This window comes from Pseudomonas palmensis (assembly GCF_017848315.1).
Classification (GTDB): Bacteria; Pseudomonadota; Gammaproteobacteria; order Pseudomonadales; family Pseudomonadaceae; genus Aquipseudomonas; species Aquipseudomonas palmensis.
The window spans coordinates 1-57671 of the sequence record NZ_JAFKEC010000008.1 but is presented as its reverse complement, the minus strand read 5'-3'; the positions used below and the strand labels follow the sequence as shown (position 1 = coordinate 57671).

The following is a 57671-nucleotide window of genomic DNA, read 5'->3' as shown; positions in this document are numbered from 1 at the left end:
TCGTCGATGGCCACGCGCAGCGGCCGGCCCTGCTCGCGCAAGCTGCGGATGAAGGCGATCATCACCAGCCCGTTGAGCACCGCCACCCCCGACAGGGCGATGAAGCCCACCCCCGCCGAAATCGACAATGGAATGTCGCGCAGCCACAGCGCCACCACCCCGCCGGTCAGCGCGAACGGGATGCCGGTGAACACCAGCAGGCCGTCCCTGACGCTGTTGAACATCATGAACAGCAGCCCGAACACCAGCAGCAATGCCACCGGCACCACCACCTGCAGGCGCTTGGCCGCCGATTGCAGCTGCTCGAACTGACCGCCCCAACGCGTCCAGTAGCCAGGCGGCACTTCCACCTGCGTATCGATGCGCTCGCCGGCCTCGGCCACGAACGAACCGATGTCGCGGCCACGCACGTTGGCGCTGACCACCACCAGGCGCTTGCCGTCTTCGCGGCTCACCTGGTTGGGCCCCTGCACCAGCGCCAGGCTGGCCACCTCGGCCAGGCTGATGAAGCCGATACCGCCGTCGCTGCCCGCACTGGCCGGTACCGGAATCAGCAGCTGCGACAAGCCTTCGATGTCGGTACGCACGTCGTCCGAGAGGCGCACCACCATGTCGAAACGCCGGTCGCCCTCGTACAGCGTGCCGGCCTGGCGGCCGCCCACGGCCACGGCGATGGTGTCCTGCACATCGCCGACGTTGAGCCCGTAGCGTGCAGCCTTGTCGCGGTCGACCTCGATGGTCAGCACCGGCAGGCCCGAGGTCTGCTCGACCTTGACCTCCGATGCCCCCGGCACCGCCTGCAAGGTTGCGGCAATCTGTGCTGCCGTGCGGTTGAGCACCGTCATGTCGTCGCCGAAGACCTTGACCGCCACATCGCTGCGTACCCCGGAAATCAGCTCGTTGAAGCGCAGTTGAATCGGCTGCGACAGCTCGTAGTTGCTACCCGGCACCCGCGCCGCCGCGCGCTGGATATCGGCGATCAGTTGCTCGCGCGACTTGCCGGGGTCGGGCCACTGCGCCTGCGGTTTGAGCATCACGTAACTGTCGGAGATGTTCGGCGGCATCGGGTCGGCGGCGATCTCGGCGGTGCCGGTGCGCGCAAATACGCGCTGCACCTCCGGCACCTGGCTGACCACACTCTCCTCCAGGCGCTGCTGCAATTGCACCGACTGGCTCAGGCTGGTGCCCGGCACCCGCAGCGCCTGCAGGGCGAAATCGCCTTCGCTGAGGCTGGGCACGAACTCGCTGCCCATGCGCCCGGCCAGCACCGCGCACAGCAGCACCGACGCCCCGGCCAGGGAAAACGCCAGCCCACGGTGCCCCATCACCCAGCGCAATAGCGGCGCATAGCCGGCCTTGGCGCTGCGCATCAGCAGGTTGTCCTCTTCCTTGACCTTGCCGGTGACGAACAGCGCGATGGCCGCCGGCACGAAGGTCACCGAGAGCAGCATCGCTCCCAGCAGGGCAATCACCACGGTGAAGGCCATGGGGTGGAACATCTTGCCCTCCACCCCGCTCAGGGCAAAGATCGGCAGGTACACCACCATGATGATCAACTGGCCGAAGATCAGCGGGCGGCGCGCCTCGCGGGCGGCATTGAACACTTCGTGCAGGCGCTCGGAGCGGGTCAGCAGGCGGCCATGGTGCTGCTGGGCGTGGGCCAGGCGGCGGATCGCGTTCTCCACGATCACCACCGCGCCATCGACGATGATGCCGAAGTCCAGCGCACCCAGGCTCATCAGGTTGGCACTGACCTTGTTGCCGAACATGCCGGTGAAGGTGAACAGCATCGACAGCGGAATCACCATGGCGGTGATCAGCGCGGCGCGGATGTTGCCGAGAAACAGGAACAGCACCGCGATCACCAGGATCGCACCTTCCACCAGGTTCTTCTTCACCGTGGCGATGGCCTTGTCGACCAGGTCGGTGCGGTCGTACACCGTGACCGCGCTGACACCTGCCGGCAGCGTGCGGTTGATCTGCGCCAGCTTGTCGGCCACTGCCCGCGACACGGTGCGGCTGTTCTCGCCGACCAGCATGAACACGGTGCCCAGCACCACCTCACGGCCATTTTCGGTAGCCGCGCCGCTGCGCAGTTCGCGGCCGATGCCCACCTGGGCGACATCGCGTACGCGAATCGAGGTGCCGTCGACAGTGGCCAGCACGATGTTGGCAATGTCGTCGATGCCTGCCAGTTGCCCCGGCGCACGAATCAGCAGTTGCTCGCCACGGCGCTCGATGTAGCCGGCACCGACGTTGGCGTTGTTGCGCTCCAGGGCCGTCAGCAGGTCGCCCAGGGTCAGCTTGTAGGCGGCCAGGCGCCTGAGGTCGGGGGCAATCTGGTACTCCTTGGCGTAGCCGCCGATGCTGTTGATCTCGGCCACGCCGCGCACGTTGCGCAACTGCGGCTTGATGATCCAGTCCTGGATCTCGCGCAGGTCGGTGGGCGTGTACTCGCTGCCGTCGGCCTTGCGCGCATCCGGCGCGGCTTCCACGGTCCACAGGAAGATCTCGCCCAGGCCGGTGGAGATCGGCCCCATGGCCGCCTCGACGCCGTCGGGCAACTGCCCGCGCGCCTGTTGCAGGCGCTCGTTGACCAGTTGCCGGGCGAAGAACAGGTCGGTGCCCTCGTCGAAGATCACCGTCACCTGCGACAGCCCCGAGCGCGACAGCGAACGGGTCTGCTCCAGGCCCGGCAGGCCGGCCATGGCAGTCTCGATGGCGAAAGTGATGCGCTGCTCGGTTTCCAGCGGTGAAAAGCCCGCCGCCGAGGTGTTGATCTGCACCTGCACGTTGGTGATGTCGGGCACCGCATCGATCGGCAGCTTCTGGTAGCTGGCCAGCCCCAGCCCGGCCATCAGCAGCACCGCGAGCATCACGATCAGGCGCTGCTCGATGGCAAATTGAATGATCCGTTCGAACATGAGGAGTACTCGTGGGGGCTCAGTGGGAATGCTCGGCGCTGGCTTTGCCCAGCTCCGACTTGAGGATGAAGCTGCCCTGTGCCGCCACCTGCTGGCCGGCCTGCAGGCCCGCCTTGATCTGCACGAAGCCGTCGGCCACCACACCCGGGGTCACCGCCTGGGCGGTGAAGCCCTCTGCACTGCGCACGAACACGGTGGGCTGCTCTTCGAGGGTCTGCAGCGCGGCCTCCGGTACCGCCAGCGCCTCGTCCAGGCGTTCGGTAGGCACCCGCACCGCCACGAACAGGCCGGGGCGCCAGGCGCCGCGAGGGTTGTCCAGGGTGACCCGCACGGTGGCGGTGCGGGTCTGCTCGCCGAGCAGGCTGCCCACATGGCTGACCGTGCCGCTGGCCTGCTCGCCCAGTTCACTGGCCAGCACCGTCACCGGCATGCCGACGCGCAGCCTGGCCAGGTCACGCGGGGCCACGCCAAAGGTTGCCCATACCCGCGACAGGTCGGACAAGGTGAAGGCCGCACTGCTCTCGCTGACCACTTCGCCCGGCACCAGGTGCTTTTCCACCACCTGCCCGTCAAACGGTGCACGCAGTTCATAGCGGTTGCCGCCGGCCAGCACCACGCTGCCACTCAGTGCGCTGATCTTCTGCCGGGCATTGGTGGCGGCGATCTCGGCTTCCTGCAGGGCCTGGCGCGCCTGCAGGTAGTCCTGTTCGGCAGAGATGCCCTCCTGCCACAGGTCTTTCTCGCGGGCGAAGGTGCCGCGCGCCAGTTCCAGTCGCCGCTGGCTGGCCGCCAGCTCGCTGCGCTGCTCGGAGATCTGCGGGCTGGCGATCACCGCCAGCAGTTGCCCGGCCTTGACCTGCTGGCCGAGCACCACGGCCACCGATTCCACCACCCCGGCCGCACGCGGCACCAGGTGCGCGGTACGGTCCTCGTCGAAGCGGATCTCGCCCGGCAGGCCGAGGCTGCGGCTCAAGGTGCGCGGGGCCACGGTGGCCAGCTCGATACCGGCCACCTGGATCTGCTCGTCGCTCAGGGTCAGGTGGCCCTCCTGCTGTTCTTCGCCATGGCCTTCCTCGCCATGGGCGTCGTCGCCATGGCCCTTTTCCTCATCGCCATGGCCCGCCTCGGCATGCGCCGCGTGGGAGGCCTGCGGCGCATTCATCTGGTGACCCAGCACAACCCCCAGGCCAACGCCCAGGGTCAGGGTGACGGCCACCAGCGTGATGGTTTTGCTGTTCATGCACATTCCTCGGCAAATCGTCGGGGGTCAGCGGCTGGCGGTGGCCAGGTCGCCGAAAAGTCGTTCCAGGCGGACTCGCGCATCGCTGCCCTGGGCCTGCGCCGCCAGGTATTGGGTGCGCGCCGCCACCAGCGTGCGCTGGGCGTCGAGCACCTCGAGAAAGCTGAACTTGCCGCGCTCGAAACCCCGCGTGGCGGCGTCCACCGCCTGCTGCGCCGCCGGCAGTATCGAGCGGTCGAAGGCCTGTACCTCGCCCGCAGCCACCTGCCACTGCACCAGCGCCTGCACCACTTCGCTGCGCACCCGCAGTTCGGCGCCGTTGCGCAGGTCGCGGGCCTGATCGGCACGCCGCGCCGCCGCCAGCACATTGCCCTGGTTGCGATCGAACAAGGGCAGCGGTATCGACACCCCGACCACATTGATGCGCTCGCGGTCGGCCTCGCTGTACTGGCTACCCAGGCTGACGGTGAGGTCGGGGATGCGCTGGCTGCGAGCCAGCCCCAGGTCAGCCTCGCGCTGCTCGATCTGCAGGCGGGCCAGGCGCAGCTCGGCCGTGCGCTCGAGGCGGGCAAGCAGCGTGTCGCCCTCGGCTGGGGTCAGGGCGTCGGACGGCATGCCTGCCACCCGCTCGAACCCCGCCTGCGGCGCCCCCGTCACGCTGGCCAGTTGCTGATAGGCCACGGCCACGGCCTGCTGGGCACGGCCTCGTTCCAGGCGCATCTCGGACACCTGCACCTGCGCGCGGGTGGTTTCGATGGGGGAAGCGCTGCCGGCCCGCACCCGCCCCTGCACCACCTGCAGGCCACGCTCGGTCAGGCGCAGCGACTGCTCGGCCAGTTGCAGCCGTTCCTGGGCCTGCACGGCGGCATGAAACGCAGCCAGCACCTCGGCGCGCAAGGCATTGCCCTGGCGTTCCAGTTCCAGCGCCGCCAGGGCCTGCTCCCGCTGGGCCACCTCCACCCGCGCACCGCGCTTGCCGCCCAGTTCCAGGCGCTGGCTGAGGCTGACGGTGGTGGTCTGCGAGCCGCGGCGGGTATCTTCCTGCTCCCAGCTCAACTCCGGGTTGGGCAGCAGGCCGGCCTGGTTGCGTTCGCCCAGGGCGATCTCGGTGCCCCAGCGCGCCGCGGCAAGCTCGGGGTTGTTGTCCTGCGCGGTGCGCAAGGCGGCATCAAGCGTCAGCACGCTCGCCTGCAGCGCTGTCGAAAGCCCCAGCAGCACCCCGGCCAGCGCCGCCAGCCGCGCCACGCGCTGTGGATGAAGCCTGTGCCTGCACGTCATGCGTGAATCCCCCGCGCCCATTTCGAAGCGGGCACTTTAGGGAGCGGGCTTTATCGTCAACATGACCCCAGGATTACAAATCTGTTATCCAGCGCCGCTCAGGACCGGCTTGGCTTACCATGCGCGACACGCCTTGACCCTGAAGTGACTCAAGGGTTGAGAATTGCCGTTTTGCACGCCGCGAGTACCCCATGCGCCTATTGATCATCGAAGACGAAGTCCGTACCGCCGAGTACCTGCAGCAGGGCCTGAGCGAGAACGGCTACATCGTCGACTGCGCCGCCACCGGCATTGACGGCCTGCACCTGGCCCGCCAGCACGCCTACGACCTGGTCATCCTCGACGTCAACCTGCCGCAGCTCGACGGCTGGAGCGTGCTGCAACGCCTGCGGGCGGAGTCCTCGACCCGTATCATGATGCTGACCGCCCACGGCCGGCTCTCGGATCGGGTCAAGGGCCTGGACCTGGGCGCCGACGATTACCTGCTCAAGCCGTTCGAGTTTCCCGAACTGCTGGCACGCATTCGCAGCCTGTTGCGGCGCAGCGAGCAGAACCTGGCGCCGGCCACGCTCAGGGTCGCCGACCTTGAGCTGGACCCCAGCCGCCACCGCGCCTACCGGCGCAACCAGCGTATCGACCTGACGGCCAAGGAGTTCGCCCTGCTGCACCTGCTGATGCGCCAGAGCGGCGAGGTGCTATCGCGCACGCAGATCATCTCGCTGGTGTGGGACATGAACTTCGATTGCGACACCAACGTGGTGGAGGTGTCGATCCGGCGCCTGCGGGCCAAGATCGACGACCCCTTCGAGGACAAGCTGATCCACACCCTGCGCGGCGTGGGCTATGTGCTGGAAGCGCGCGAATGAAACCGGCACGACTGTCGTTGCGCCTGGGCCTGAGCGTCAGCCTGATGGGCGCGGCGCTGGTGCTGCTGCTGGCGAGCCTGGCGGTACTGGCGCTGGACCACGAACTGGACAACCGCGCCCGCAAGGTGCTGGCACGCAAGATGGAGCAGATCGAGCACAGCCTGGGGGTGGACCTGAAGGCCAGCGACCTGGGCTCGCGCGCCCACCCCCTGCTCGACCTGGTGATGGGCCACGACGATCTGAGCCTGAACATCATCGCCCAGACCGGACGCCACCCGGCCCTGTTGAGCCTGGGGCCTGCAGTGGAGGCCGAGCCGCTGCGGCGTATCGCGGCCGGGACAGCGCTGGGCTACAGCGAATGGCAGGACAGCGCCGAGGCCCGCCTGATGACCGCCGCGCGCCTGATGACCCTGCGTGACGGCACCCCGGTGCGGGTACTGCTGACGCTCAACCGGGCCGACGACCTCGGCCTGCTGCAGGCCTACCTGCGTTCGACGTTGCTGGCGTTGCCACTGCTGTTGCTGCTGATCGGCATTGCCGCCTGGAAGCTGGTGCAGCGTGGTCTGCTGCCGCTGCGCAGGTTTCGGCGGATTGCCGCCCAGGTGTCGGCGCAGGAGCTGAGCCACCGCCTGCCCGAGGACAAGCTGCCCCAGGAACTGAGTGCCCTGGCGCGCGGCATCAACGTGATGCTCGACCGGCTGGATGGCGGCGTGCAGCGTCTGTCGCAGTTTTCCGATGACCTGGCGCACGAACTGCGCACGCCGATCAGCAACCTGATGGGCAGGGCCCAGGTGACCTTGTCACGGGTGCGCTCGGCGCAGGATTACCGGGTGGCGCTGGAGGACAGCATCGAGGAGCTGACGCGCCTGAACCGGATCATCACCGACATGCTGTTCCTGGCCCAGGTGGACGCGCCGCGTCAGCAACTGGCGTTGAAGCCGGTGGCGCTGGCCGACGAGGCGCAACGGGTGGTGGAGCTGTTCGCGCTGAGCGCCGAATGCAAGGCGATCACCCTGAAAGTCAGCGGCTGGGGCACGGTGCAGGGCGACCGGCTGATGCTGCAGCGGGCGCTGTCGAACCTGTTGAGCAATGCAATTCGCCACAGCCCCGAGGGCCGCCTGGTGGAAATCGGCATCGAGCAGAGCGCACGGGGCGTGCAATGCTGGGTGCGCAACGAGGGGCCGGGGATCGAGGCGGTGCACTGGCCGCACCTGTTCGAGCGGTTCTACCGGGTGGGCTGCGGGCGCTCGCGGGTGGAGGGCGGCACGGGGCTGGGGCTGGCCATCGTGCAGTCGATCATGCAGGTGCATGGTGGGCAGGTGGAGGTGACCAGCGCGGCGCAGGGGCCTACGCGGTTCAGTCTGATATTTGGCTAGGCGGCTTCGCCGGCGAGGCCGGCTCCTACAGGAATCGCAGCGCCTGTAGGAGCCGGCCTTGCCGGCGAAGGTCACGACGCATTCAGCGGTTGCTGGCTGCCAGAATCAGCTGTTTCATCTCGCTGACCGCACCCTTGAAGCCCACGAACAACGCATGGGCCACCAGTGCATGGCCGATGTTCAGTTCGTTGATGCCCTTGATCGCCGCCACCGGCTCGACGTTGTGGTAGTGCAGGCCATGCCCGGCATTCACGATCAGCCCCTGAGCCAGGCCGAAGGCCACGCCATCGGCCACGCGCTGGAGTTCTTCGGCCACATCGGCGGGGGTCTGCGCATCGGCGTAACGCCCGGTGTGCAGTTCGATCGCCGGCGCGCCAACACGGCGCGAGGCCTCGATCTGGCGCTCGTCGGCATCGATGAACAACGACACCTCCGACCCCAGGCGCGACAGGCGCTCCACCGCCGCCTTGATCCGCGCCTCCTGTCCCGCCACGTCCAGGCCACCTTCGGTGGTCAGTTCCTGGCGTGTCTCGGGCACCAGGCAGATGTGCGCCGGGCGAATGCGCTCGGCAAACTGCATCATCTCTTCGGTGACGCCCATCTCGAAGTTCATGCGCGTCTGCAGCACCTCGCTCAGTACCAGCACGTCACGGTCCTGGATATGCCGACGGTCTTCGCGCAAATGCACGGTGATGCCGTCGGCACCCGCCTCTTCGGCGTCCAGCGCGGCCTTGACCGGGTCCGGATATCGCGTGCCACGGGCCTGGCGCAGGGTCGCCACGTGGTCGATGTTCACGCCAAGGAGGATGCGGTTGCTGGTGGTCACGAAGAGACTCTCCTGAAAATTGAGCCTCACAGCATACGTCGTGATCAAGGCTTGCGAAACAGTTCCCGGCTGACCAGCGGACGCCCGCCCAGGTGCACCGCCAGCGCCTGGCGCATCAGGCGCTTGGCCGCGCCCAGCGCGCCCGGCATCGACCACTCGGCCTCGGCCATGGCCAGCAGGTGCGCGCCACTGAACAAGCCTGGCTGCACCAGGTACACCCGCTCCAGGCCCGCGTCCACCTGCAGGCGGTACAGGCCATCGGCCACCAGCGGATCGCCATTGATGTCGTGCTCAAGCGCAAAGCCATACCCCAGCTCGTCCAGCAGGCGCCATTCGAAGGCACGCAGCAACGGCTCCAGCGGGCGCCCCGCGCCCAGTGCCTGCAAGGTGGCAGCGTACTGCTCGAACATCACCGGGTGCGGGTCTTCGGCCTGAAGCAGGCGAATCAGCAGCTCATTGAGGTACAGCCCGCTGAACAGCGCGTCGCCGTTGAGCCAGACCGCAACGCCTGCGCTGTCCATGCGACCGACATTCTTGAGCTCGCCGCGCCCATGGAACTGCACCTCCAGCGGCACGAACGGACGCGCCAGGCTGCCGGCCTTGCCGCGTGCACGACGCAGCACGGCGCGCAGGCGCCCCTGGGGGGTAAGGAAGTCGACCAGCGCACTGGTTTCACGGTACGCCCGGCTGTGCAGCACGAAGGCCGGTTGGCCGTCTGGCATGTCCATGATTCAGCGCTTCACGAAGAGGTGGGCCCGACACCGGCCGGTGTCGGGCCAGGGCATTCAGAGGTCGCCGTAGCCCAGCGAACGCAGGGCGCGCTCGTCGTCGGACCAGCCACCCTTGACCTTGACCCACAGGTTCAGCATGACCTTGGCGTCGAACAGCAGCTCCATGTCCTTGCGCGCCTCGGTGCCGATGCGCTTGATGCGCTCGCCCTTGTCGCCAATGATGATCTTCTTCTGGCCGTCACGCTCGACCAGGATCAGTGCATGGATATGCAGCACGTTGCCCTGCTGCTTGAATTCCTCGATCTCGACGGTGATCTGGTACGGCAGCTCGGCGCCGAGCTGGCGCATGATCTTCTCGCGTACCAGTTCGGCAGCCAGGAAGCGGCTGCTGCGGTCGGTGATCTGGTCTTCGGGGAAGAAGTGCTCGTTTTCCGGCAGGTGCTTGGCAATCAGTGCTTCGAGGGCATCGAGGTTGTGCCCGTGCTGCGCCGAGACCGGCACGATCTCGGCGTTGGGCAGTTGCTCCTGCAGCCATTGCAGGTGCGGCATCAGCTCGGCCTTGTCCTCGATGCGGTCGGTCTTGTTGATGGCCAGGATCACCGGGCCCTGCACGTACTGCACGCGCTCGAGCACCAGTTGGTCCTCGTCGGTCCACTTGGTGCGATCGACCACGAAGATCACCACGTCGACGTCTTTCAACGCCGCCGAGGCGGTACGGTTCATGTAGCGGTTGAGCGCCTTCTCGTTGCCCTTGTGCATGCCGGGGGTATCGACGTACACCGCCTGCACATCACCTTCGGTCTTGATACCGAGCATGTTGTGGCGGGTGGTCTGCGGCTTGCGCGAGGTGATCGCGAGCTTCTGCCCGAGGATGTGGTTGAGCAGCGTCGACTTGCCCACGTTGGGGCGGCCGACGATGGCGACGTAGCCGCAACGGGTAGTGTTCTGTTCAGTCATTGCCATTCTCCACGCCCAGGGCGATCAGTGCTGCGGCGGCCGCGACCTGCTCGGCGATACGCCGGCTCACGCCCTGCCCTCGGCTTTTTTCAGTCAACAGGGTCACTTCGCATTCGACGAAAAACGTCCGGCAATGGGGTTCACCCTGGATATCCACCACTTCGTAGCGGGGCAGTTCGCAGGCCCGCGACTGCAGAAACTCCTGCAGGCGGGTTTTCGGGTCCTTGTTGGTGTCGACCAGGGTCAGGCTCTCGAACTCACCGGCCAGCCATGCCAGCACGCGATCGCGAGCGGTGTGCATGTCCGAGTCCAGGTAGATCGCACCGATCAGCGCCTCGAGGGCATCGGCCAGGATCGACTCGCGCCGGAACCCGCCGCTTTTCAGCTCGCCCGAGCCCAGGCGCAGGTACTCGCCCAGGTCGAAACCGCGGGCCAGCACGGCCAGGGTTTCACCCTTGACCAGCCGGGCGCGCAGGCGCGACAGCTGGCCTTCGCGGGCCTGGGGGAAGCGCTCGAACAGGGCCTCGCCGGCGACGAAGTTGAGGATCGCATCACCAAGGAACTCCAGCCGTTCGTTGTTGCGGCCGGCAAAGCTGCGATGCGTGAGGGCCAGCAGCATCAGCTCCTGGTTCTTGAAGGTGTAGCCGAGCTGGCGCTCGAGGCGGCTCAAGGAAACGCTCACAGTGTACCCACGCGCTGTTCGTGGTCGATTTTCAGCAGCGGCGCCAGGGCGCCGGGCTCACACAGTTCTGTCCGGCTCGAAGCCGACGGGGTTAACGCGTTGTTCAAATGCAAATCCTGAAAGACGGTTTTGTTCATGCCTGACGTCCGGCCGGGGCGCGTCTTGTGGACGCCCTTGTACAGCCTATGCCAGAAAAGCATTCGGCGCTGTCGAAGGACAGCGCCGTTAGGGTGTTACTTGATCAGGCCAACCCGCGAAAGGCTCGGGAAGTGGCTGAGCTTGGGCTCTGGCCAGCTCATCCAGATGGCGAAGGCCTTGCCGACGATGTTCTTGTCGGGAACCATGCCCAGCAGCTCCTTGGGAATGTTGGGGTCATCCCAGTAGCGACTGTCGTTGGAGTTGTCGCGGTTGTCGCCCATCATGAAATAGTGCCCGGCAGGCACCACCCACTGCTGGTCCGGCGGCATGCGATAGCGGCTCATCTCCTTGCGGATCAGGTGCTCGGCCTCGCCCAGCTTCTCCTTGTACAGTTCGGCGCTGCCCAGGGTGCCCGGCTCGCTGCCGACCAGTTGCTCGGCAATCGGCTGGCCGTTGACGAACAGACGCTTGTCGCTGGTGTAGCGCACCTGGTCGCCCGGCAGGCCGACCACACGCTTGATGTAGTTGACGTTCGGGTCGCTCGGGTAGCGGAACACCATCACATCGCCACGCTGCGGGTCACCGACCTCGATGACCTTCTTGTCGATCACCGGCAGGCGGATGCCGTAGGAGAACTTGTTCACCAGGATGAAGTCGCCCACTTCCAGGGTCGGCTTCATCGACCCCGAAGGGATCTGGAACGGCTCGACCAGAAACGAGCGCAGCACCAGCACGATGAACAGCACCGGGAAGAACGATTTGCCGTACTCGACCAGCAACGGCTCCTTGTTCAACTGCTCGACCACCGCCATCTCGGGCTGGCTGACGCTGCCCTGATAGGTGTTGATCGCCGTGCGCCGGCGCGGGGCCAGGAACAGCAGATCGATCAGGGCCAGCAGTCCACACACGGCAACGGCGATGACTAGCAACAGCGGGAAATTTAGTGACATAGGACCTAGCTATCCAACCTGAGCACGGCGAGGAAGGCTTCCTGTGGAATTTCCACGTTGCCCACCTGTTTCATGCGTTTCTTACCGGCTTTCTGCTTTTCCAACAGCTTGCGCTTACGGCTAACGTCGCCACCGTAGCATTTGGCCAGTACGTTCTTTCTGAGCGCCTTGACAGTGGTACGCGCCACAATCTGCCCGCCAATGGCGGCCTGGATTGCCACATCGAACATCTGCCGCGGGATCAGTTCCTTCATCTTCTCGGTCAACGCGCGGCCTTTGTAGTGCGCATTGTCACGGTGCACGATCAATGCCAAGGCATCGACCTTGTCGCCGTTGATCAGTACATCGAGCTTGACCAGGTTGGCCGACTGATACCGGTCGAAATGGTAGTCCAGCGAAGCATAGCCGCGGCTGGTGGATTTGAGGCGGTCGAAGAAGTCCAGTACCACTTCGTTCATCGGCAGGTCGTAGCGCACCTGCACCTGGGAACCGAGGAACTGCATGTCGCGCTGTACGCCACGCTTCTCGATGCACAGGGTGATGACGTTGCCCAGGTGCTCCTGCGGCACGAGGATGGTGGCGGCCACGATCGGCTCGCGGAAGTCTTCCACCGACGACACGTCTGGCAGCTTGGACGGGTTGTCGACGTAGATGGTTTCACCGGTCTTGAGCTTGACCTCGAAGATCACGCTCGGCGCGGTGGTGATCAGGTCCAGGTCGTACTCGCGCTCCAGGCGCTCCTGGATGATCTCCATGTGCAGCATGCCGAGGAAGCCGCAACGGAAGCCGAAGCCCAGTGCGTCGGAGCTCTCAGGCAGGTACTGCAGCGACGAGTCGTTCAGGGTCAGCTTTTGCAGCGCGTCACGAAAATCTTCGAAATCTTCGGAACTGACCGGGAACAGGCCGGCATATACCTGGGGCTGGATACGTTTGAAGCCTGGCAGCACTTCCACGTCGGGCGTGGAGCTGAGGGTCAGGGTGTCACCGACCGGTGCACCGTGAATGTCCTTGATGCTGGCGATGATGAAGCCCACTTCGCCGGCCTTGAGGTCGGCGGTGGCGGTGTGCTTGGGGTTGAACACGCCCACGCTGTCGACCAGGTGCACCTTGCCGGTGGACTTGACCAGAATCTTGTCGCCCTTCTTGACTCGGCCATGGCGCACGCGCACCAGGGACACGACGCCCAGGTAGTTGTCGAACCAGGAGTCGATGATCAGCGCCTGCAGCGGTGCATCGATGTCGCCGGTAGGGGCCGGAATGGTCTGCACCAGGCGCTCGAGCACCTCGTCCACGCCCATGCCGCTCTTGGCACTGCAGGCCACGGCGTCGGTGGCGTCGATGCCGATGATCTTCTCGATCTCGTCCTTGACGCGGTCCGGATCGGCCTGGGGCAGGTCCATCTTGTTCAGTACCGGCATGACCTCCAGGCCCTGCTCGATGGCGGTGTAGCAGTTGGCGACCGACTGGGCCTCCACGCCCTGGCCGGCATCGACCACCAGCAGCGCGCCTTCGCAGGCGGCCAGCGAACGGCTGACTTCATAGGTGAAGTCGACGTGGCCGGGGGTGTCGATGAAGTTCAGCTGGTAGGTGATGCCGTCGTTCGCCTTGTAATACAGGGTAACGCTATGGGCTTTGATGGTGATCCCGCGCTCGCGCTCGAGGTCCATGGAGTCAAGTACCTGCGCTTCCATCTCGCGCGCGGTGAGGCCACCGCACATCTGGATGAAACGGTCGGCCAGGGTCGACTTGCCATGGTCAATGTGGGCGATGATGGAGAAATTGCGGATATGACTCAAATCACTCACGGGTCAACACTCAAAAAGGCTGCGGGGCGAACGCCCGCCGAAAAATAGCCGGGAATTGTACCTTATGAAGGGGCCAGCCGCCACGCCCGCCCCTCCAGTTTCATGGTGCCTGATATTTCTGTCAGTAGATGGCCGCTCGCGCAGACCCGAATATAGGGCACCAGACGGAGAAATGGCCATGGCACATGTTCAACCAGCAGTCCCCGGAAGCCCCGATACGAGCTTTGGTGACAACGGCGAGCGCTCCCTACCGCAAATTGCGGACACCGATCGGTTCATCACTGATGTGGCAATACACGATGACACAATCACCGTGTGTGGCCTGACCGGGGACCACGAGCAGTCCCGCTATACCTTGCTTCGCTTCGATGATAAAGGTGATCCGGACCCGACGTTCGGCAACAAAGGGATAGTGTTCGGAACATTCGACCCGGTGGCCGAATCGGGCGCGGAAGCCATCGTCGTCGATGCCAGCGCGAAGATATGGATGCTGGGATGGATGAACAGCGCCGGCAAGCCCTACAGGCTGGTGGTGGCACGTTTCGACGCGCGGGGCGCGTTGGACACCAGCTATGCCTCCCCCCACGGTTACCTTGCCCTGGATCAGGACAGCAGCCTTCACCTGAAGCTGCATTCCACCTCACTCCAGCTGCAGGCCGGACACCTGCTCGCCAGTGTTACGCTGGAGTCGGACTGGCTGGCTACCCATGCTTGCGTCTATCGACTGGATCTTGCCGGCAATGCCGGTTTCCCGAGCGGTCAGCTCATCGAGATCACGCACCCCTACGGGACGGTGCAGATCGCCAATGTCATTGCGCAGGAAAGTACATTTCTCGTTGCCGGGACCTTGCGCAACAGGCCTGAGACCCGAGGCTTCATCGCACGCTTCAGAAACGACGGCACACCCGACCCGTCCTTTGGCGACCGATACGGTTTCAAGCTGTATGAATCCCCGCTGTCACGCTGGCTGCACTGGTTGCCGCGCTGGCTCCGCTGGCTTGCTCCGCGTCGAAACGCCAACATCCGCTTCAACACGCTGATTCAACGCCCCGATGGCCACCTGATCGTCGCGGGGAACCTGCCCGGCGAGCGCCCCGAAGACACCAACGCCATGACTTGGCAATTCGATGCCGAAGGTGTGAGGGACGCGACCTATAACCACGGCAACCCGACGGTGCTGACCTTCAACACGCACACCGAAGACGAATGGGAAGCCGCAGCGCTGCACCAGGACGGCAAGCTGGTGGTGTTTGGCCTGGGCGGTCAGCGCATCTACCGTGCCCGCTATACAGTCCATGGCCGACTGGATACTGCCTTTGGCAACCAAGGTATCGCCTTCCAGGACTACCCCAAGGACAGAAAGATGATCGCCGTCGCAATGACGCCCGCCGCCACACTGATTGGCTTGAACAGCCAGCACGCATGGGGTTTCTCCGGTCTTCTGGCACGCTTTCGCAATTGACTGCGCGCCCATGAAAAAGCCCGACGCATCGGCGTCGGGCTTTTTCTTACCGCGACCTTCTCGGTCAGGCCTTACTCGGCCAGCTTGAAGGTGATGAAACTGGCACGGCCCTGACGCAGCACGCGCATCGACACCGAACGGTTCTTCGGCAGTTCCTTGGCGATTTCGGTGAAGTTCTTCGCCGAAAGGATGGCCTGGTTGTTCAAGTGGCTGATGACGTCACCGGGACGCAGGCCGATCATCGCGGCCGGACCATCCTGCACTTCCTTGATGACCACGCCGCCCTTGAGCTCCAGAGTCTTTTTCTGCTCTGCGGTCAGGTCGGCTACCGATACGCCCAGGCGGTTGCTGCTGCGCTCGACGCCGCCATTGGCACCGGTGGTCACGTCCTGATCTTCATCGGGCAGTGCACCGATGGTCACGTCCAGGTTCTGGCGCTTGCCGTTGCGGATGATTTCCAGCTTGGCCTTGGCGCCATCTTTCAGGCCACCGACCAGGTGCGGCAGGTCAGCCGACATGACGATCGGCTGACCGTTCATGCTCAGGATCACGTCGCCCACCTGCAGGCCGCCCTTGGCTGCCGGACCATCTTCCAGCACCTGGGCCACCAGCGCGCCGGCCGGTTTGTCCAGGCCGAAGGATTCGGCCAGGTCCTTGTTGACCTCCTGGATCACCACGCCCAGCCAGCCACGGCTGACCTTGCCGTCCTTTTTCAGCTGGTTGGAAACATCCAGTGCAACATCGATCGGGATAGCGAACGACAGGCCCATGAAGCCGCCCGAGCGGGTGAAGATCTGCGAGTTGATGCCGACCACTTCGCCATTCATGTTGAACAGCGGGCCACCGGAGTTACCCGGGTTGATCGCAACGTCGGTCTGGATGAACGGCACGTAGGTGTCGTTGGGCAGGGTGCGGCCCTTGGCGCTGACGATACCCTTGGTCACCGAGTGATCGAAGCCGAACGGCGAACCGATGGCCAATACCCACTCGCCCACCTTGAGTTTCTCGGAGTCGCCCAGCTTGACCGTGGGCAGGTTCTTGCCATCGACCTTCAGCAATGCCACGTCGGTACGCGGGTCGGTGCCGACCAGCTTGGCCTGCAGTTCACTGCGGTCGGACAGGCGCACGATGATTTCATCGGCATCGGCCACCACGTGGTTGTTGGTGAGGATGTAGCCGTCGGCTGAAATGATGAAGCCCGAACCCAGCGACTGGGCCTCGCGCTGACGATCGCCACGGGGTGAGCGCGGGGCTTGTGGCATGTTGCGCTCGAAGAACTCTCGGAACATCGGCGGCAGGCCTTCGAGGTCAGGCATCTGACCCGCGGCATACTTGCGATCAGGCAGCTTCTGCTTGGTACTGATGTTGACCACCGCCGGCGAGGCCTGCTCGACCAGGGTGGTGAAATCAGGCAGGGCTTCGGCCTGGGCGTTGAGCACCTGCCCGAGCATGAGCACGGCGGCGAACAGCGACAGATAGGATTTCAAGCGAGGTATTGACATACGGCTCCCGTCACAACGAGCGTGGTTAAGCAGTAGGGACCAGCCAACGCACAAAGCCCGGCAACATCCTCGAAAGGCTGCGACCAGGCTCGGTGGATCGGCATTGTTGATGCTGCAACAGCAGTAAAGGCCAGCCCCCGAAAGAACTGACCTATAGATAAATCTGGAGAATTTTGCAAATTCGAAGGCTTACGAATCATGTCAACGCCTTGGCGGCCCATCGATCATCAACGCATTACCTGTGGCTCGTCATTGGCTGGCGTGGGCGTCTTGGGCACGCATCGACAAAGCGACCCGCTCGGCCGTACCGATGGGGATCTCCCCTACCACGGTGACCACCACATCCCCCTTGGGCGTGGTCAGCCGGCGCGAAACCGCGACCGTCGGGCCAAGCTGGGTACGGGCGTCGATGCCCGAATTGCCTGCAACCGGCTCCAGGAACACCGAGAAGCGTGCCAGGCCATCATCGTACATCAGGCTGCTGACGGTGCTCTTGTGCTCCGGATCCTTGCGTACCGCGCTGTTGACCAGCTCGAAGCCGGGTGGCAACCAGTCGGAACGCCATCCCGATGCGGCCTCGGCAACCTGCTGAGTGGCCTGGGCCACCGCCTTGCAGTTGCTGCTGGGCTGCAGTTGGGCATCGTCCGGCGCCTTGTCGGTCTCCAACCGGGTGAACTGGAAGCGCTCCAGCAGTTGCTCCTTGTCGTTGAGCAGCAACGACTTGAGGGGCAAACCCGACTGTCGATCCAGGTGCAGCTCGAAGGCATAACGATGCTGATCGCGCGGCCTGAGGGTGATGATCTCGACATCGCGACCGGCCACCCGGGAGCGCCCTGCCACACTCAGGTCGTACCAGTTCATCAGCTTCAAGGGGTCCAGTACACGGGGCGAAGACTGCGCCGCATTGCCCACTCCGCGGGCCAGGGCGCCGCTCACGCACTGGGTACGTCCATCTACCCGCACAACCTCAAGGGCTGGGCCATCGAGTTGCAACAAGCGTTCACGAACCTTGCCCTCCTGCACCCGATGCCAGATGTCATGGGTGGAAAAGCTGCCGTTACGCTCGTAGACGAAAGTACCCTGATAACTCTGCTGCTGCTCGGCCTTGGCCAGACGGTTGAGCCAGTCTGCGGCATCAGTGGAGGAGTTGGCGGCCAGGGCCGGCACCGACAGACATCCTCCGAGCAAGAGCGGTAGTAGAGTTGGCGCGCGCATGATCCTCCTTACTCAGCGATTTTCCAGGCTGGCCGCACGGGCATAAGGCAGAGCACTTTCAGTCCCTTCCACGGCGGCTTCCTGAGCATGCTGGCGCAGGTAGCCCGGCAGACGTTCGTCCTGCCAGCCGCTTTGACCTTGCAGCACGCCATTTGCCATTGGGCCGGTCGGCTGTTCGGCACTCTCGGTGTAGCCTGCCAGTACTGCCGGGCCTTGCACCTGAGGTACAGTCACGCCTTGCTGCACAGGCTGCTGGGCAGCCAGTTGGGCACCGCTGATGTCGTCCTGGTTGTACAGGCGCACACCTGCCAGTACTGCAACGGTCACCGAAGCTGCAACAGCCAGACGACCCAGGCTGCGCCATGGACCACGGGCAACCTTGACCGGCGTGGCTTCGTCAGCCAGTGCGGCACTGACCGCGGCGGCGATATCCAGTTTTGGCAGCAGCAGTTCCTTGTGCATCGCTGCTCGGGCAACCTGGTAACGCGACCAGGTGGCACGGGTTTCATTGTCGTCGACGGCATTCAATACCCGACGCAACTCCAGTTCGTCCGCTTCGTTATCCATCACCGCGGACAGCGATTCCTGCAAAGCTTCACGACTCATGGCGGTTCCTCTCTTGGCTGTCGCCGCTGTCTCAGGTTTCCTGCAACAACGGCTGCAGGGCTTTATCTATGGCCTCCCGAGCGCGGAAAATTCGAGAGCGCACGGTACCCACCGGACACTGCATGACGCTCGCAATGTCCTCGTAACTCAGACCATCGAATTCACGTAAAGTTAACGCCGTACGCAAATCTTCTGGCAGCTGCTGGATGGTTCGGTGGACGGTGCCCTCGATTTCATCTCGTAACAGCGCGCGCTCTGGTGACTCGAGATCCTTGAGGCCATGATCGCCATCGTAAAATTCCGCATCCTCGGAACTGACATCACTGTCTGGCGGCCGTCGACCGCGGGATACCAGATAGTTTTTCGCCGTGTTGATCGCAATGCGGTACAGCCAGGTATAAAACGCACTGTCGCCACGGAAATTGCCAAGCGCACGGTAAGCCTTGATGAACGCTTCCTGTGCCACATCCTGGGCTTCATGGGTGTCGTGCACAAAACGCACGATCAACCCGAGAATCTTGTGCTGATACTTCAGCACCAACAGATCAAACGCTCGCCTGTCGCCACGCTGCACGCGCTCGACAAGCTGCTGATCCTCTTCCTGGGTTAGCATGAACACTCCTCGGTGGACCTGGAGGAGTGCTGCAGCGGCCATCGTTCAGGCTTGCAACCATAGACTCGGGCTTTTCGCAAAAGTTCTCCCCTCCAAGCAAGTTTCCTGCGGCCCTTGAACGGCTCGCACGAAAAACGCAGCACGGTCACGGCCGGCTGCGTCAATATTCTGGTCTCGTGTACGCAGGCAGAGCCGATATCAGCCCCAGGCCTCCCGTCGCCGCCGCGTCCTGGCATGCAGGCAACCTTCTATGGATAGGCAGGGTTCCAGGAAAGTTCCCACATGCAAGCATCAGGTCGCACCGCACGTCATGGAAATCAGGCCCTCGAGGCTGTTATAAAGGCAACCCAGCCCGTTTCACGATAGTTTCACAATGCCATAAACACCTGACTATTGTGCCGATACCCCCGTCCTTATACTAGTGGTCGCCTCGCTCGGATATCCCTGACATGAGCCAACAATTCCAACATGACGTTCTGGTGATCGGCAGCGGTGCCGCCGGCCTGAGCCTGGCCCTGAACCTGCCGGCGCACCTGCGCATCGCCGTACTGAGCAAAGGCGAGCTGGCCAACGGCTCGACCTTCTGGGCACAGGGCGGTGTTGCCGCCGTGCTCGACGACACCGACACGGTACAGTCCCACGTGGAGGATACGCTCAATGCCGGCGGCGGGCTGTGTCATGAAGACGCGGTGCGCTATACGGTCGAGCACAGTCGCGAGGCGATCCAGTGGCTGATCGACCAGGGCGTGCCGTTTACCCGTGACGAACAGGCCGGCGTCGATGAACGCGGCTTCGAGTTCCACCTGACCCGCGAGGGCGGCCACAGCCACCGGCGCATCATCCACGCGGCCGACGCCACTGGCGCGGCGATTTTCACCACGTTGCTGGAGCAGGCCCGCCAGCGCCCGAACATCGAGCTTCTGGAACAGCGCGTGGCGGTCGACCTGATCACCGAACGGCGCCTGGGCCAGGCCGGCGAGCGCTGCCTGGGGGCCTATGTGCTCAACCGTGCCAGCGGCGAGGTCGACACCTTTGGCGCCCGCTTCACCGCGCTGGCCACCGGCGGGGCGGCCAAGGTCTACCTCTATACCAGCAACCCGGACGGCGCCTGCGGCGACGGGATCGCCATGGCCTGGCGCGCCGGCTGCCGGGTGGCGAACCTGGAGTTCAACCAGTTCCACCCCACCTGCCTGTACCACCCGCAGGCCAAGAGCTTCCTGATCACAGAAGCACTGCGCGGCGAAGGCGCCCTGCTCAAGCTGCCCAACGGCGAGCGCTTCATGCCGCGCTTCGACCCGCGCGCCGAACTCGCCCCGCGCGACATCGTGGCCCGCGCCATCGACCATGAGATGAAGCGCCTGGGCGTCGACTGCGTGTACCTGGACATCAGCCACAAGCCTGCGGAGTTCGTCAAAAGCCACTTCCCGACCGTGTACGAACGCTGCCTCACCTTCGGTATCGACATCACCACCCAGCCGATCCCGGTGGTACCGGCGGCGCACTACACCTGTGGCGGCGTGATGGTCGACGACCACGGCCAGACCGACGTACCGGGGCTCTATGCCATTGGCGAAACCAGCTTCACCGGCCTGCACGGCGCCAATCGCATGGCCAGCAACTCGCTGCTCGAATGTTTCGTCTACGGCCGCTCGGCGGCAGCCGACATCCTCGCCAGGCTCGACAGCGTGGCCATGCCCCAGGCCCTGCCCTGCTGGGATGCCAGCCAGGTCACCGATTCGGACGAAGATGTGATCATTGCGCACAACTGGGACGAGCTGCGCCGGTTCATGTGGGACTACGTCGGCATCGTGCGCACCAGCAAGCGCCTGCAGCGCGCCCAGCACCGGGTACGTCTGCTGCTGGACGAAATCGACGAGTTCTACAGCAACTACAAGGTCAGCCGCGACCTGATCGAGCTGAGGAACCTTGCCCAGGTAGCGGAGCTGATGATCCGCTCGGCCATGCAGCGCAAGGAAAGCCGGGGCCTGCACTACACCCTGGACTACCCGGACATGCTGCCCGAAGCGCTGGACACTATTCTACGGCCGCCCACCTACGCCGACTGAACTTCAACCGCAAGCGCAGGCGCCGGTGCAGCACCGGTTCCAGCGCATCGGGGGCGATGCACTGGCTCTGGCTGAACAGCCGCCCCGGCCGGCGATAACGCAGCACTACCAGGGCGGGCAAGGCGAGGCTGTCGCGGCGCAGTTGCACCTGCTGCCAGCCCGTGGCCGCGCTGAACAGGTGCCAGCCAGAAGGATCACGGCGCAGGCCGGTGACGGCACGCGGGTGGGTAAGCAGGATATGCCGGGGCACGACCCAGGCTGCGTGTGCCAGGCAAAGCGCCAGGCCAAGCAGGGTCATGTATAGCGAAATGGCCAGCAGGCACAGCGCGATCAGCGCCAGCAACTGGCATGCGAGGTAGGCCGCCAGCAGGACCCGCGAGCCCTGCCAGCGACACTCGAAGCGGTCACTTGGGCTGGACACGGTCCAGGATCATGCGCACCATGCGCTGCAGCTCAGGGTCGTCGGACTCGCTGCGTTCCATGAACCAGCCGAACATGTCCTGGTCTTCACAGGTCAGCAGCCGGACATAGAGCGCGCGGTCGACGTCGTTCAAGGTGCTGTACACCTCTTGGGTAAACGGCACCAGCAGCACGTCCAGCTCCAGCATGCCGCGGCGGCTATGCCAGAAGAGCCGGTTGAGTTCAGATTGTTCGACGACCATGGAGCCCTCCTCAAATTGGCCGCCAGTATACAGGCCGAGCCTGTGAACGGCACAAGGCGTTGGTCTAGGTCGGCTACCTATTTTGCCGACAGCACTCTATGATGACCCCCAGTCCTGATTACCTGCGAAGACCCATGGCCGACTCCGCTTTTTTCTGCCCCCTGTCCCACGAGGGCGTCCTCGCCGTCCGCGGCTCTGACGCCGGCAAGTTTCTGCAAGGTCAACTGACCTGCAACATCAATTACCTCGACGAGCACACCTCCAGCCTCGGCGCGCGCTGCATGGTCAAAGGGCGCATGCAGTCGAGCTTTCGCATCGTGCCCCACGCCGACGGCTTCGTGCTGGCAATGACCCACGAACTGCTCGAGCCGCAACTGGCCGACCTGAAGAAGTACGCCGTGTTCTCCAAGGCCAAGCTCACCGACGAGAGCAGTGCCTGGGCGCGCTTCGGCCTGCAGCATGGCGACAAGGCGTTGCTGGCGCTGGGCATCGAGCCGCCGACGCAAGATGGCGCCATCAGCCGGCACGACCCCCTGTTCGCGATTGCCGCATCGCCGGGCCGCACCGAACTGTGGGTACCGGCCGAACAGGCCGCAGCCGTACGCGAGCAACTGGCCGAGCACCTCGACGAAGGCCCGCTGGACGCCTGGCTGCTGGGGCAGATCCGCGCCGGTATCGGCCAGGTGATGGCCCAGACTCGCGAGCTGTTCATCCCGCAGATGATCAACCTGCAGGCCGTGGGTGGCGTCAGCTTCAAGAAGGGTTGCTATACCGGGCAGGAAATCGTCGCGCGCATGCAGTACCTGGGCAAGCTCAAGCGTCGCCTGTATCGCCTGGCCCTGGCCGAGGGTACTGCTCCGCCCCCTGGCACCGAGGTGTTCTCCCCTACCCATGCCTCCTCGGTGGGTGAGGTGGTGCTGGCCGCCACGAGCGCGCAGGGCAGCGAGCTGCTGGCGGTGCTGACTGCCGATGCGGTAGCAGACGACAACCTGCACCTGGGCAGCCCCGAGGGCCCGCGCCTGGAACTGCTGAGCCTGCCTTACGAACTGGACCGCGATCGCGAAATCCAGCGCTGAGCCCACCTGCCCCGCCGCGTGTGGCGGTGGGGCCCCTGAATGCGCTAGAGAATCCACGATGAACACGCTGGCCCAGATCGTTGAAGCACAATTGCTCAGCGCCATCGACAACGATGACCTGGTGCTGCCGACCTTGCCGGAAGTGGCCCTGAGCATCCGCGAAGCGGCTGAAGACAGCGAGATCAGCGTCAGCACCCTGAGCAAGGTGATCGGCCGCGACGCCGCGTTGTCGGCACGCCTGATCAAGGTGGTCAACAGCCCCTTGCTGCGTGCGGCCACCGAAGTCACCGACCTGCAGACCGCCATCACCCGCATGGGTATCAACTACAGCTGCAACCTGGCCATCGGCCTGGTGATCGAGCAGATCTTCCATGCGCGCTCACCGGTGGTCGAACAGAAAATGCGTGAAATATGGGCCAAGAGCCTGGAAGTGGCCGGCATCAGCTATGAGCTGTGCCTGCGCTTCACCCAGCTCAAGCCCGACCAGGGCGCCCTCGCCGGGCTGGTCCACCAGATCGGCGCATTGCCGATCCTGACCTATGCCGAAGAACACAACGAACTGCTCTCCGACCCGGTCTGCCTGAACCATGTGATCGACCTGATCCACCCGGTACTGGGCGACAAGATCCTCAGCGTGTGGGAATTTCCCGAGCAACTGGCCGGGCTGCCGAGCCTGTCGCAGAACCTGGAGCGCAGCACCGACAAGCTCGACTATGTCGACATCGTGCAGATCGCGCGCACCCTCAGCGATGGCAACGAACATGCCCTGGCGCGCCTGCCGGCGATGCGTCACCTGAAGCTGCCACCCAACAGCCACCTGCAGGTCAGCGAGCTGATCGGCGCCAAGCACATGTTTCGCGCCTGATCAGTCGCCCGGGTTGAAGCTGACCCGAACCTTGAGCCCGCCGCGCTCGCCATCGTGCAGGCTGATCTGCGCCAGGTGTGCGCGGCAGATCTCACCGACGATGGCCAGCCCCAGGCCGGTGCCCTGCGCACTACGCCGATAGAAGCGTTCGAACACCCGCTCGCGCTCCTGCGGGGGAATCCCCGGCCCGTCGTCCTCCACCTCCAGCACCGCCGGGGCCGTCACCCGCAGAATCACGTTGCCATTGGCCGGGGTGTGCGCCAGGGCGTTGTCCACCAGGTTGCTCAGCAATTCGTTGAGCAGCGTCGGCTCGCCGCGTATCCACACCGGCGCCTGGGCCTCCAGTGCCAATGCCACACCCCGTGCATGCGCCAGCGGCGCCATGGCCATGCCCAGCTCGCGGGCCAGCTGGCTGAGGTCGAGCAACTGTGCACCGCCCTCGGCAATGGCGCGCGCACCGTTCTCCACCCGTGCCAGCGACAGCAGCTGGTTGGCCAGGTGGGTCAGCTTGTCGGTGCCCTGGGCCGCCAGTTCGAGCGTGGTGCGCCACTCCTGCGGGTCCTTGGCGCGCAGGCCCAGTTCCACCCGCGCCTTGAGCGCCGCCAGGGGGGTGCGCAACTCGTGCGCGGCGTCGGCGATGAACTGCGCCTGGCGCTCGAACTGGCCCCGCAGGCGCTCGGTGAAGTGATTCAGTGCACGCACCAGCGGCCCCAGTTCGCGCTGAACCTGAACCACCGGCAGGGCGCGCAGGTCGTCGGGCTGGCGTTCTTCCACGGCGCTGCGCAGGCGCTCCAGCGGGCGCAATGCGGCGCTGACCGCAAACCACACCAGCAGCAACGCCCCCATCGCCAGCATGCCCAGGCGCAGCAGGGTATCGGCCATCAGGCTGCGGGCCATGCTCACGCGCGCCTCTTCGGTTTCGGCCACGCGGATCTCCGCCATGCCGTTCATGTTCGGCTCGCTCACCGCCTTGAGCAGGCTGACCACCCGCACGTCCTGGCCCAGGTAGCGCGCATCGTAGAAGCGCGCCAGGGCCGGATAGTCATCGGTACGCGGGGTATCGGGCGGCGGTGCGGGCAGGTTTTCGTAGCCGGAAATCAGGCGTTGATGGATGTCGTTGACCTGGTAGTAGATCCGCCCCGCGCTGTCGTAGGCAAAGGTGTCCAATGCCACGTAGGGCACATCGGCGCTGAGGGTGCCGTCGCGTTGCGAGAGCCCTGCGGCGATGGTGCGCGCCGAGGCCAGCAGGGTACGGTCATAGGCAGTGTCGGCGGCCTCGCGACCGTTCCAGTAGGCACTCAGCCCGCTGGCCACCATCAGCACCACCAGCAGCAGGGCGAGGTTCCACAGCAGGCGCCCGCGCAGGCTGCCGGCGTCACGCATCACGGTGCTCGAGCAGATAGCCCAGCCCACGGAAGGTGACGATCGCCACGGCATGCCCGTCGAGCTTCTTGCGCAGGCGGTGCACGTAGATCTCGATGGCGTCGGGGCTGGCCTCCTCGTCCAGGCCGAACACCTGCGCCGCCAGTTGCTCCTTGCTCATCACCCTGCCAGGGCGGGCGATCAGCGCCTCGAGCACGGCCTGTTCGCGGGAGGTCAGGGCCAACAGCTCGCCCCCCAGGGTGAAGCGCCGGGTATCCAGGTCGTACACCAGCGGGCCGCAGGTCTGCTGGCGCTCGCCACCGAGCACGCTGCGGCGCAGCAGGGCCTTGACCCGCGCCTCCAGCTCGGTCAGTTCGAACGGCTTGGCCAGGTAGTCGTCAGCCCCCAGGTTCAGGCCGTGCACCCGGTCCTTGACGTCGCTGCGGGCGGTCAGCATCAGCACCGGCACGGTCTTGCCGCGGGCCCGCAGGCGCGCCAGCACCTCGAAGCCGTCCATGCGCGGCAGGCCCACATCGAGCACCGCCACGGCATATTCCTCGCTGGCCAGGGCCAGGTCGGCAGCAACTCCATCGTGCAGCACATCCACCGTCAGGCCTGTGCTCTTGAGGGCCTGGGCCACGCTCTCAGCCAGTTGCAGATGGTCTTCGACGAGCAGTACACGCATCGATTTCTCCTGGTCGTGTCGCGTTCAATGGCGCGGAGTTTACAGCGCGGCGGGCGCCTGTGAAGCCATCGAAACATTGAAAGGCCACTGAAAGGTTAGCGAAAGGTTGAGCCCCTAGCATCGCCTGACGGCCCGTTGTACAGGCCGTAGATCGAACCGAAGCGTTCGACCCGAATAAGAACAATAACGGAGTCACCCCACGATGCTGTCCACCCAGCCTCAGGCGCCTGCGCCTGCCCGTCGCCTGCACCCTCGTCCCTCTGCCATCGCCAGTGCCCTCGCCATTGTCGGCGTCGCCCCGCTGAGCCAGGCCGCATTCATCGAAGACAGCACCGCCACCTTCGAAACACGCACCATGTACTTCAACCGCGATTTCCACAACGAGCCCAGTACCATGCAGTCCAAGCGCGAGGAATGGGCCCAGGGCTTCATGCTCAACCTGGAATCGGGCTACACCGAAGGCACCGTCGGCTTCGGCGTCGACGCCCTGGGCATGCTCGGGGTCAAGCTCGACTCCGGCAAGGGCCGCACCGGCACCGGCCTGCTGCCGACCCATGACAACGGGCGCGCCGCCGACGAGTACTCCAAGCTCGGCCTGACCGGCAAGGTCAAGGTGTCGGCCACCGAGCTGAAGGTCGGTACGCTGATCCCGCAAACGCCCACCCTGCGCCCCAACGACGGGCGCATCCTGCCGCAGACATTCGAGGGCGGGCTGCTGACCTCCCAGGAAATCAGGCACCTGACCTTCACCGGTGGCCGCCTTGAAAAGGTCAAGGACCGCAACGACACCAACAAGGAAGACATCGCCCTCAACAACAAGAACGGTCGCTTCCTGGGCACGGCCGAGGGCAACCATTTCGACATGGCCGGAATGGACTACAAGCTCACCGACCGCATCACCGGCAGCTATCACTTCGCCCAGCTCGACGACGTGTACCGCCAGCACTTCGTCGGCCTGCTCGCGACCCAGCCGTTCGGCCCGGGCACCTTCGGCGCCGATGTGCGTGTGGCGTTCAGCGGCGACCAGGGCCAGGCCCGCGGCGGCAGGATCGACAACACCGCCTTCGGCAGCCTGTTCAGCTATGCCCTCGGCGGCCACAAGCTGAGCACCGGCTACCAGCACCTGTCGGGCGACAGCGCCTTCCCCTACGTCGATGGCGCCGACCCCTACCTGGTCAACTTCGTGCAGATCAACGACTTCGCCCAGGCCGACGAGCGCTCCTGGCAAGTGCGCTACGACTACGACTTCGCCAAGCTCGGCGTACCCGGCCTGAGCTTCATGAGCCGCTACCTCAGTGGCGACAACGTCAGCCGCGCCGGCGGTGGCGAAGGCAAGGAGTGGGAGCGCAATACCGAATTCAAGTACGTGGTACAGAGCGGCGCCCTGAAGAACGTCGCCGTGCGCCTGCGTAACGCCACCTTCCGTTCCAACTTCTCCCGCGACGCCGACGAAGTGCGGCTGCTGGTGAGCTACAGCGTGGCGCTTTGGTAATCCGCCCATAACAACAATGTTCACGGAGACTGACGATGACTTTTTCACTGCGCAAGATCGCCCTGGCCACCGGCTGCCTGCTGCTGGCCGGCAACGTGCTGGCCGCCGAACCCAAACGCCCCGAGTGCATTGCCCCGGCCTCGCCCGGCGGCGGCTTTGACCTGACCTGCAAGCTGGTGCAGAGCGCGCTGCTCAACGAGAAGATCCTGAGCAAGCCGATGCGCGTCACCTACATGCCCGGCGGAGTCGGCGCGGTGGCCTACAACGCGGTGGTGGCCCAGCGCCCGGCCGACGCCGGCACGCTGGTGGCGTGGTCCAGCGGCTCGCTGCTGAACCTGGCCCAGGGCAAGTTCGGCCGCTTCGACGAGAACGCAGTGCGCTGGCTGGCAGCGGTAGGCACCAGCTACGGCGCCATCGCGGTGAAAAAGGACTCGCCCTACAAGACCCTCGATGACCTGGTGGCGGCACTGAAAAAAGACCCTGGCAAGGTGGTGATCGGCTCGGGCGGTACCGTTGGCAGCCAGGACTGGATGCAGACCGCACTGATTGCCAAGGCCGCCGGCATCAACCCGCGCGACCTGCGCTATGTGGCACTGGAAGGCGGCGGCGAGATTGCCACCGCATTGCTGGGCGGGCACATCCAGGTGGGCAGCACGGACATCTCCGACTCGATGCCGCACATCCAGAGCGGCGACATGCGCCTGCTGGCGGTGTTCTCCCCCGAACGCCTGGACGAGCCCGAGATGAAGGACATCCCTACCGCCAAGGAACAGGGCTACGACATCGTCTGGCCAGTAGTACGCGGGTTCTACCTGGGGCCGAAGGTGAGCGACGAGGACTATGCCTGGTGGAAGGCATCGTTCGACACGCTGCTGGCCTCGGATGAATTCGACAAGCTGCGTGACCAGCGCGAGCTGTTCCCGTTCGCCATGACCGGTGAAGCGCTGGACGTGTATGTGAAGCAGCAGGTAGCGGACTACAAGGCACTGGCCCAGGAATTCGGACTGATCCAGTAACCCATCGCTTCACCTGTAGGAGCCGGCCTTGCCGGCGAATCACCGCGGTCCCGCCAGGTCGGTGGCGCGTCATTCGCCGGCAAGGCCGGCTCCTACGGGTGCAGGTTTGCCCTTCGAGGATTCCCCCATGATCCTGCAACGCCTTTTCGCCCTGACCCTGCTGGCCGCCTGCGCCGCACTGGCCGTCATGGCCTGGCCCTACCAGGCCGCCTTCTCCTACGAACCGGTCGGCCCGCGCGCCTATCCGTTGCTGATGCTCGGCCTGATGGCCATCGCCCTGCTCTACCTGGCGATCCGTCCCACGCCCATCGTGCGCAAGGACGACGAACCAGAGCTGGACCGCGCCAGCCTGATCAAGATCGGCCTGTGCACCGGCCTGCTGCTGGTGTTCGCCGCCACCTTCGAATCCCTGGGCTTCATCCTCAGCAGCACGCTGATCGGCATCCCCATGGCGCGCCTGTACGGCGGACGCTGGCTGCCCAGTGCGGTCATCGTCGGATTGATGAGCATCGCCCTGTACCTGCTGTTCGACCGCGCCATGGATGTGCCCCTGCCCCTGGGCCTGCTCGACGTTCTGGAGAATTGACATGGATACTTTCAGCTACCTCGGTCAGGGCTTCGGCGTTGCCCTGAGCCCCTACAACCTGGTGACTGCACTGTGCGGCACCCTGATCGGTACGGTGGTCGGCCTGCTGCCGGGCCTGGGCCCGATCAACGGCGTGGCGCTGCTGATCCCCATCGCGTTCGCCCTGGGCCTGCCGCCGGAATCGGCGCTGATCCTGCTGGCCGCGGTGTACCTGGGCTGCGAATACGGCGGGCGCATCAGCTCGATCCTGCTCAACATCCCCGGTGAAGCCTCCACCGTGATGACCACCCTGGACGGCTACCCCATGGCTCGCCAGGGCCTGGCCGGGGTGGCGCTGTCGCTGTCGGCCTGGAGCTCGTTCATCGGTGCGTTCATCGCCACCTGCGGCATGGTGCTGTTCGCCCCGCTGCTGGCCAAGTGGGCGATCGCCTTCGGCCCGGCGGAGTATTTCGTGCTGATGGTGTTCGCCATCGTGGCGCTGGGCGGCATGGCCGGCGACAAGCCGCTCAAGACCTTCATCGCCGCCCTGATCGGGCTGTTCCTTTCGGCCGTGGGCATCGACGCCAACAGCGGTGTGTACCGCTTCACCGGCGACAGCATCCACCTCACCGACGGCATCCAGTTCGTGGTGCTGGTGCTGGGCCTGTTCTCCATCAGCGAGATCCTGTTGCTGCTGGAAAAGACTCACCACGGGCACAAGGCCGTGGAAGCCACCGGACGCATGTTGTTCAACCTCAAGGAAGCCGCTTCGGTGTTCGTGGTGAACATCCGCTGCGGCCTGCTCGGCTTCTTCATGGGCGTGCTGCCCGGGGCCGGTGCGACCCTGGCCAGTGCCGTGGCGTACATGACCGAAAAACGCCTGGCCGGTGCCAGCGGCACCTTCGGCAAGGGTGACAAGCGCGGCCTGGCCGCTCCGGAAACCGCCATCGGCGCCTCCTGCTGCGGCGCCCTGGTGCCGATGCTGACCCTGGGCGTACCGGGCTCGGGTACCACGGCGGTGATGATCGGTGCCTTGAGCCTGTACAACATCACCCCCGGCCCGCTGCTTTTCGAACAGCAGCCGGACATCGTCTGGGGCCTGATCGCCTCGCTGTTCATCGCCAACATCATGCTGGTGATCCTCAATATCCCCATGGTGCGCCTGTTCACCCGCATCCTGTCGGTGCCCAACTGGGCGCTGGTGCCGGTGATCGCGATCATTACCGCGATCGGCGTGTATGCGGTGCATGCCACCACCTTCGACCTGTTCCTGATGATCGGCATCGGCATCTTCGGCTACATCCTGCGCAAGCTGGACTTCCCGCTGTCGCCGCTGCTGCTGGGCTTCATTCTCGGCGGGCTGATGGAGCAGAACCTGCGCCGGGCGCTGTCGATCTCCAACGGTGAACTGGAGATTCTGTGGGCCAGCCCGATCAGCCTGGGGGTGTGGGCGATGGTCGCGTTGATGCTGACCCTGCCGCTGCTGCGTATATGGCGCCGCCGCAGCGCCCAGCGTCGTGCCCTGGCCGATGTCTGAATCCACCTTGCGCACCTGGTGGGCCACTCCACTGGTCGGCCTGGCCGGCGGATATCTCGCCAGCCTGGTCGGCTGGCCGCTGCCATGGATGGTCGGCTCGCTGCTGGCGGTGATTCTGGTGCGCTGCCTGACGCCCTGGCAGATCGGTGAAATACCCAACGGGCGCAAGTGCGGCCAGTGGATCATCGGCGTCGGCATCGGCCTGCACTTCACCCCCCAGGTGGTCGAACAGGTGGCCAGCCATTTCGGCTTGATCTTCTTCGGCGCGCTGATCACCAGCGTATCCAGCCTGATCGGCGTATGGCTGTTACTGCGCACCGGTGAAGACCGGGCCACGGCGTTCTTTTCCAGCATGCCGGGCGGCTCGGGCGAGATGGTCAACCTGGGTGCACGCAACGGCGCAGTGCTCAGCCGCGTCGCCGCCGGGCAGAGCCTGCGGGTACTGGCGGTCGTGCTGTGCGTGCCCGCAGCGTTCAAGTTCCTGCTCGGCGACGGCGTACCGTTGAGCCATGCCGGTACGGTGGATGGTTACTGGCTGGCGTTGATCGCGCCGCTCGGGGTGCTGGCCGCACTGCTCTGGCAGCGCCTGCGCCAGCCCAACCCGTGGCTGTTCGGCCCGCTGCTGGTGGCCTCGAGCATCAGCATCGGCGCCAACCTGCACACCGGCCTGCCCGACGGCGCCAGCCAGCTCGGCCAGTGGCTGATCGGCAGCGGCCTGGGCTGTCACTTCAACCGCGCGTTCTTTCGTCGCGCGCCGTCGTTTCTGGGCCGTACCCTGGTCGCCACGGCGCTGACCATGCTGCTGGCGGGCCTCGCGGCCTGGGCCTTGAGCGCGTTGACGGCGCTGGACCTGCGCTCGCTGACCCTGGGCATGATGCCCGGCGGTATCGCCGAAATGAGCCTGACCGCCGAAACCCTGCAACTGTCGGTACCGCTGGTGACCGCGCTGCAGGTGATGCGCCTGCTGTTCGTGCTGTTTCTGGCCGAGCCGTTGTTCCGGCACTGGGCGGGCGAACGAACATCCGCCAACCCCTGAAACGAGAAAAGGAAGCCGAGGCTTCCTTTTCTTTTCTACTGCTCGCCTGATCAGAAGCGATAGCTTGCGCCGAGGCTGAAGCTGTACGGCATCTCGATGTTCTTGCCGTTCATGTAGCCAGCCTCGCCGTACACCTGGAAGTCCTTGGCGACGGTCCAGGCAACCCCTGCGCCCAGCTCGGCGCGCGAACCGGACAGGTCGTTGTTGAACACGTTGTTGTTCACCTGCACCTGGTTGCGCTGTGCGAACTCATGGGCAAACGCGGCCTTCACATAGGGCTGGATCATGCTGTCGCCGCCCAGCGAGATGGTCTTGCCGAGCGTGGTACCGACCTTGCCCAGCAGCGAGCGGCTGACATCGCCATTGGCGTCGAAGCCGTTGTCCAGGGTGAAGTCCTTGCCGGCCACCGCCGCAGCGGCCACCTGGGCGAAGGGTTCGATGAAGTAGCCATCGTCGAGCTTGATGTGCTTGCCGACTTCGACCGAGGCGCTCATGCCGTGGGTGTCGTAGTCGCCCTTGGTGCGGGTGCCATCGCTCAGGCCGACCTTGGCGTCATTCTGGTAGCGGTTGTACTTGAGCACGCTGTCGACGTAATAGCCGCTCTCAGGGTCCATCCAGGTGGCGTAGCCGCCCACATAGTAGCTGTCGATGCTGCCCGAACTGCCGTAGCTCAGGTTCAGGTCCGAGCGGCTGTGGCCGGCCAGCAGGCCCAGGGTCCAGTTGCTTTCGCCCAGTTGCGCATCGGCCCCGAAGGTCAGTCCGCGCTGGTTCTGCTGGTACCCTACGCCCGACGAGGCGTCGGCAATGTTGTGCTGGTTGCCGTAGGCACGCATCCACACCCCGGCGTTCTTGCCCTGGTTGTAACGCAGTTCCCCCATGCGGCTGCGCAGCGAGGTCATTTCGCCGTAGGCGATGGTGATCGGGGTGTTGAACAGGGCCATGACCGTGCGGGTCATCGGGCTGATGGTGCGGGTTTCCCTGTCCAGGTACCAATCCTGGCCGTCCTTCACCAGCTTGTAGGAGTAGGCACCCAAGTCTACTTCCTGGCGATCGTTGAGCAGGCTGAACTGCGCATCGCCCGAGCCCGTATGAACCAGCTGCAGGCGCTCCACGCTGGCGGGGTCGGTACCGCTGGTGCCGACCATCAGCCCATGGGTGCCGCTGGCGTTGCCGGTGACGTTCAGGAAATCGGTGGCGCCGCTGGCGAAGTTGGACGCCATGTAGAACTCGCCATTGCCCGACAGGCTCTGCACATTCAGTTCATAGAACGAGTTTTCGTCGCCGAAGGTGATGCGGCCCCCGGTCATGGCCAGGTCGCCGATGGTGTTGTTGGCGTTCAGGGTCCAGTTGGAGTTGCTGTTGATGTTTACCTGCTGCACACCATTCAAGTTGCCGGTGAGTTGCGAGCGGTTGTCAAGCGCCAACGACGCGTTGGCACCAGGTGTAACAACTACATCCCCCACCAGAGACGCCTGATCAAGTTTCAGGTTAGCGGTGGCGGTATCAGCAATTTGCACATTTCCGCGCAACGAAGAAGCTGCCACGTTCAGGTTGGCCGTGGCAGGGCCCTGGACCTCAAGAATGACGCCATTACCACCGTTCAAGGTCGAACCATTTCTAACATTGATTTCAGCGACTGTATCAGTGCGCACCAGAACTGCAGGGCCCGTACCGCCAGTGGCACTGGAGTTATCCAAGGTGAGTGTCGGCGCTTGCGAATTGATGGCTGACTCGCGCCCGATGCGAACTCCGGCCGCTGTACCGTTGAATTGCGTACCGGAAGTAGCGGTGACAGTGCCGCCAAGGATCGCTAGGCCGATGCCGTCGGCATTGCTGCCAGTGACCGTGGTCCCGCTGATGTTCAATGTGCTCCTGGCGGACACCTGGGCCCCCAGCCTAGCGCCGGTAATAGTGCTGTTGCTGACAGTGGCGGTGGACGGTGCGGCCCCTACCCGTGCTATGGCCATCCCGACAGCGCCCGTTGAGGAAACAACTGCCCCATTCACGGTCGCGTTGCTGCCAAACAGGTGCAAGCCGTTGGAACTGCCGCCCGAGATAGTGCCGCCATTGAGCTGCACGGTCGACGCGGTAACACGAATGGCCAACGTGGAAGCATCCTGGGTAGTCAGCACTGCACCATTGACGAGATCATAAGTATCCGGTGCATCTGCAGCGGTAAGTGTCAGCGTCTGGTTATCAACTAGAATGGCCAATGCCTGCTCACTTGCAAGCGCCCATGGCAATAGCATCAACATATTCATAAATACAAATAGCGGCTTTTTTGCGCTTGTTTTATCGATTGTAGTTCGCATGCATGGACCCCTTGAAAAATAATCAGTTGAATTGAGGCGACTGCCTCGACTCGTAACTTCAAAGGTACATAGCCTAGGGGTATTGAATAGTGAGATATGTAGGAAATTTCCTAGGTAGCTTGCATTTAATTCCTCACCAACGCAGCGTGCTGGGGTTTCCCCCAGCACGCGACTGTCAGCTCTGAGGCAGACACAAACCGCCACCTGGCTTACGCAGGGCATAACGCACGGCCGATGCCTGAGAGCTACCCGGAATATTACCGGCCTTTACGATCCGCCAACTGGCGCGGAACGACCCCAATTCATAGTACTTGCCAGGCTGGTCAGCGATTTCGAAGTAAGACTTGAGCAGTGGCAACACACGCTCGATTCGATTTGAAGTAGCCTCTTGATCACTGACAACCACCGGTATTTCCCGCGTCCTGTCAGTGACAACTATTGAACCGGCCTTATCGCTGCACACGCTGAGTGTAATAAATACAAGATCATCTTTGGATAACACTCCCGCACGCTCTGCGATCGCCAACCTGATACCGTCTGGCAAAGGACGAGGACGTTCACAATTCAATATACCCAAAGCGGTCACTGGCGTTGTACCCGGTACATCGCTGCTACCGCCAATGCGATCCGGGAATGTCACTTTTGCAGTTACCGTCACGGTGGCAATACTGACCTCTACGCTGCCATCGACCGCCTGTTGCGGGTTGCCGGTGGTTTCGGTTTCCTGGATTTCGTAACCGATCGCGATGGTGCCATTGCCCAGGCTCTCGACGAAATTCCAGGGAATCGGGATAGAGATGACAGTCCCCGGTGTTTCGCCTGCGGCGATGGTGTGTGTAACTGCATTGTCTTTTCGACCATAGAACAACCGGACGAACTCACCCACTTTCGCATTCTCGTACACGGTAAAGAGCAGAACCGCACCTGAGCCGACATCCGCTGGGCGAATAAAACCAGGTTGTTTCGAACTGTTGCCTTGAGCGCGAACCGGTACCAGCGTGGCGTTGATCGGTCCAGGCCCGACAGGGTCGGGGCCTATGGTGGTCAAGTCAACCGCCACCTCGGTGTCGGGCGATGTCCAGGTGTTCTTGCCACGAATGACGTCATACCATACCCGTACCGCTGGGTCTTTCACCTGGTCATTGGGCAAAGCAATCTCATCCCAGTTAAAGGTGACCCGATCATTCGGCCAGATAATGACTTTTACAGTGTCCTCATCACGGTAATACACCCGAATTTCATCGCCTGCCTGAGCGTTTTTAAAAGCCGGCACGATAGCTTCCACGCCAGTGCGAGCGTCCTCCCGACTAATCGGTGCAGCGGGTACCAGCGGCTTCAGCAGGTCCTCGGGTTCGGGGGTCAGACGCACCGTCAGGTGAACCGGGATGGAAAAGTCCGAGCGATTCCCAGCCCGGTCCTCAAGCTTGTACTGGAGCACCGAAACACCTTCGCCAATCGCTTTGATAGTGTCCTCATCGAGTTCGATGTCGAAGCCATCGTCCTCTGCCTCTGGGGGAACGTCGCCACTGCGAACAGGTACCGGGTTACCAGCGATGTACAACTGATATTTGTCGCCCGGGTAATAATCAAAATAAGGAGGAACATGAAGCGTCAATGTACCGCTGTGCTCAGCAAGGTATTTCAAGGTAACGACGCCATCAGTCACGTCGGCAGGGTACTCGATTGGCGCGGGGTTATCGTTCAACGCGGGGTCCAGCAAATCCAGTGTCAGCAGTTGAATTTCAGATTCTTCTTTGTTGCCCGTCTCATTACTATATACCGAGTACCCAATCAATTTGATACCATCCCCGCCCACTTTCAAACTGTTGAAAGGGATGACGAAACGACCAGGAAGATCGGTGGCAGCAACAGGCACTTCAAACTTGTAGGTATACTGCACACCGTCTTCTACGCCGTTGACAACCGGAACACCATTTACATGCAGAGTTACATAATCGAAACTGCCATCATCCCCCCCCGAAGGCACCCACAATGGAATCTCCAACATTAGCCCCGACTTGAACTGGTCTCGGTGAAAAAGATTGACCTTACCATCGTCTGCAGCAGGCAATACATTATCCATCACAAAATCTTCAACTGCATTCACCCCGCCGACGCTCATCACCCCGAACCCCGTGGGCGCCTTGGCGGCTTTAAGTTCATTACTGTGCGTAACAACTGCTTGAAGACCCTCTTCCAATGCAGTTTTATTATCCTGATCACGCTTGGCCCGGTACTCTGCAATCGCGGGATTTTTTGCCTTGGCGGCTTCACCGGTATTTGCCTTTTCTAAAATAGTCATCTTGACTCTCCATTTCAGGTAGATTTGCTAAACACACAACAGGCACGTGACGCTTCCTCAATCAGCCTGTGCGTCGCTGATTGCTTCATACGTTCGATACTTGCTAATGCCGCTACCACGTTCCTACGTCAGGTGCGAAGTACCTGGCCGATTTAACCGCGGCTAAACGTTGCTACCATCACATACCGAGCCATTCGGAAGTTGTAGCGATATGAAAGTCATCTCCCGATCGGATTCACCACCCTGTCCATCCGCTCTGGCCACTCTGTAATTCACTACTGCAACCCCCTCGACATCCTTGCCATCTGCCTCATTGGCACGCTTAAGGGGTTGTAGGACCAAATCGGCAAAGCGTGTCATCGTAAACATAAAGCCGTTATTAACCTGCGCCGGGGTAGACAGCTTGATGGGATCGAAATAAACAACATCAGTCAGTGATCCCGTGGGGGGCGTTGATGAAGCCCCCTCAAGAGTGCGAAACAGTTGCCAGGACACTTCGACGTTGTCCCCTACGCCCCACAATCCAGGGTTGCCTGGCACGCTGATACGTATACCGTTCCAGGGTTTTTTCTGGCAGTTGATCCACCCCCAGAGCGTGACATCAGGAAATTTTACCGGTTTGAAGCCAACGATTGGCTGGACAGCAACCCGCACATGCGTATCACGGGCACGATGGCGGTTGACGCCATTGAACGTCCAGTAGAACACCGCAATCGCGGGCCCATCTCCCGCAGCCAGCACTGCGGCATAGGGCACGGGGGAAAACCTGACGACGCTGCCTGCGGTATCGCCTGCCTTCACGGTGTAGGTAGCGACCACGTCGGCGTTATTACCCCAATACAATTCAAGTATTTCGCCTGGCTCAGGCACTGCATACAGCGTCACCTCGACAGTGACTGGCAGGTTCATGTCCTGGCGGGTCAGGATGTTGTCACCTGTTCTGCCTTTCACCACTACCGGCTTTAGCAATCGGTGAATAGGATCGGGGCCTTCAGGGTCGGGGCCTGCGACACTCAGGTCTATCTCGAATGCAACTGTTGAGGAGGTTGAGATGATTTCCCGAGTCAGCGTGTAATACACCTTGCAAGCAGTGCGCCCCGAAAAGCCATCGGCGGCCAGGATTTCCCACGCCACAGGCAACCTAACGGGCCAGGTGGCGGTGGACGGTACGGTGTAAGGTGCCAATGTGCGTCCATTCCAATAGGCTTGCAGGGTGTCCCCAGTACGCGCGTCTACGATACGTGGAATATGCACCTGCACACCGCGACGGGCGTCCTCAAGGTCGACCAAACCATCTTCAGCCAGCGGCACCTGAGGCGCAGGCAGCACAATTGGCTGCGCCACATTCACGGTCAGGGGCAAGGACAAGGAGATGGCTCCCCGATTGCTAGCGCGATCCATCAGCCAGTAGTAGAGCACTCGCGAACCGTTGGCTTTCCTGCGAACATCGTCGCCCCTGATCGTCAACTCGACAAAGCCCTGATCCTTGTGCGACTGCTGGATCTGCAGCCTCGCCAGGGGGTCGAACAGGGGGCCTTTCGACGGTTCAAGGAAGACTTCGATCACATCCTCCAACCGCACGTCCGGCCACAGCTCGACCCTGACGATAACCCTGTCGTTGTTGCGTACCAGGTAAGCTTGATCGATGGTGCGCGTGTTTTCATTCAATGCGGGGGGATTACCGGCTTGGCCGTTGTTGGGGGCGGTCTTGTCAAGAAACACTGCGGCGGGCTGGGAGGTCTCCGGGTTGAGTACCTCTGTGATCCATACCCGGTAGGAAACGTAGAAGATTCCTTGAGTGCGCAGGTAGGGCTCAGGTATAGCCGCATCCAGCGGAAAAAGGTCTGCGGGATCGGCCGTCATTGGCACTTCCCAGCTTCCAACCACTACACCGATTTCAGCCCCACTCGATACGGCGCTGCCCCATATCAGATCAAAATGCAGTATTGCGCCATCAAAATAGTCTTGTTCGTAACCTGGCCAGGCACTCTCGATGAGAACTGCCAGCGGCCGGGTCTGATTGGCCAGTGGAATTGTATACACCCCTGCCTCGTCGGCCAGCAGAGGCAGTGCAGCAGGAACCCGCAATGTAGGCAGAATCAAAATACCGATCGATTGGCCGCTGCGGCCTGACCCCATCATGCTCAGTTTGGTCATCTGCGTATTCCTCGGGCCTGGTGGTCAAAACCATTTCAGGGCGCTGCTCGGCTCTCACCTCTCACAGCTATGGCGCAAATGTAATGGCGGAATACGCTTCGCGAAACTGACAGAAATACCAGGTAGGTGCGCTTACAACGCCGGTAGCGCCCACTGCACCGGCGCCAGCCCGTGCTGTTCCAGAAACTTGTTGGCCCGGCTGAAATGCCCGCAGCCGATGAAGCCACGGTAGGCCGACAACGGTGAAGGATGCACCGACTTGAGCACCAGATGCTTGGTACCGTCGATCAGCGCAGACTTGCTCTGGGCATGCTTGCCCCACAACAGGAACACGGTGGCGGGCTGGCGCTCACTGACCAGCTGGATGATGCGGTCGGTGAACGACTCCCAGCCTTTTTTGGCATGCGACGCGGCAATCGAGCGCTCCACGGTCATGGTGGTATTGAGCAGCAGCACGCCCTGTTCGGCCCAGCTCTGCAGGTAGCCGTGGTTCGGGATCGGGATGTTCAGGTCGCGCTGCAACTCCTTGTAGATGTTCACCAGCGACGGCGGCGCGGGCACCCCAGGCTGCACCGAGAAGCACAGGCCGTGTGCCTGGCCCGGGCCGTGGTAGGGGTCCTGCCCCAGAATCACCACTTTGACCTGGTCCAGCGGTGTGGAGTTGAGCGCATTGAAGATCAACGGCCCCGGGGGATAGATCTCCTTGCCGGCCGCATATTCCTGACGCAGGAACTCACGCAGTTGCTGCATGTAGGGCTGTTCGAATTCGCCGCGCAGAGCGTCTTTCCAGCTCGGTTCGAGTTTGATGCGGTCATCGTTGGTCATGGGCACTCCCGTAGGCAATGGGGGCGGACACTAGGAAAGCTGCCAGCGCTTGTCAATCGATCCGACCGGCGACCGGCATGATCGGTGACAGTAGCCATACTTGTCGGGATAACCGCAGTGAGGTGGCCCATGGCCGTAGCGTTCGAAGTACTCACCGGCGTCGATGGCGCCCGCATCGGCGTTGCCAGCCTGGATGCGCCCCAGTCGCTCAACGCCCTGTCGTTGCCGATGATCGAGCAGTTGAGCACCCACCTGCAAAGCTGGGCCAAGGATGACGGCATCGTCTGCGTGCTGCTGCGCGGGCTGGGTGACCGGGCGTTCTGCGCGGGGGGCGATGTGCGCAGTCTTGTGGAGGCGTGCCGCGCACAGCCTGGTGAAGTACCGCCGCTGGCGGCGCGCTTCTTCGCCGCCGAGTACCGGCTCGACTATGACCTGCACCATTACCCCAAGCCTCTGCTGTGCTGGGGGCACGGGCATGTGCTGGGCGGCGGCATGGGCCTGCTGCAGGCCAGCACGGTACGCATCGTGACCCCGAGCAGCCGCCTGGCGATGCCGGAAATCAGTATCGGCCTGTACCCGGACGTGGGCGCCAGCTGGTTCCTGAACCGGCTGCCAGGGCGTCTTGGCCTGTTCCTTGGGCTGACCGGCGCGCCGATCAATGCACGCGATGCACTGGACCTGGGCCTGGCGGACCGCTTCATGGGCGATAACCAGCAGGACGAGCTGATTGAAGGGCTGTTGCAACTGAACTGGCAGGAGCAGACCGCGATGCAGCTCAACAGCCTGCTCAAGGCGTTGCAGCAGCAGGCGCTGGCCGAGTTGCCGCCGGCCCGATGGCTGCCACGCCGGGCGCAGATCGACGCGCTGCTCGATGTCAGCGACCCGGCCTGTGCCTGGCGGGCGATCGCACAGTGGCGCATGCACGACGACGAGGTCCTGGCCAAGGCGGCACGCACCCTCACCGAAGGCTGCCCGCTGACCGCGCACCTGGTGTGGCAGCAGATCGCGCGGGCGCGCTACCTGTCGCTGGGGCAGGTGCTGCAGATGGAATATGCGATGAGCCTGAACTGCTGCCGGCATCCGGAGTTCAGCGAAGGGGTACGCGCGCGCCTGGTGGACAAGGACCAGACGCCGCATTGGCATTGGCAGGAAGTTGCTCAGGTCCCCCAGGCAGTGGTGCAGGCGCACTTCAGCAAGGCATGGGAGGGGCGGCATCCGCTGGCTGACCTTGTGTGAAGCCAGCGAATGCGATGTTTACCGGTGCGAATTGCGATCGCCCCAGCCGTTGTCGCTGCGACCCCGGCCACGCCCATGATCGCGCCCATGGTCATTGTCCCGCCCCTGATGCCACTGCTGCCCCTGACCATAGCGCGGGTTCTGGTAGTAACGCCCTGGGGCGGGGCGCACATTGTAGTAGCCATGCCCCGGTACCGGGCGGTACTGAGGCACGGGCGCCGGTCGGTAGTAACGCGGCGCGGGGGCGTAATAGCGAGGCTGCGGCACCACGTAGTACCCCCTGTTGTAGGGATAACCACGGTCGTAACCACGGTATTCATAGCGGTCCACGGTGTACACATCACTGCGGTAGTAGCCCTGGCCACCGTAATACGGAGCACAGGCGGTGGTCAGCACACCCAGCACAACAATCAGCAAAAGTCGGCGATACATGGCGGCCTCCCGGACCGCTGAACTGCACATCCCAGCGGCGCTGGTCGGCGTCGATCGGCAAGCGTTCATCGACATAGGCTAAGACCACCGAATCGACGTGCCGTGCGTTTTTCGAAATAAATTGTGACAAGGCCGATACCCCTGAAAATCGTCCAGTTATTTTCTGCGCGCCCCTCTAGAATAAGACGCATCGGTACCCGCCACGGATCTGCCATGCCGCTTCGTTACGCCCTGTTCTCGCAACGCTCGTTGATGCTGGCATTGCTGTTGTTGCTTGGCTGCGGCTTTCTGGCCACGTCGCTGCTCAGCTACTTTGCCTCGCGCAGCGAGATCCGCGACAACATCATCAACACCGAGCTGCCGCTGACCTCCGATACCGTCTACTCCGAAATCCAGCGGGACCTGGTGCGCCCGGTGGTGATCGCCTCGATGATGGCCCAGAACACCTTCCTGCGTGACTGGGCCCTGGCCGGCGAACAGGACCCGATGCCCATCACCCGCTACCTCAATGAAGTGATGGCGCATCAGAATGCCTACACGGCGTTTTTTGTCTCCGAGGCCAGCGGCATCTACTACCAGGCCAAGGGCGTACTCAAGCATGTCGACCCGCGCACCGAGCGTGACCGCTGGTACGCGCGCGTCAAGGCGATGGACACGCCCTACGAGATCAACGTCGACCTGGACATGGCCAACCAGGACAAGCCCACCGTCTTCATCAACTACAAGGTGTTCGACTACCAGGGCAGGTTCATCGGCGCGGCTGGCGTCGGCCTGACGGTCGAAGCGGTGATCAGGCGCCTGAGCGACTACCAGTTGCGCTATCAGCGTACGGTGTATTTCGTCGATGCCAGCGGTCGCATCGTGCTCACCGGGTCTGCCGGCGGCCCCGAAGGCGTACACAGCGGGCTCACGCTGCGCGAGGTGCCAGCGCTGGCCGACCTGCAGCAGAAAATGCCCGTGCCGGTGGAGGGCAACCGCGAATACAACCATGATGGGCACAGCCACTTTCTCAATGTGCGCCTGATCCCCGAGCTCGACTGGTACCTGTTCGTCGACAAGCGCGACGGCACGGCCCTGGACAGTGCACGCCAGTCGCTGTACATGAACCTGGTGATCTGCGCGATGATCACCCTGGTGGTGCTGGCGCTGCTCAATGCGATGATCCGTCGCCATCAGGACAACATCCAGACCCTGGCAACCCTCGACAGCCTGACCGGCCTGCCCAACCGACGCGCCTTCGACCTGCTGGCGGCACAGGCCCTGCGCGACACCGAGCGCGAGCCCATGCCGCTGGTGGCACTGCTGCTCGACCTGGACCACTTCAAGGTCCTCAACGATACCCACGGCCATCTGGCCGGCGACGAAGTGCTGCGCCAGTTCGCGCGCATCCTGGAAAGCTGCCTGCGCCATACCGATATCATCTGTCGTTGGGGCGGCGAGGAGTTTCTCGTGCTGCTCAAGAACACCGACGCTGACGCCGCACGGGCGGTTGCCGAAAAGATTCGCCTGCGCACCGAGCAACTGGCCTTCGGCTATGCCGACAAGGTGCTCGACCTGACCGTGAGCATCGGCTTGAGCGCCCATCGGTCCGACGATACCTTGCACACCCTGATCGCCCGCGCCGATGATGCGCTGTACCGCGCCAAACAGGGTGGACGCAATCGCGTCTGCTCGGAACTGTAAAACGTCGCCCCCGGTAGCCACCACCATGAACGATACCCGCCTGTGCCCCGCCTGCGGCGCCAGCAACCAGTGCAGCCTCGCCGACCCGCGCAGCGCCACCCAGGCCTGCTGGTGCTACAGCGTGCAGATCGATCCCCGCGTGCTCGAAGCGCTGCCGGCGCATTTGCGCAACAGTGCCTGCCTGTGCCCGCGATGCGCCCAGGTCGATGCCCGATTGCAGGCAGCCAAGCCTGCGCCGAACCGTTAGACTGCGCGCCCACCTCTGTACGCCCAACCGCCATGCGCCTCGACCGTTTTCTCAGCAACCTGCCATGTTTCAACCGCCAGCAGGTGCGCCTGCTGCTGGTGCAACGACGGGTGCGGGTGGATGGCGTGGCCATCGCCGACCCGCACCATGAGGTACGCGAGTTCAGCCGCGTCGAGGTCGACCAGCAGGTGCTGCAAGCCGGGCGTGCACCGCGCTACCTGATGCTGCACAAGCCGATGGGTTGCGTCAGCGCCACCGTCGACCCGCAGCACCGCACCGTGCTCGACCTGCTCGACGAACCCGACCGGAACGACCTGCACATCGCCGGGCGCCTGGACTTCAACACCACCGGGTTGCTGCTGCTGACCAACGATGGCCAGTGGTCACGTCGCCTGACCCAGCCCAAGACAGGGCTGGCGAAAACCTACTACGTCGAGACCGAGCAGCCGATCACCGACGCCTATGCGCCAACCTTTGGCCAGGGCATCTACTTCGCCTTCGAAAACCTCACCACCCTCCCCGCCGAGCTCACCCTGCTGGGCAGCCACAGCGCGCGCCTGAGCATCGTCGAGGGGCGCTATCACCAGGTCAAACGCATGTTCGGCTTCTTCGACAACAAGGTCACGCGCCTGCACCGCGAGCGCATGGGCCCGCTGCACCTGGACCCGCAGCTGGCCCCGGGGCAATACCGTGCGCTGAGCCAGGATGAAATCCTGGCCATCTGACGCCACGACCGCTCGGCAAAAAAATCATCGATTGCGCCAACGGCACTTGCGGGTTGGCCGGGCGCCTGCTTGAATCCAACCGTCAGTCTGCATGTGACCAATCGGTCACGAACGCAGTCCAAGGCACCTTTTTGCAGGTGACCGGCGCCCCGAAGCGCTGGCGTCCGGCAGATTGCCCACCTAACAACAATACCCGTCGACCAGCCGGCAACGGATCGACACAGGGCCCCTCGTTTCATTTCAAGGCGTATGCCTACCTGTCATGAAGACCGGGCAAGCTTGCTTGCACGGATACCCTTTTTGCGCCAGGAGTCGATGACATGAGGCCAGAAATTGCTGTGCTGGATATACAGGGTCAGTACCGGGTTTACACGGAGTTCTATCGCGCGGACGCCGCAGAGAAGACGATCATCCTGATCAACGGCTCGCTCGCCACCACAGCTTCTTTCGCCCAGACGGTGCGCAACCTGCATCCGCAGTTCAACGTCGTGCTGTACGACCAGCCCTACTCGGGCAAGTCCCGGGCACACAACCGCAACGACCACCTGCTGACCAAGGAAACCGAAGGCCGGATCCTGCTGGAGCTGATCGACCACTTCGCCGCCGACCACCTGATGTCGTTTTCATGGGGCGGTGCCTGCACCCTGCTGGCACTGGCCAGCAAGCCGCGGCGCATTCGCAAGGCCGTGGTCAGCTCGTTCTCGCCGGTGATCAACGAACCGATGCGCGACTACCTGGAGCGCGGCTCGCACTACCTGCGCACCTGCGACCGCCAGCAGATGGGCAAACTGGTCAACGACACCATCGGCAAGCACCTGCCCTCGCTGTTCAAGCGTTTCAATCATCGCCACGTCAGCAGCCTGGCCGAGCATGAGTATGCGCAGATGCACTTCCACATCCATCAGGTGCTGGATCACGACCTTGGGCGGGCCCTGCGGGCCGCACAGGCCATCGACATTCCGGTGCTGTTCATGAACGGTGAATGGGACGAATACACCACTGCCCACGATGCCCGGCAGTTTTCCCGGCACGTGCGCCACAGCCACTTCAGGCCGATTCGCAGCGCCGGCCATTTCCTGGACATGGAACACAAGGCGGCCTGCCGCGACACCCGCGAGGTGCTGCTGGAGTTTCTAGGCCCGCAACCGCGTGAAACGCGCTCCCCGTATCACTTCGTGCACGGCCAGCATGCGCAGGCCATCTGAGTGGTCGCGGCCAGTGTAGCGCCGGTCTGCGGCAGACCGGCGCTACGGCTCGCGAGCCGCCGATTGCAATAAGGGCTTCAAATCGTCTCGCAGTTCTGGTACAAAGTGCGCCTGAAAGCGGGTGTCGTATAATGGCATTACTCCAGCTTCCCAAGCTGATAACGAGGGTTCGATTCCCTTCACCCGCTCCAGTCACTTCCCCCCTCCCCGTTACAAGCTCCCTCAGCACTCGAACCATCCAACTGAATATGCTCGCAGCCTCATATGACAGTGGCTTGCTTACAGGCAGTTCTGGATAATGCCCTTAATCGATACCCCGCATCCAAGACGGATAGCAAGAGGGTGAAAATTTCAGTTGGGTAAATCCATGGGGGATGAGTTGTCCAAGCAAAAGGATCTTAGCCAGTTGCAGATCGACGGAGTTTTCTGCATCAGCCTGCGGGAGCGGACTGACCGTCGAGACCTTTTGACCCGGGAGTTCGAAGGCAGCGGGTTGAACATCGAATTTCTCATCGTGGACCGCGATAGCGAGAATCCCGAGCGGGGCTGCTTCGACTCCCACGTGACCTGCGCAAAAATGGCTCTGGAGCGTAAATATCGGCGGGTACTGGTGCTCGAGGATGACGCCACCCTGCTGACCTTCGACCCACGCCAGGTGCACCAGATCAACACCTTCCTGAACGGGAAGGAACCCGAACTGTTTTATCTTGGAGCGAATCTGGGGAGGGTATGGCTCACCTGGCACAGGGGAATAGCCCGTGTACGGGCCAAAGGTACCCATGCTTACATTCTGTCCAGCAAAGGCTGCGAGCGCCTGGTCAGCCATTCACCCTATACGGGTACGGCGATCGACAAGGTCTATTCAAAGCGATTCCGGGCGTACATGGCCTTCCCCATGCTGAGCCAGCAACAACCCGAGGAGGTCGTTGCAAGCGACGTGCTGGCCGCTCGCTCCACGGACGGCACCTTCCCTGACGCCGCGTACTGGCGCGCAAACTGGCGCAGGCAATATGCAGAGGCGCTCAGAAACATCGGTAAGACGATGCTGTGCAGAGACCTCTAACAGCCGGTCCTGCGCCTCACCCTAAACCCGCCATATGGCGGGTTTTTTGTGGTCACTCCAGCCCCGGCAAGCAATTTGCTGCCCATGCACTCGGTAGGCGGGCAACGCAGGGCACGGTATTCTGCGATAAATCTGCGCCCGCCTGATTCAGATCAACACCGCCCCCAAAGACCTTGGTAAAACCCACCGCTGCTCCGAAACATCACAAGGATCGGTCCATGTTTCTCTCCCGCTGGCTCCCCGGCCTCGCCAACCTGCTGCGTTACCGTGCCGAATGGTTTCGCCCTGACCTCCAGGCCGGCCTGTCGGTTGCCGCCATCCAGATCCCCATCGCCATCGCTTACGCGCAGATCGTCGGCCTGCCGCCGCAGGTCGGGCTGTACGCGTGCATCCTGCCCATGATGGTGTACGCCCTGGTGGGCAGCTCGCGCCAGTTGATGGTCGGGCCCGACGCTGCCACCTGCGCCATGGTCGCCGGTGCCGTGGCGCCGCTGGCCATGGGCGACCCGGCGCGCGTGGCACAGTTGTCGGTGATCGTCACGGTGCTGGTGGGGCTGATGCTGATCGCCGCAGGCCTGGCACGGGCCGGCTTCATTGCCAGTTTCTTCTCCCGACCGATTCTGATCGGCTACCTCAACGGTATCGGCCTGAGCCTGCTGGCCGGCCAGCTGGGCAAGGTGCTGGGGTTCAAGATCGAGGGCAACGGCTTCGTGCTCAGCCTGATCAACCTGCTCGAACGCCTGAACGAAATCCATTGGCTGACGCTGTTCATCGGCCTGGCCGGCCTGGCTCTGCTGATCTGGCTGCCTCGGCGCTACCCCAAGCTGCCGGCAGCGCTGGTGACCGTGGCCATCGCCACCCTGGTGGCCGGCCTGTTCGGCCTGGACCGCTTCGGCGTGGCAGTCCTCGGTCACGTGCCCTCGGGCATGCCCACCCTCGCCTGGCCGCAGACCAACCTCGAAGAGATGAAAAGCCTGCTGCGTGACGCCCTGGGTATCGCTACGGTCAGTTTCTGCAGCGCCATGCTGACCGCACGCAGCTTTGCCGCACGCCATGGCTATGCGATCAACGCCAACCATGAATTCCTCGCCCTGGGCGTGTCGAACCTGGCCGCCGGCGCCTCGCAGGGGTTTGCCATCAGCGGCGCCGACTCGCGTACCGCAGTCAACGACATGGTGGGTGGCAAGAGCCAGCTGGTGGGCATCATCGCGGCGCTGGTGATCGCGCTGTGCCTGCTGCTGTTCACCGTGCCCATGGCGTGGATCCCGCAGGCAGCCCTGGGCGCCGTGCTGCTGATGGCCGGCTGGGGCCTGATCGACGTCAAGTCGCTGAGCAAGATCTACACCCTCAGCCGCTTCGAGTTCTGGCTGTGCATCCTGACCACGGTCGGCGTGCTGGGCGTGGGCGTGCTGCCGGGCATCATCATCGCGGTGACCCTGGCGATCCTGCGCCTGCTCTACACCATCTACCAGCCCACCGATGCAGTGCTGGGCTGGGCGCCCGGCATCGAGGGCCAGGTGGACATCCGCCGCCACAAGGACGCGCGCACGGTGCCAGGGCTGGTGGTGTACCGCTTCGACGACGCGATCCTGTTCTTCAACGCCGACTACTTCAAGATGCGCCTGCTCGACGCGGTGCAGAAGGAGGTGGAAGCCCGCGCCGTGCTGTTCGACGCCGAGGCGGTCAGCTCGATCGACGTGAGCGGCATCGCGGCGCTGCGCGAAGTGCGTGAAACCCTGATGGCCCAGGGCATCGTGATGGGCATCGCCCGGGCCCGCGGCAGCTTCCTGCGGATGCTGGTGCGCTCGGGGCTGGCGCGGGAGATGGGCAGCGAGCTGCTGTACGGCTCGGTGCGGGCAGGCATTCGCGCCTACCGACTGTGGCGCAACAAGGTCAGGCGCGAGGCGGCTGTCGCGCAGTAAACCTTTCGCCGGCAAGGCCGGCTCCTGGCGATGTTGCAGGAGCCCGCCTTGCCGGCGAAGCGGCCAGCAGGGTCAACGCGGCTCACAGGCCTGCGGCGTCCCCTGCCCGCTACCGATCAGGGCGATCAACCCACACGGCAATGACCCACGCCATTGCAGGTAGTCATGCCCGGCCGGGTATTCCACCTGCACCACCGGATACCCCTTGGCCTGCAGCACGTCGCGCAACTGGCGATTGGTGTCGAGAATCTTCGGCCCCTCGAACAACCCCGACTGCAGGTAGAAGCGCAGCGGCGCACGCGGTGCACGCACGTACTCGCGGGTCAGCCAGCCAGGCTCCATTCCTTCCGGCGCCCACCAGTACGACCCCGACAGGCTCAGCACATTGCCGAACAGCTCCGGATGCTGCAGCCCCAGGTAGGCCGAGGCCAGCCCGCCGTAGCTGGAACCTGCCACCACCGTGCGGTCGGCCGGGGCCGACAGCCCGCGCGCCTTCGCCCAGGGCATCAGTTCCTCGGCCATGAACCGCGCAAACTGCGGGTTGGGTGGCAACTCGACCTGGCGCGACAGGTCGGTGGGGTTGGCGATGATCAGCGCAGCAGTGGGGCCGATCAGGCCATCGGCGAGCAGGTTGTCGAGCAGCGTCGGGGTGGGCACCTGCCGGGTGTAGGCATGCGCATCGAACAGCACCAGCAGCCCCTGCCCCGCCGCCCCCGGTGTCCAGCCCGGCGGCCGGTACAGGTACACGTCACGCTGGTTGCCCAGCACCTTGCTGGTCAGCACCTGGCGCTCCAGCGTGCCCCGGGCTACCCCGGGGCGCTGCGCCACCCAGGGCTGCGCAGGCGCGTCGGCAAGCTCCAGGCGCGAGCGCGACAGCCAGCGATCGCCACTGCCATCGGCAAAGCCGTTGGGGTTGAGCGGGTCTTGCCGGGAGCTGGCCAGAATCACCCGGCGGTCAGTGGAGGGCGGTACGTCCGGTGCCATCTGGTAGCTCATCCGGGTGCTGGAAGGCACCACATAGCTACGAAACCACACATCGCTGTCGCCCAGGCGCTGCAGCTCATCATGGTTGCCCGACGGCGCGCCGAATACCCGAACGTTGTGCCGGGCACCTCGCCACAGGAAGGTCACCAGCGATTGCCCGGGCTGCTCCGCCAGCGCTTCGACCAGGGGCGTACCCTGCTGCTCGCGGGCCTTCCAGAAGGCCTGGGTATCGCCCCCCTTGGCCACATGCGCCGCCAGCTCGCGCATCACCGGGCTTTGCAGGCGCGTCTGCTGGGCCTGCTGCTCGGCCACGCTGGTGACACCGGTCAGCTTGAGCGAATAGGCAGCCTGCGGGCGGGTGGAGATGGCTTCTGCGCGCACGCCATACAGGCCGTCATGGGGGGCGATGAACATGAAGTCGCGCACCATGTCCAGCCCGTCCACCAGCAACCGCACCGGCTGACCGTCGGCATCGAGCAGGCGCACGCTGACGTCGCCCTCCACGCGCCCCTGCACGAAGTCACCGGCCTTGAGCGGCACGGTCCATACCGGCTGCCGGCCCTGGCCGATGGCGCCGCTGACGCTGTGCCCGGGCACCAGCGAGGCCGCCATTGCGGCGCCGCCGGTCAGGCTGGCCAGCGCAAGGCCGGCGCAAAATGTCTTGAGTCGTTGCATGTACACCTCAGAAGTCGATGCTGGCCGAAAGTTTCAGCGTGCGCGGCTCGCTGACCGTGGCGTAGCCGTCGTTGAACACACCGGCCCAGTAGGCACGGTTTTCGACGTTCTCCAGGCTGGCGCGCAGCACCACGTCCTTGCTCAGGATGCGCGTGCTGTAGCGACCGCCCAGGTCATAGCGGGTCCACTGCGGAATCTTCAGCTCGTTGGCCGAATCCAGGTACTGCGAGCTGCTGTGGATGGCCAGCGCGGTCAGGGTCAGGCCCTCGACCCAGGACGTGTCCCACTCGCCGCCCAGGTTGGCCGACCACTGCGGCACCCCGCGCGCGGCGTTGCCATCGAGCTTGCCGCCAGCGGTCTTGGTCAGCTCGGCACGGGTATAGGTCACCCCACCCAGCAGGCGTACGCTCGGCGTCAGCGAACCGAACAGGTTCCACTCCACCCCGCGATTGCGCTGCTGACCATCGTCGGTGTAACGGTTGCTGGCGGTGTCGAGCATCATGCTCGGCTTCTCGATCTGGAACACGCTGACGGTGTGGGTGAAGTCGCCCAGGTCCCACTTGACCCCGGCTTCCACCTGCTTGGACTTGTACGGGGCGAACTGCTCGCCATAGTTGGCAGCCGACAGGTCGCTGACCATGCCGCCCTGGGTCAGGCCCTCGATGTAGTTGGCGTACAGCGAGACATCCGCCTCCCACGGCCTGAGCACCACGCCCAGTGCCGGGGTCAGCGCATGCTCGTCATACGAAGGCGAACTCATCTTCTGGCGCACCCGCTGCGAGCGCACGCCCAGGGTCAGCAACAGCTTGTCGTCGACGAAGCCCAGGGTATCGGCCACGGCAAAGCTCGACAGAGTGTTGTCGCCGGTCTTGTCGCTGGAGCCGATGTTGCCGGCAATGATCGGCTTGCCGGGGTGATAGATGTTGGTCGTGTACTTTGCCCCGGTTACGGTGGCGGCGCGACCGATGTCCTGGTGCAGCAAGGTGGTGCTGAGCACCAGCTGGTGGGTCACCGGACCGGTACTGAAGTTGCCGCGCACACCCGCTTCGGTGGACAGGCTATGGGTATAGCCGCCCTGGTTGTAGGTTTCGGCGGTTGCGTCGCCGTTGCCGGAGGTGATGATCGAGCGCGTGCCGTTGAGGAAGCCCTTGTAGCGGGTACGCGCACCGCCGACGCTGGCGTAGGCCGTCCAGTCGTCCGACAGCTCGTATTCGCCGCGCAGGATCACCGCCTTGCTGATCTGCTTGGCCGAAATACCGTCGAGGATGTTGGAATCCGGCTTGGGCGCCTTGGTCACGTAGCCCAGTTTGCTGAAGCCGGCCATCATCGGGCTGCCGTTCTGCATCTTTTCGTGGCTTTCGTAGGCATCGAGTTCCAGCTTCCAGCCATCGCCACGGTAATCCATGCCCAGGGACGCCAGGGTGCGGTCCTTGGACTGGTCGTCGACCCCGGTGTCACCGCTGCCGTACACGCCGTTGAAGCGGATGCCCAGGCGGTTCTCCTCACCCAGGCGCCGGCTCAGGTCCAGGTGCTCGGCCCAGTAGCCGTCGGATACGTAGCTGGTGGTCAGGCGCGTCAGTGGCGCATCCCCGGCCCGCTTGGGCACCAGGTTGATCACCCCGCCCACACCGCCGTTGGGGGCCATGCCGGTGAGCAGTGCGCCAGGGCCCTTGAGCACCTCGACGCGCTCCAGGAACTCGGTGGGCACATGCCCATCGGGCGCCAGGCCATACAGACCGTTGACCGCAAGCTCGGTGGAGTCGATGGAGTAGCCGCGGATCATGAAGTTTTCGTAGGTGTGGCCTTCACCGGTGCTGAAGCGCACCGACGGGTCGTTGCGCAGCACCGCGCCCACCGTGCCGCTCTGCTGGTTTTCCATGTGCTGGGCGGTGTAGGCGGTGATGTTGAAAGGGGTTTCCATGATGTCGCGATTGCCCAGCATGCCCACCTTCGCACCGCGTGCCACCTGGCCACCGCTGTAGAGCTCGGGCGGGTTGCTGCTGTTGCCCACCTGCGCATTGACCGTGGTGGCACCCAGGGTCAGCGCGCCGTCGCTCTCGGGGCGACGCAGGATGATCACGCCGTTTTCTTCGCTGGCCACCAGGCCGCTGTTGTCCAGCAGGCGTTGCAGCGCCTGTTGCAGGGTGAAGCGGCCCTGCAGCGCCGGGGCATTGCGCCCGGCCAGCCACTGGCTGTCGGCGGCAATCGCCACCCCCGCCTCGCGGGACAGCGCCTGCACCGCGCTATCCAGCGGCTGGCTGGGCAGGTCGAGCGCCAGCACGCGGGTGCCTGCGCTCAGCTCGGCCGACACGGCCGACAGGCTGGCCGCGCCAAGAGCACAGGCCAGCACCAGGTGGCGAAGGGTGCTGGGGATAACCGAAGAAGGTGACGAACGCGTGGTCCGGGCGAGGAAAAACGACATGATCTGTCCTTTGAGCTAGGGAGTTGCCAGGAAGACGCGCTAGCTGGCCACTACCCCTCAAAAAAATTTCAACGAAGCTGCAGCCAGGTGTACTCACCCTTCTGCATCAGGCTCAGCGGCAGCACCCTGGGCAAGGCGTTCAGCAATATGTCGGGGCGGTCGCTGGGGAAGCTGCCGGTCAGGCGCAGCCCGGCCGCTCCCTCGCCAAGCCGCACCTGACGGTTGCTATAGGCATTGAATTCGTCGATCACCTCGGCCAGCGGTGCATCGGTGAACGACCACCAGCCCTGGCGCCAGTACTCGGCGTTCGGGGCCGCCTGCGGGTGATGCTCCACCGGCCCCGGCACGCCGGGTTCGCCCAGGCGCACCCGGTCGCCGGCCAGCAGTTCGCGGGGCTCGCCATCCAGGCCGCGCACCTTCACATGACCGCGGGTCACCGCCACCTGGATATCGCCGCCACGGTCGCTGACGCTGAAGGCGGTGCCCAGCACCTGCACCTGCCCCAGCCGGGTGCTGACCAGGAAGCTGCGCAGGCGCTCGTGGGCCACGTCGAAAAACACATTGCCGTGGGCCAGCATGACCTCGCGCTGGCCGTTGCTGTACTTCACCTGCACGTTGCATTCGGCCGCCAGCACCATCTGGCTGCCGTCGGGCAGCAGTACATTGCGTGCGGGCGCTGCGTGTTCGGTCAGCAGCACCTGGTCGAACTGTGGCCGGCGCTGCCACAGCCAACCCAGCCATGCACTGCACCCGACCACCGCCAGCAGGCCGGCACCCTGGCGCAGCAGGCGACGCCGGCCGAGGTTGACCGGCTCGGGGGCCAGCGAGCCGCGCAACTGCGGGGTCAGCCGATGGATCATCTGCCAACGCTGCTCGGCCTCCAGCCAGGCACGCTCATGCTCGCTGCTTTTGTTGCGCCAGCGCTGCAACTGCCCGCTCACCTCGCGCACACGGGAGGGGTCGTCACTGTGCAGCCCCGCCAGGTAGCCCAGCGCCTGCTGTACCTTGCGGGGCGAAACCGGCCGCGCGTCAGACATGACGGCAGGCCTGGCTCAGTTCGGACAGGTCGAACACCGCGCGGCCGATGTGCAGCTCCACGGCCTTGGCCGACAGCTGCAGCTCGTCACACACCTGGCGATGGCTCTGGCCATGCAGGCGCACGCGCACGAACACCTCGCGGCGCAGGCGCGGCATGCGCTCGATACGCGCAATCAGTTGCTGCAACTGCTCGCGGGCAATCAGGATCTCTTCCACGCTGGGGGTGAGCCCATCGGCCCGTGTCAGCCAGTCCTCCAGCGCCGCCAGCTCGCGACTGCGCCGGCGAAACTGGTCGATGCACAGGTTGCGCGCCGCCTGGAACAGCAGCGCACGGGCATTGATCACCGGGGCATTGAGGGCATGCGCGTAGGCCTGGGCAAAGCTCGACTGGGCAATATCGGCCGCATCATCGGGGTTGCGCAGTCGGCTGCCGAGGTAGCGACGCAGGTCGGTGTAGTGCGCGAGCAGCTCGTCGGCGACAGCCGCAAACGACGGCGCGCCGGCCGTCCAGGGGGTTGAAAGCGAGGTCATGGGCGTCCGGCGCGTGATAAGGCAGACAAAACATTAATGGGAATTCGTATCATTCTCACACACTCCCTCTGCCTTCGGCCAGCCCTCAGTACCCTGTGGCAGACACCGCAGGTTCCGGAGCGCTGATGACAACGCGCCGGCGTGCTACAGTCGCGCCCTGCCAACGTGCAACAAATCCCTACGAGATCCACATGCCCCTCGCCGACGTCGACGCAACCCTGGCGGCCTGGCCGCACCTCAATACCGCCCACCCGTGCACCAGCCTGCTGCTGGGCAACGGTACCAGCCGCGCCATCTGGCGCCCGTTCGCCTACTTTTCGCTGTTCGAGCTGGCCCAGCGCGTGCGCCACAAGCCCCTCGGCCTCACCGACCAGGCACTGTTCAAATCGATGAACAGCGAGCTGTTCGCGCCGGTGCTCAGTGCCCTGAACACCACCGTGCAGGTCAATGCCGCGCTGGCGATCAGTTCGTCGGCACCGCTCAACCGCTACTACGCGATCAAGGAAGCGCTGATCCACGCCGTGCGCAGCGTGCACATTCCCTGGAAGCTGCTGCCCACTGCCCACCTGGCCGCGATCAACGCCGAGCTGCGCACCTACCAGCGCGTGTTTTCCAGCAACTACGACCTGCTCTGTCACTGGGCCGTGAACCAGGCGCCGCACGGCTTTGCCGAGCTGTTCGACGAGGAAGGCGATTTCGACGTCAGCCGGGCTCAGGGGCCGGGCACGCGGATGCACTACCTGCATGGCGGCCTGCACCTGCTGCGCACCCAGCACGGCACCACGCGCCAGCGGGCGGCCAGCGGCAGCCAGTTGCTCGACGGCTTTGCCATCAACACCCCGGGCGATGTGCCGCTGTTCGTCAATGAAGACAGCAGCGACAACAAGCTGCGGGCGATTCGCGGGTCCGATTACCTGACCTGGTGCTACGCCGCGCTGGCGACGCAGCGCGAGGGGCTGTGCGTGTTCGGGCATCACCTGGACCGTGCCGACCGGCACCTGGTGGAGGCGATCAGCCAGGCGCAGCCGACACACCTGGCCATTTCGATCCTGCCGGTGAACGAGGCGGCCATCGTGAGCCAGAAGCAGCATTACGCGCGGGTGTTCGAAGCGTACCCGGGCATCGAACTGCATTTTTTCGATGCCACCACGCACCCGCTGGGCGCGCTGGCGAATGTGCCCGCGCCGCCGCCCAAGGCAGTGGGGCGGCGTCGGCGCTAGGCCGGCCCCCACAGGAGGGCGTGAAGCCTGTAGGAGCCGGCGTTGCCGGCGAAAAGTCCGGCGCGACGCCCAACTGTACGGACACCTTTGTTGCCAACTGTAACCAGATTACCCACCCCACCTGTGGCTCAATGAGCGGCCCCTCCAGCCCTCAGGCGCGCTCATGTCTACCCGCGAAAACACCGGCCTGGCCCTCGGCCTGCTCGGCGTCATCATCTTCAGCCTGACCCTGCCCATGACCCGCATCGTGGTGCAGGAGATGCACCCGCTGCTCAACGGCCTGGGCCGGGCCCTGGTGGCCGCGATCCCGGCAGCGGCGCTGTTGCTGTGGCGCCGTGAAAAGTGGCCCACCTGGCAGCAGGTCAAGGGCCTGAGCCTGGTGGCGCTGGGGGTGATTCTCGGTTTCCCGGTGCTGTCGGCCTGGGCCATGCAGAGCGTGCCGGCCTCCCACGGCGCACTGGTCAACGGCCTGCAACCCTTGTGCGTGGTGGTGTATGCGGCGTGGCTGTCCCACGAGCGACCTTCCACGGCGTTCTGGGCATGGGCGGCGCTGGGCAGCACACTGGTGGTGGCCTACGCGATGATCATGGGCGCCGGACACATCCAGGCCGGTGACCTGCTGATGCTGGCGGCGATTGCGGTGGGCGGGCTGGGCTATGCCGAAGGCGGCCGCCTGGCGCGGGAGATGGGCGGTTGGCAGGTGATCTGCTGGGCGCTGGTGCTGTCCAGCCCGCTGCTGCTGGGGCCGGTGGTGTACCTGGCGCTGCAGCATGAAGGCGCGATCAGCCCGCGGGCCTGGTGGGCGTTCGGCTATGTGTCGCTGTTTTCGCAGTTCATCGGCTTTTTTGCCTGGTACGCCGGGCTGGCGCTGGGCGGAATCTCACGGGTGAGCCAGGTGCAGCTGCTGCAGATCTTCTTCACCATCGCGCTGTCGGCGCTGTTCTTTGGCGAGCAGGTGGCGCCGATCACCTGGGTGTTTGCCGGCGGGGTGATCCTGACGGTGGTGCTGGGGCGCAAGGCGCGGGTGCATCCGGCACCGGTCAAGGTCTGAGGTGCCGCCATCGCGGGTCAAGCCCGCTCCCACAGGTAAGGGTGATCCTTGTGGGAGCGGGCTTGACCCGCGATGACGGTGGTGAGGTTCAGACAGGAATCAAGCCATCGGCCCGCAGCAGCGTCTCCAGACAATGCTCCTTGACCCCATAGAACGCCTTGAGCGCCTGGATCTTCTCCAGCAACGCCTGCGCCGCCACCGGCTCGCGCCGCCGGGTGGCCAGGATCATCTTGTTCTTGTTGGTGTGCTCCAGCGAGATGAACTCGAACACCTTGGTCTCGTAGCCACAGGCCTCCAGGTACAACGCACGCAGGCTGTCGGTGAGCATCTCGGCCTGCTGCCCCAGGTGCAGGCCGTACTGCAGCATCGGCTTGAGCAACCCCGGGCTGTGCATCTGCGGGCGAATCTGCTTGTGGCAGCACGGCGAGCACATGATGATCGCCGCGCCACAGCGAATACCGGTATGAATCGCGTAGTCGGTGGCAATGTCACAGGCATGCAGGGCGATCATCACCTCGATGGCGCTGGGCACCACGCTGCGCACATCGCCACACTCGAACCTCAGCCCCGGATGCTCCAGGCGCGCGGCGGCGGCATTGCACAGCTCGACCATGTCCGGGCGCAACTCCACGCCCGTCACCTGCGCCTCGCGCTGCAGGGTGTTGCGCAGGTAGTCATGGATCGCGAAGGTCAGGTAGCCCTTGCCCGAGCCGAAGTCCGCCACCCGCACCGGCTGATCTGCCGCCAGTGGCGCGCTGCTCAGCGCATGGGAGAACACCTCGATGAACTTGTTGATCTGCTTCCATTTGCGCGACATCGCCGGAATCAGCGCCTGCTGCTTGTCGGTCACGCCCAGGTCGTGCAGAAACGGCCGGCTCAGCTCCAGGTAGCGCTTCTTCTCGCGATCATGCTCGCCGGTCACCACCTCGCGCGCCTGCTGCACGGCGTTGCGATGCAGCATCGGCTTGCCCTTCTTGGTGAACTCCAGCTGCACCTCGTCGTTCAGGCTGAGCAGGTGCGCGTTGCGAAACGAAGCCGGCAACAGCTCACCGATCAACGTCAGCGCCTCGTCCAGCGCCAGGTTGCGGGTGATGTCGCGGGTCTTGTAGCGGTACACGAACGACAGGCTGGCCTGCCCCTTGATCGTCAGCGGCTTGGCCGTTACCCGCTGCAGGTCGACCTCGGCGCCGACATGGCGCGCCAGCACCAGTTTGATGAAGGTGTGCTGGTGCAGGCTGGTGGCGAGCAGCGCCAGAAACTGCGCACGCGCATCCGGCGCGGCCTGGACGGTGGGGGTTGCGGACATGGGGAGTGGGTGCCTCGGGTTGCGGGGGGCGCCCGCAGGCGCGCAATGGCGCGCATTTTACGTGGATGACCGCCCCAGGCACAGCATTTGTCGATCAGCGCGCATGCCTCAGCCCAGCAGCACCAGCCGGTTGGGCAGCTCGTTGCGCGCCTGGGTCACCGGCACATGGGCCGCCAGCAGCTCGCCACAGGCCTCGATGCAGGTGACAAAGCCCTGCAGGGTCTGGCCCTGCTGCACCTGGGCGGTGAAGGTGCGCACGATGGCGTCCCAGGCCTGGTTGTCGAGGCGACTGGAGATGCCCTCGTCCACCAGGATCTCCACATACCGCTCGGCCTCGCTGACGAAGATCAGCACCCCGGTGCGGCCCACGGTGTGATGCAGGTTCTGCTCCAGAAACTGGCGCCGCGCCAGGTTCGACGCACGCCAGTGGCGCACCCTGCGCGGCACCAGCCAACTGGTCAGGCGCGGCAGGCGGAACACCAGGCACAGCACGATGAAGGTCAGCCACTGCGCCAGCAGCAGGCCATGCACGCTCAGCCAGCCGCTCAGGTAATAGAGGACGCCCGGCACCACCAGCGCCAGCAGGCTGGCCCACAGCAACGGGATATAGGCATAGTCGTCGGCACGCGCCGCCAGCACCGTCACCAGCTCGGCATCGGTACGCTGTTCTACCTGGGCGATGGCCTGGGCCACCTGACGCTGTTCGTATTCACTGAGCAATGCCATGTACGTGTGTGTCTCTTGTCGTGTAGTTACCAGCCGCCGGAGGACCCGCCCCCGCCGAAACTGCCGCCGCCGCCAC

49 protein-coding genes and 1 tRNA gene (1 of these 50 running past the window's edge) are annotated in these 57671 nt (G+C 64.1%); 21 read left to right on the top strand and 29 right to left on the bottom strand.

Translation table 11 applies throughout. From position 1 onward, the window contains the following. The 3 genes in view from JZZ72_RS07165 to JZZ72_RS07155 are tightly spaced (at most 27 nt apart) and all read right to left on the bottom strand, a layout consistent with a single transcriptional unit that may run on beyond the window. Positions 1-2924 carry the 5' portion of a CusA/CzcA family heavy metal efflux RND transporter gene (locus JZZ72_RS07165; protein ID WP_210014228.1) on the bottom strand. Its footprint begins 229 nt before the window's first position, so 2924 of the gene's 3153 nt are visible here — the first part of the coding sequence; it begins with the start codon at positions 2922-2924; its stop codon lies off the left edge, out of view. A 19-nt stretch (positions 2925-2943) separates the two neighbouring features. Further along, positions 2944-4164 (bottom strand): efflux RND transporter periplasmic adaptor subunit, encoded by a 1221-nt coding sequence (locus JZZ72_RS07160; protein ID WP_043862018.1) that lies wholly within the window; start codon positions 4162-4164, stop codon positions 2944-2946. Positions 4165-4191: 27 nt separating this feature from the next. After that, positions 4192-5442, bottom strand: coding sequence for a TolC family protein (locus JZZ72_RS07155; protein WP_210014227.1), 1251 nt, complete (start codon positions 5440-5442; stop codon positions 4192-4194). 191 nt (positions 5443-5633) lie between these two features. On the opposite strand from JZZ72_RS07155, the gene JZZ72_RS07150 reads away from it, so the two are divergent. After that, complete coding sequence (locus JZZ72_RS07150) at positions 5634-6308, top strand: heavy metal response regulator transcription factor (protein WP_043862020.1); 675 nt, start codon at positions 5634-5636, stop codon at positions 6306-6308. Continuing rightward, positions 6305-7684 carry a heavy metal sensor histidine kinase gene (locus JZZ72_RS07145; RefSeq protein WP_043862021.1) on the top strand — a complete coding sequence of 460 codons (1380 nt, stop codon included), beginning with the start codon at positions 6305-6307 and terminating at the stop codon, positions 7682-7684. The genes JZZ72_RS07150 and JZZ72_RS07145 overlap by 4 nt, the downstream gene beginning before the upstream one ends. A gap of 82 nt (positions 7685-7766) precedes the next feature. On the opposite strand, the gene pdxJ is transcribed toward JZZ72_RS07145, so the two are convergent. From pdxJ to lepA, 7 genes are all read right to left on the bottom strand, one after another. Further along, the gene (gene pdxJ / locus JZZ72_RS07140) at positions 7767-8510 is read right to left on the bottom strand and encodes a pyridoxine 5'-phosphate synthase (protein WP_210014226.1); all 744 of its coding nucleotides are present in this window, start codon (positions 8508-8510) and stop codon (positions 7767-7769) included. A gap of 44 nt (positions 8511-8554) precedes the next feature. Continuing rightward, positions 8555-9238 (bottom strand): DNA repair protein RecO, encoded by a 684-nt coding sequence (gene recO, locus JZZ72_RS07135; protein WP_043862023.1) that lies wholly within the window; start codon positions 9236-9238, stop codon positions 8555-8557. A gap of 57 nt (positions 9239-9295) precedes the next feature. Further along, a complete protein-coding gene (gene era / locus JZZ72_RS07130) occupies positions 9296-10198 on the bottom strand; it encodes a GTPase Era (RefSeq protein WP_043862024.1) in 903 nt (300 codons plus the stop codon). Next, positions 10191-10880 (bottom strand): ribonuclease III, encoded by a 690-nt coding sequence (rnc, locus tag JZZ72_RS07125; protein ID WP_043862025.1) that lies wholly within the window; start codon positions 10878-10880, stop codon positions 10191-10193. The genes era and rnc overlap by 8 nt, the downstream gene beginning before the upstream one ends. Next, positions 10877-11017 (bottom strand): hypothetical protein, encoded by a 141-nt coding sequence (locus JZZ72_RS07120; protein ID WP_156326207.1) that lies wholly within the window; start codon positions 11015-11017, stop codon positions 10877-10879. Before JZZ72_RS07120 ends, rnc begins: the two co-directional genes overlap by 4 nt. Positions 11018-11113: 96 nt before the next feature. Continuing rightward, a complete protein-coding gene (gene lepB / locus JZZ72_RS07115) occupies positions 11114-11968 on the bottom strand; it encodes a signal peptidase I (protein WP_043862027.1) in 855 nt (284 codons plus the stop codon). 5 nt (positions 11969-11973) lie between these two features. Continuing rightward, positions 11974-13773 carry a translation elongation factor 4 gene (gene lepA / locus JZZ72_RS07110; RefSeq protein WP_043862028.1) on the bottom strand — a complete coding sequence of 600 codons (1800 nt, stop codon included), beginning with the start codon at positions 13771-13773 and terminating at the stop codon, positions 11974-11976. Positions 13774-13951: 178 nt separating this feature from the next. Between lepA and JZZ72_RS07105 the strand changes: the two genes are divergently transcribed. After that, entirely contained in the window at positions 13952-15235 is a 1284-nt protein-coding gene (locus JZZ72_RS07105; RefSeq protein WP_210014225.1) for an NHL repeat-containing protein, read from the top strand. A gap of 71 nt (positions 15236-15306) precedes the next feature. Here the strand turns inward: JZZ72_RS07105 and JZZ72_RS07100 are convergent, their stop codons facing one another. The 4 genes from JZZ72_RS07100 to rpoE form a co-directional block, all read right to left on the bottom strand. After that, a complete protein-coding gene (locus JZZ72_RS07100; protein ID WP_370409179.1) occupies positions 15307-16686 on the bottom strand; it encodes a DegQ family serine endoprotease in 1380 nt (459 codons plus the stop codon). A 300-nt stretch (positions 16687-16986) separates the two neighbouring features. Next, complete coding sequence (locus JZZ72_RS07095; RefSeq protein ID WP_210014224.1) at positions 16987-17952, bottom strand: MucB/RseB C-terminal domain-containing protein; 966 nt, start codon at positions 17950-17952, stop codon at positions 16987-16989. A 12-nt stretch (positions 17953-17964) separates the two neighbouring features. Then, positions 17965-18558, bottom strand: a complete 594-nt coding sequence (locus tag JZZ72_RS07090; protein WP_043862032.1) for a sigma-E factor negative regulatory protein — start codon at positions 18556-18558, stop codon at positions 17965-17967. A gap of 31 nt (positions 18559-18589) precedes the next feature. Next, entirely contained in the window at positions 18590-19171 is a 582-nt protein-coding gene (rpoE, locus tag JZZ72_RS07085) for an RNA polymerase sigma factor RpoE (protein ID WP_010220971.1), read from the bottom strand. Positions 19172-19620: 449 nt separating this feature from the next. Here rpoE and nadB point away from each other — a divergent pair, with 449 nt between their 5' ends. Beyond that, on the top strand, positions 19621-21237 hold the full coding sequence (nadB, locus tag JZZ72_RS07080) for an L-aspartate oxidase (protein WP_054914774.1): 1617 nt from the start codon (positions 19621-19623) through the stop codon (positions 21235-21237). Here nadB and JZZ72_RS07075 read toward each other — a convergent pair. Both JZZ72_RS07075 and JZZ72_RS07070 read right to left on the bottom strand, forming a co-directional pair. Then, positions 21206-21658: a protein YgfX gene (locus tag JZZ72_RS07075; RefSeq protein WP_058540941.1), complete on the bottom strand. Its 453-nt coding sequence runs from the start codon at positions 21656-21658 to the stop codon at positions 21206-21208. The genes nadB and JZZ72_RS07075 overlap by 32 nt on opposite strands. Then, the gene (locus tag JZZ72_RS07070) at positions 21642-21899 is read right to left on the bottom strand and encodes an FAD assembly factor SdhE (RefSeq protein WP_043862035.1); all 258 of its coding nucleotides are present in this window, start codon (positions 21897-21899) and stop codon (positions 21642-21644) included. Before JZZ72_RS07070 ends, JZZ72_RS07075 begins: the two co-directional genes overlap by 17 nt. Before the next feature lie 134 nt (positions 21900-22033). Here JZZ72_RS07070 and ygfZ point away from each other — a divergent pair, with 134 nt between their 5' ends. Both ygfZ and JZZ72_RS07060 read left to right on the top strand, forming a co-directional pair. Further along, positions 22034-22975: a CAF17-like 4Fe-4S cluster assembly/insertion protein YgfZ gene (ygfZ, locus tag JZZ72_RS07065; RefSeq protein WP_210014223.1), complete on the top strand. Its 942-nt coding sequence runs from the start codon at positions 22034-22036 to the stop codon at positions 22973-22975. A gap of 58 nt (positions 22976-23033) precedes the next feature. Further along, positions 23034-23840 carry an HDOD domain-containing protein gene (locus tag JZZ72_RS07060; protein WP_054914777.1) on the top strand — a complete coding sequence of 269 codons (807 nt, stop codon included), beginning with the start codon at positions 23034-23036 and terminating at the stop codon, positions 23838-23840. On the opposite strand, the gene JZZ72_RS07055 is transcribed toward JZZ72_RS07060, so the two are convergent. Beyond that, a complete protein-coding gene (locus tag JZZ72_RS07055) occupies positions 23841-25223 on the bottom strand; it encodes a sensor histidine kinase (RefSeq protein WP_043860097.1) in 1383 nt (460 codons plus the stop codon). Next, the gene (locus JZZ72_RS07050; protein ID WP_043860096.1) at positions 25216-25887 is read right to left on the bottom strand and encodes a response regulator; all 672 of its coding nucleotides are present in this window, start codon (positions 25885-25887) and stop codon (positions 25216-25218) included. The genes JZZ72_RS07055 and JZZ72_RS07050 overlap by 8 nt, the downstream gene beginning before the upstream one ends. Positions 25888-26089: 202 nt before the next feature. Here JZZ72_RS07050 and JZZ72_RS07045 point away from each other — a divergent pair, with 202 nt between their 5' ends. The 5 genes from JZZ72_RS07045 (at position 26090) to JZZ72_RS07025 (ending at position 31533) form a co-directional block, all read left to right on the top strand. After that, entirely contained in the window at positions 26090-27379 is a 1290-nt protein-coding gene (locus JZZ72_RS07045) for an OprD family porin (protein WP_210014222.1), read from the top strand. A gap of 35 nt (positions 27380-27414) precedes the next feature. Then, positions 27415-28395, top strand: coding sequence for a Bug family tripartite tricarboxylate transporter substrate binding protein (locus JZZ72_RS07040; protein WP_043860094.1), 981 nt, complete (start codon positions 27415-27417; stop codon positions 28393-28395). A 127-nt stretch (positions 28396-28522) separates the two neighbouring features. Then, positions 28523-28981, top strand: a complete 459-nt coding sequence (locus JZZ72_RS07035; RefSeq protein WP_043860093.1) for a tripartite tricarboxylate transporter TctB family protein — start codon at positions 28523-28525, stop codon at positions 28979-28981. A 1-nt stretch (position 28982) separates the two neighbouring features. After that, positions 28983-30497 (top strand): tripartite tricarboxylate transporter permease, encoded by a 1515-nt coding sequence (locus tag JZZ72_RS07030; protein WP_043860092.1) that lies wholly within the window; start codon positions 28983-28985, stop codon positions 30495-30497. After that, positions 30490-31533 (top strand): AbrB family transcriptional regulator, encoded by a 1044-nt coding sequence (locus JZZ72_RS07025; protein ID WP_043860091.1) that lies wholly within the window; start codon positions 30490-30492, stop codon positions 31531-31533. The genes JZZ72_RS07030 and JZZ72_RS07025 overlap by 8 nt, the downstream gene beginning before the upstream one ends. A gap of 50 nt (positions 31534-31583) precedes the next feature. On the opposite strand, the gene JZZ72_RS27750 is transcribed toward JZZ72_RS07025, so the two are convergent. The 4 genes from JZZ72_RS27750 to ung form a co-directional block, all read right to left on the bottom strand. Next, entirely contained in the window at positions 31584-32957 is a 1374-nt protein-coding gene (locus tag JZZ72_RS27750) for an autotransporter outer membrane beta-barrel domain-containing protein (protein ID WP_058540937.1), read from the bottom strand. Positions 32958-34020: 1063 nt separating this feature from the next. Next, a complete protein-coding gene (locus tag JZZ72_RS07015; RefSeq protein ID WP_058540935.1) occupies positions 34021-36147 on the bottom strand; it encodes a hypothetical protein in 2127 nt (708 codons plus the stop codon). Positions 36148-36309: 162 nt separating this feature from the next. Further along, a complete protein-coding gene (locus tag JZZ72_RS07010) occupies positions 36310-38304 on the bottom strand; it encodes a hypothetical protein (RefSeq protein WP_210014221.1) in 1995 nt (664 codons plus the stop codon). Positions 38305-38436: 132 nt separating this feature from the next. Continuing rightward, positions 38437-39129 (bottom strand): uracil-DNA glycosylase, encoded by a 693-nt coding sequence (ung, locus tag JZZ72_RS07005; RefSeq protein WP_104572008.1) that lies wholly within the window; start codon positions 39127-39129, stop codon positions 38437-38439. 129 nt (positions 39130-39258) lie between these two features. Between ung and JZZ72_RS07000 the strand changes: the two genes are divergently transcribed. Continuing rightward, the gene (locus tag JZZ72_RS07000; RefSeq protein WP_210014220.1) at positions 39259-40365 is read left to right on the top strand and encodes an enoyl-CoA hydratase/isomerase family protein; all 1107 of its coding nucleotides are present in this window, start codon (positions 39259-39261) and stop codon (positions 40363-40365) included. Positions 40366-40383: 18 nt separating this feature from the next. On the opposite strand, the gene JZZ72_RS06995 is transcribed toward JZZ72_RS07000, so the two are convergent. Beyond that, positions 40384-40797 (bottom strand): hypothetical protein, encoded by a 414-nt coding sequence (locus tag JZZ72_RS06995; RefSeq protein ID WP_210014219.1) that lies wholly within the window; start codon positions 40795-40797, stop codon positions 40384-40386. A 213-nt stretch (positions 40798-41010) separates the two neighbouring features. On the opposite strand from JZZ72_RS06995, the gene JZZ72_RS06990 reads away from it, so the two are divergent. The 7 genes from JZZ72_RS06990 to JZZ72_RS06960 all read left to right on the top strand — a co-directional run bounded on the left by JZZ72_RS06990 (position 41011) and on the right by JZZ72_RS06960 (position 47642). Continuing rightward, the gene (locus JZZ72_RS06990) at positions 41011-42480 is read left to right on the top strand and encodes a sensor domain-containing diguanylate cyclase (RefSeq protein WP_123752822.1); all 1470 of its coding nucleotides are present in this window, start codon (positions 41011-41013) and stop codon (positions 42478-42480) included. Positions 42481-42505: 25 nt separating this feature from the next. Beyond that, positions 42506-42727, top strand: a complete 222-nt coding sequence (locus tag JZZ72_RS06985) for a cysteine-rich CWC family protein (RefSeq protein ID WP_078480620.1) — start codon at positions 42506-42508, stop codon at positions 42725-42727. Positions 42728-42759: 32 nt separating this feature from the next. Then, positions 42760-43452 carry a pseudouridine synthase gene (locus tag JZZ72_RS06980; RefSeq protein WP_043860084.1) on the top strand — a complete coding sequence of 231 codons (693 nt, stop codon included), beginning with the start codon at positions 42760-42762 and terminating at the stop codon, positions 43450-43452. Positions 43453-43772: 320 nt separating this feature from the next. Continuing rightward, positions 43773-44657 carry an alpha/beta fold hydrolase gene (locus JZZ72_RS06975; protein ID WP_043860083.1) on the top strand — a complete coding sequence of 295 codons (885 nt, stop codon included), beginning with the start codon at positions 43773-43775 and terminating at the stop codon, positions 44655-44657. Between the two features lie 117 nt (positions 44658-44774). Next, positions 44775-44848 (top strand) — tRNA-Gly (locus JZZ72_RS06970). 188 nt (positions 44849-45036) lie between these two features. Continuing rightward, on the top strand, positions 45037-45720 hold the full coding sequence (locus tag JZZ72_RS06965) for a glycosyltransferase family 25 protein (protein WP_146094981.1): 684 nt from the start codon (positions 45037-45039) through the stop codon (positions 45718-45720). Between the two features lie 218 nt (positions 45721-45938). After that, a complete protein-coding gene (locus JZZ72_RS06960; protein ID WP_043860081.1) occupies positions 45939-47642 on the top strand; it encodes a SulP family inorganic anion transporter in 1704 nt (567 codons plus the stop codon). Positions 47643-47714: 72 nt separating this feature from the next. Here JZZ72_RS06960 and JZZ72_RS06955 read toward each other — a convergent pair whose 3' ends face one another. The 4 genes from JZZ72_RS06955 to JZZ72_RS06940 all read right to left on the bottom strand — a co-directional run bounded on the left by JZZ72_RS06955 (position 47715) and on the right by JZZ72_RS06940 (position 53292). Next, the gene (locus JZZ72_RS06955) at positions 47715-49301 is read right to left on the bottom strand and encodes an alpha/beta hydrolase-fold protein (RefSeq protein ID WP_236066239.1); all 1587 of its coding nucleotides are present in this window, start codon (positions 49299-49301) and stop codon (positions 47715-47717) included. A 7-nt stretch (positions 49302-49308) separates the two neighbouring features. Beyond that, positions 49309-51723, bottom strand: a complete 2415-nt coding sequence (locus JZZ72_RS06950) for a TonB-dependent receptor (RefSeq protein WP_210014218.1) — start codon at positions 51721-51723, stop codon at positions 49309-49311. Between the two features lie 68 nt (positions 51724-51791). Then, entirely contained in the window at positions 51792-52760 is a 969-nt protein-coding gene (locus tag JZZ72_RS06945) for a FecR family protein (protein ID WP_210014217.1), read from the bottom strand. Further along, positions 52753-53292, bottom strand: coding sequence for an RNA polymerase sigma factor (locus tag JZZ72_RS06940; RefSeq protein ID WP_043859744.1), 540 nt, complete (start codon positions 53290-53292; stop codon positions 52753-52755). The genes JZZ72_RS06945 and JZZ72_RS06940 overlap by 8 nt, the downstream gene beginning before the upstream one ends. Positions 53293-53483: 191 nt before the next feature. Between JZZ72_RS06940 and JZZ72_RS06935 the strand changes: the two genes are divergently transcribed. Both JZZ72_RS06935 and JZZ72_RS06930 read left to right on the top strand, forming a co-directional pair. Beyond that, complete coding sequence (locus JZZ72_RS06935) at positions 53484-54512, top strand: DUF4917 family protein (protein ID WP_210014216.1); 1029 nt, start codon at positions 53484-53486, stop codon at positions 54510-54512. Between the two features lie 163 nt (positions 54513-54675). Continuing rightward, entirely contained in the window at positions 54676-55563 is an 888-nt protein-coding gene (locus JZZ72_RS06930; protein WP_210014215.1) for a DMT family transporter, read from the top strand. 88 nt (positions 55564-55651) lie between these two features. On the opposite strand, the gene JZZ72_RS06925 is transcribed toward JZZ72_RS06930, so the two are convergent. Together JZZ72_RS06925 and JZZ72_RS06920 are read right to left on the bottom strand one after the other, a co-directional pair. Continuing rightward, positions 55652-56869, bottom strand: a complete 1218-nt coding sequence (locus JZZ72_RS06925) for a class I SAM-dependent methyltransferase (protein ID WP_210014214.1) — start codon at positions 56867-56869, stop codon at positions 55652-55654. A 108-nt stretch (positions 56870-56977) separates the two neighbouring features. Beyond that, a complete protein-coding gene (locus JZZ72_RS06920; RefSeq protein ID WP_043859748.1) occupies positions 56978-57595 on the bottom strand; it encodes a TPM domain-containing protein in 618 nt (205 codons plus the stop codon). Between the last annotated feature and the right edge of the window lie 76 nt (positions 57596-57671).

Excerpts from the sequence above, each read along its gene's own strand:
- JZZ72_RS07025 (WP_043860091.1), top strand. The coding sequence starts at position 30,490 with ATGTCTGAATCCACCTTGCGCACCTGGTGGGCCACTCCACTGGTCGGC.
- JZZ72_RS07015 (WP_058540935.1), bottom strand. The coding sequence starts at position 36,147 with ATGACTATTTTAGAAAAGGCAAATACCGGTGAAGCCGCCAAGGCAAAA.
- JZZ72_RS07150 (WP_043862020.1), top strand. The coding sequence starts at position 5,634 with ATGCGCCTATTGATCATCGAAGACGAAGTCCGTACCGCCGAGTACCTG.
- ygfZ (WP_210014223.1), top strand. The coding sequence starts at position 22,034 with ATGGCCGACTCCGCTTTTTTCTGCCCCCTGTCCCACGAGGGCGTCCTC.
- JZZ72_RS06930 (WP_210014215.1), top strand. The coding sequence starts at position 54,676 with ATGTCTACCCGCGAAAACACCGGCCTGGCCCTCGGCCTGCTCGGCGTC.
- JZZ72_RS06995 (WP_210014219.1), bottom strand. The coding sequence starts at position 40,797 with ATGTATCGCCGACTTTTGCTGATTGTTGTGCTGGGTGTGCTGACCACC.
- JZZ72_RS07070 (WP_043862035.1), bottom strand. The coding sequence starts at position 21,899 with ATGGTCGTCGAACAATCTGAACTCAACCGGCTCTTCTGGCATAGCCGC.
- JZZ72_RS07040 (WP_043860094.1), top strand. The coding sequence starts at position 27,415 with ATGACTTTTTCACTGCGCAAGATCGCCCTGGCCACCGGCTGCCTGCTG.
- era (WP_043862024.1), bottom strand. The coding sequence starts at position 10,198 with ATGACTGAACAGAACACTACCCGTTGCGGCTACGTCGCCATCGTCGGC.
- JZZ72_RS07055 (WP_043860097.1), bottom strand. The coding sequence starts at position 25,223 with ATGCGTGACGCCGGCAGCCTGCGCGGGCGCCTGCTGTGGAACCTCGCC.
- ung (WP_104572008.1), bottom strand. The coding sequence starts at position 39,129 with ATGACCAACGATGACCGCATCAAACTCGAACCGAGCTGGAAAGACGCT.
- JZZ72_RS06980 (WP_043860084.1), top strand. The coding sequence starts at position 42,760 with ATGCGCCTCGACCGTTTTCTCAGCAACCTGCCATGTTTCAACCGCCAG.
- JZZ72_RS06990 (WP_123752822.1), top strand. The coding sequence starts at position 41,011 with ATGCCGCTTCGTTACGCCCTGTTCTCGCAACGCTCGTTGATGCTGGCA.
- JZZ72_RS07010 (WP_210014221.1), bottom strand. The coding sequence starts at position 38,304 with ATGACCAAACTGAGCATGATGGGGTCAGGCCGCAGCGGCCAATCGATC.
- JZZ72_RS07160 (WP_043862018.1), bottom strand. The coding sequence starts at position 4,164 with ATGAACAGCAAAACCATCACGCTGGTGGCCGTCACCCTGACCCTGGGC.
- JZZ72_RS07000 (WP_210014220.1), top strand. The coding sequence starts at position 39,259 with ATGGCCGTAGCGTTCGAAGTACTCACCGGCGTCGATGGCGCCCGCATC.
- rpoE (WP_010220971.1), bottom strand. The coding sequence starts at position 19,171 with ATGCTAACCCAGGAAGAGGATCAGCAGCTTGTCGAGCGCGTGCAGCGT.
- JZZ72_RS06985 (WP_078480620.1), top strand. The coding sequence starts at position 42,506 with ATGAACGATACCCGCCTGTGCCCCGCCTGCGGCGCCAGCAACCAGTGC.
- JZZ72_RS07145 (WP_043862021.1), top strand. The coding sequence starts at position 6,305 with ATGAAACCGGCACGACTGTCGTTGCGCCTGGGCCTGAGCGTCAGCCTG.
- lepB (WP_043862027.1), bottom strand. The coding sequence starts at position 11,968 with ATGTCACTAAATTTCCCGCTGTTGCTAGTCATCGCCGTTGCCGTGTGT.
- JZZ72_RS06945 (WP_210014217.1), bottom strand. The coding sequence starts at position 52,760 with ATGTCTGACGCGCGGCCGGTTTCGCCCCGCAAGGTACAGCAGGCGCTG.
- JZZ72_RS07120 (WP_156326207.1), bottom strand. The coding sequence starts at position 11,017 with ATGAACAAAACCGTCTTTCAGGATTTGCATTTGAACAACGCGTTAACC.
- JZZ72_RS06920 (WP_043859748.1), bottom strand. The coding sequence starts at position 57,595 with ATGGCATTGCTCAGTGAATACGAACAGCGTCAGGTGGCCCAGGCCATC.
- JZZ72_RS06955 (WP_236066239.1), bottom strand. The coding sequence starts at position 49,301 with ATGCAACGACTCAAGACATTTTGCGCCGGCCTTGCGCTGGCCAGCCTG.
- JZZ72_RS06935 (WP_210014216.1), top strand. The coding sequence starts at position 53,484 with ATGCCCCTCGCCGACGTCGACGCAACCCTGGCGGCCTGGCCGCACCTC.
- JZZ72_RS06975 (WP_043860083.1), top strand. The coding sequence starts at position 43,773 with ATGAGGCCAGAAATTGCTGTGCTGGATATACAGGGTCAGTACCGGGTT.
- JZZ72_RS06950 (WP_210014218.1), bottom strand. The coding sequence starts at position 51,723 with ATGTCGTTTTTCCTCGCCCGGACCACGCGTTCGTCACCTTCTTCGGTT.
- JZZ72_RS07100 (WP_370409179.1), bottom strand. The coding sequence starts at position 16,686 with ATGCTCGGGCAGGTGCTCAACGCCCAGGCCGAAGCCCTGCCTGATTTC.
- JZZ72_RS07090 (WP_043862032.1), bottom strand. The coding sequence starts at position 18,558 with ATGAGTCGTGAAGCTTTGCAGGAATCGCTGTCCGCGGTGATGGATAAC.
- JZZ72_RS07045 (WP_210014222.1), top strand. The coding sequence starts at position 26,090 with ATGCTGTCCACCCAGCCTCAGGCGCCTGCGCCTGCCCGTCGCCTGCAC.
- JZZ72_RS07155 (WP_210014227.1), bottom strand. The coding sequence starts at position 5,442 with ATGACGTGCAGGCACAGGCTTCATCCACAGCGCGTGGCGCGGCTGGCG.
- JZZ72_RS07035 (WP_043860093.1), top strand. The coding sequence starts at position 28,523 with ATGATCCTGCAACGCCTTTTCGCCCTGACCCTGCTGGCCGCCTGCGCC.
- JZZ72_RS07105 (WP_210014225.1), top strand. The coding sequence starts at position 13,952 with ATGGCACATGTTCAACCAGCAGTCCCCGGAAGCCCCGATACGAGCTTT.
- JZZ72_RS07060 (WP_054914777.1), top strand. The coding sequence starts at position 23,034 with ATGAACACGCTGGCCCAGATCGTTGAAGCACAATTGCTCAGCGCCATC.
- JZZ72_RS07050 (WP_043860096.1), bottom strand. The coding sequence starts at position 25,887 with ATGCGTGTACTGCTCGTCGAAGACCATCTGCAACTGGCTGAGAGCGTG.
- JZZ72_RS06960 (WP_043860081.1), top strand. The coding sequence starts at position 45,939 with ATGTTTCTCTCCCGCTGGCTCCCCGGCCTCGCCAACCTGCTGCGTTAC.
- JZZ72_RS06925 (WP_210014214.1), bottom strand. The coding sequence starts at position 56,869 with ATGTCCGCAACCCCCACCGTCCAGGCCGCGCCGGATGCGCGTGCGCAG.
- nadB (WP_054914774.1), top strand. The coding sequence starts at position 19,621 with ATGAGCCAACAATTCCAACATGACGTTCTGGTGATCGGCAGCGGTGCC.
- recO (WP_043862023.1), bottom strand. The coding sequence starts at position 9,238 with ATGGACATGCCAGACGGCCAACCGGCCTTCGTGCTGCACAGCCGGGCG.
- JZZ72_RS06940 (WP_043859744.1), bottom strand. The coding sequence starts at position 53,292 with ATGACCTCGCTTTCAACCCCCTGGACGGCCGGCGCGCCGTCGTTTGCG.
- JZZ72_RS07030 (WP_043860092.1), top strand. The coding sequence starts at position 28,983 with ATGGATACTTTCAGCTACCTCGGTCAGGGCTTCGGCGTTGCCCTGAGC.
- JZZ72_RS07095 (WP_210014224.1), bottom strand. The coding sequence starts at position 17,952 with ATGCGCGCGCCAACTCTACTACCGCTCTTGCTCGGAGGATGTCTGTCG.